Here is a 41,151-nt window from a genome sequence, read left to right on the forward strand (position 1 = left end):
CGGGTGCCGTCAGCCTGCGCTGGCGCTCCGGTGCCCTGGGCAGCATGAACGTCACCATGCTGACCTATCCGAAGAATCTGGAAGGCTCCATTACCATTCTCGGCGAGACCGGCTCGGTGAAGATCGGCGGTGTCGCCGTCAACGAGATCCAGCATTGGGAGTTTGCCACACCCCACCCGATGGACGAGCGCATTCACGATGCCAGCTACGCCACCACCAGCGTCTACGGCTTTGGTCACCCGCTGTACTACGATAACGTGATCAAGGTGATGCGTGGCGAAGCGGCCCCGGAGACCGATGGCCGCGAAGGCCTGAAGTCGCTCGAGCTGTTGATTGCCATGTACCTGTCGGCCCGCGACGGGCGCCGCATCAGCCTGCCGCTGGACTACTGACCGCGGCGTGGTGTCGTCCCGATACCACAGCCGAAACGGAACGGGCCCACCCCTGCGGTGGGCCATGATTTTTTCTCCCCATTGACATATCAGATTGCTACAATCGCGCCTCGACAGCATGGGGTGCGACGGCTTGGCCTGCGCACGATGTCGGTGAGTAACTTGAGGATGACATCATGACGTGGAGCGTGGCCCAAAGCCGGAGCGTATACGGTATCCGCCAATGGGGTGCCGGGTTTTTCGACATCAATGACCAAGGCCATGTGCTGGTGCGTCCGCACGGCAAAGGCGGGCATGCGCTCGACCTCTACACCCTGGCCGGTAGCCTGCGCCAGGCCGGACTGTCGATGCCCATGCTGGTGCGCTTTCCCGACATCTTGCAGGCTCGTGTACGACAGCTGACCGGTGCCTTTGTCGAGAACATTGCCAAATTTGGCTACCAGAACCAGTACACCGCGCTGTATCCGATCAAGGTCAACCAGCAAGAGCCGGTGATCGAAAGCATCATCGGTACCCAGCACGCCTCCATCGGGCTGGAAGCGGGCTCCAAGCCGGAACTGATGGCGGTACTGGCACTCGCCCCCAAGGGCTGCACCATCTGCTGCAACGGCTATAAGGACCGCGAGTTCGTCAAGCTGGCGCTGATGGGGCAGAAACTCGGCCACAATGTTTACATCGTGATCGAGAAGGAATCCGAAGTTCAGCTGGTGATTGATGAGGCCGCCAAGCTGGGCGTACTGCCTCAGGTAGGGGTGCGGGTGCGCCTGTCATCGCTGGCGTCTGGCAAGTGGGCCGATACCGGTGGCGAGCGTGCCAAGTTTGGCTTGTCCGCCGCGCAATTGCTGTCGGTGGTACAGCGCTTCCAGCAGGCCGGGGTGGGCGATGGCGTGCGCCTGCTGCACTTCCATATGGGCTCACAGATTGCCAATCTGGCGGATTACCAGTCGGGCTTCCGCGAGGCCATCCGCTATTATGCCGAACTGCGCGCGCTGGGCCTGCCCATCGACCGCGTCGATGTCGGTGGGGGCCTTGGGGTGGACTACGACGGTACCCACTCGCGCAATCCTTCGTCCATCAACTACGATCTGGATGAGTATGCAGGTCTGATCGTCAGCATGCTCAAGGAGTTCTGCGACGAGCATAACCTGCCGCATCCGCACATCATGTCGGAAAGCGGCCGTGCGATGACCGCCCACCATGCACTGCTGATCGTCAACGTCACCGATGTTGAACGCCACGACGACAGTGTGCCGGCCCTGCTGCAGGACCCGGAAGCGGTGCGGGCGCAGCCGGAAATCATCCAGTGGCTGGTTGAGCTACTCGCGCAGAACGACATTGAAATGGCGACCGAGACTTACTATCGCGCCGCCCATTACATGAGCGACATCAGCAACCAGTACGCTGAAGGCAAGCTGACGCTGGCGCAGAAGGCGCTGGGCGAACAGTGCTATTTCGCCCTGTGCCGTCGCATGCTCAACCTGCTGCAGGCCACCCAGCGCTCACACCGCCAGGTGCTGGATGAGCTGCACGACAAGATGGCCGACAAGTACATCTGCAATTTCTCGGTGTTCCAGAGCCTGCCGGATACCTGGGCGATCAATCAGGTGCTGCCCATTCTGCCGATTCACCGGCTGGAGCAGGCGCCGACCCGCCGCGCCGTGCTGCAGGACCTGACCTGCGATTCGGACGGCAAGATCAAGCAGTACGTCGACGAGCAGAGTATTGAGAGCAGCCTGCCGGTGCACGAAGTCGCGGAAGGCGAGGAATATCTGGTGGGCTTCTTCATGGTGGGTGCCTATCAGGAAATCCTGGGCGATATGCACAACCTGTTTGGCGATACCGACTCGGTCAACGTCTATATGGACGCCCAAGGCCAGATTCGCCATGCCGGGCTGGAAGTACACGACACCATCGAGGACATGTTGCGCTATGTGCACATGCAGCCCGACCAGCTGATGACCCGCTATCGGGACAAAGTGGCCTCGTCCAGCCTGCCGGATGAAGAGCGCACCGCGTATCTGGATGCCTTGCGGCTAGGATTGACGCGCTCGTCCTACCTGTCGGTCTGAGTCGGGTGATGGCGACGGGCGCGGGCTACAGCCAGCGCCGCCGCCAGAAGAACAGCCCCATGCCGACCGCCACCAGCGCCATGCCCCCCAGCAGCACATAGTAGCCCCAACGCCAGTGCAGTTCCGGCATGTAGTCAAAATTCATGCCGTAGATGGACGACAGCAAGGTGAGCGGCATGAAGATGGTGGTGATCACCGTCAGCACCCGCATGTCCTGGTTGAGTGCATGGCTGCTGACGGTGACATGGATGTCCAGAATGCCCGCCATCTGGTCACGCAGGGATTCCAGCGACTCCAGCGCATGAATGGCATGATCGTAAACATCACGCAGATAGAGCTGGGTTTCGGCCAGAAAGTAATCGCCATCGTCGCGGGTGAGGCCATTCAAGCATTCGCGTAGTGGCCACAGCGAACGGCGCAGACAACTGGCCTGCCGTTTGAGCTGGTAAATGGCCGCCAGCAAGCCGCTGTGAGAGCCCTTGCCCATCAGCTCATCTTCCAGCGCCTCGATCCGGTCACCCAGTTTCTCGATCAGGGCAAAGTGCTGGTCTACCACGGCGTCCACCAGCGAGTACATCAGGTAATCCACGCCGCCTTTGCGCTGCTGCGGCTGCGCAGACAGCAAACGTTCCCGTACGCCGGAGAACTGACCGCTGGGCTGCTCCTGGAAGGTCAGCAGCCAGCCACGCCCCAGCACAAAGCTGACCTGCTCGGTCTGCAACTCGCCCTCGCTATCGTAACCATGCCGGTGCACCACCAGAAACAGGCAGTTGGGATACAAATCCAGCTTGGGGCGCTGCTCAGTATTGAGGATGTCTTCCAGCACCAGCGGGTGCAAGCCATAGCGCTCACCGATCTGGGTCAGCAGCTGCGTGTCCTGCAGGCCATAGACATTGAGCCACTGTTGTGACGGCAAACCAGGTTGGTCGAGTGCCGATAGCTGGCCATGGCGCGTCAGCTGCTGCTCGTCATAGCACAGCAGGTCCAGCCGGGGTTCGGTCTTGACCTCACCCACGTGCACCAGACTACCGGGCGGCAGGCCTGCCTTCTTTTGCCGTCCGTGCGGGCGGGCGCGCTTCACGCCTTAGTCCTTCACCTGCAGCTGGACGCCCACATCCCGCCAGACTTCGGCTTCCTGCACCAAGGCGGTGGCGGTCAGCGGGTGCTCCGCCAGCCAGTCCCCCGCCAGCTTCAGGTTCACCTGCTTGCCTTGCTGGCTCAGCTGTACCGGCGGCATCTCCATGTCACGGCGGTTGCGGTGAAACAGCACCGCCAGCCGCAGGGCCATCACCTGTTCACGGAACAGGCCGGGCTGATTGAGCATCGCTTCATGCTTGCCCAACTTGCCACGGTGTGCCAGCGCCAGCTCAGACAACCGATGCTGTTCCGGGCGGGAGAAACCCGGCATGTCGGCATGTTCCAGAATATAGGCCGAGTGCTTGTGGTAAGCGGTATGCGATACCGAGAGGCCGATTTCGTGCAACTTGCTGGCCCAGTCCAGCTGTTGCAGCGCGTGCTCATCCACCCGGTTGCCGCCCAGCTGCTGGCACAGCAGGCGCGACAGCTCGCTCACCCGCTGCGACTGTTTGACGTCGACATGGTAGCGACGCTTGAACTGGGTCACCGTGGTGTCACGCATGTCCTTGTGGTGATGTCGCCCGATCAGGTCATACAGCACCCCGTCGCGCAGCGCCCCCAGGGTAATACTCATTTGCTGAATGCCCAGCTCGGCGAACACGGCGCGCATGATGGCAAAGCCGCCTGGCAATACCGGTGCGCGGTCCTGTCGCAAACCATTGAGCTGCAGCGCGCTGACGCTACCCGCCTTGAGCAGGATCTGCTCCAGTTTTTCCATGCCTTCTGCGGTAATACCGGAGGGCGAGAGGTCATTCAACTCCAGAATGTCAGACAGCGAGCGCGCCGTACCTGAAGTGCCAATCGCCAGCTGCCACTCTTCCGGCCCGAACTCACCGGCAATGGCTTCCAGCTCGGAGCGGGCTGCCAGCGTAGCTTCCTGCAAGGCCGACTTGGTGATCTTGCCACCGGGGAAGTACTTCAGGCTGTAGCTGACGCAGCCCATGAACAGGCTTTCCATCTTCAGCGGCTTGTAATGGCTGCCAATGATGAATTCAGTCGAGCCACCGCCAATATCCACCACCAGCCGCTTTTCGCGGGTCGCCGGCAGCGAATGCGAAGCGCCCAGATAAATCAGCCGCGCCTCTTCCCGCCCGGCGATGATTTCAATTGGCACCCCCAGCGCGGCCTGAGCCTCGTCCATGAAGCTGCTGGCGTTCTTGGCCACCCGCAGGGTATTGGTACCCACCGCACGCACCGCCTCTGGCGGCAACTGCCGCAGGCGTTCGCCAAAGCGCTTGAGGCAATGCAGCGCGCGCTTCATGGTGTCGGCATCCAGCGAGCCATCCGCCTGCAGGCCTGCGCCCAGCCGCACCGTATCTTTCAGCGAATCCAGCGGGTAGATCTGGTCATCGACCACCCTTGCCACCTGCAGACGAAAACTGTTGGAACCCAAGTCTACGGCGGCAATGGTGTCGAAGCTCAATGCGATCTCCTGCGAATAAGGCTCAGTTGTCGTTGTCGAGGGCCGCGCGTTCCGCGTCCGCCAGCGAGAGATGGCGGATGTCCTTGCCCTTGACCATGAATACTACATACTCTGACATGTTTTTGGCGTGGTCGCCAATCCGCTCGATGGCCTTGGCAATGGTGATGATGTCGATCGACGTCGAAATGGTGCGCGGGTCTTCCATCATGAAGGTGATCAGCTGGCGGATGATGGCACGGTATTCTTCATCCACCTGCATGTCTTCTCGCACCACCTGCGCCGCCAGGCCGGCATCCAGCCGGGCAAACGCGTCCAGCGACTTGCGCAGCATGCGCAGCGCCAGCTCGGCCGCGTGCTTGATCTCGGTAAAGCGCGGCACCTGCACCCGGCCCGACTGGTAGATATTGCGGCTCATGCGGGCGATCTTCTCCGCCTCATCGCCAATCCGCTCCAGGTCGGTAATGGTCTTGATCACGGTGAACACCATGCGCATGTCACCCGCCGTCGGCTGGCGGCGCGCGATGATGTGCTGGCATTCCTCATCCAGCTGCACCTCCAGCATGTTCACCTTGTGATCCAGGCTCACCACCTTGTCCAGCAGCGGCAGGTCGGCATTGGCCAGACCATTCAGCGCGTCCTTGATCTGCTCTTCAACCAGCCCGCCCATCTCCAGTACGCGGCCACGTACATGTTCCAGTTCCTGGTCAAACTGCTTGGAAAAATGCTCCGGCATGTGCGTCCCCTTGGGAATACGGTGATAAATCGGCCTATGATGCCAGCCTTACATGACAAATGTGTTATTGCTGCGCACCACTCCATCCGGCGTACCCAGCAGCAGTACATTGGCAGGCCGCAGGGCAAACAGTCCATTGGTAACCACGCCCGGGATCTGGTTGATCGCAGTTTCCAGCTTGATCGGCTCGGCGATGGTCAGGCCGTGCACATCCAGAATCCAGTTGCCGTTGTCGGTGACCACCCCCTCGCGCCAGGCCGGATGCCCGCCCAGCTTGACCAGCTCCCGTCCGACCAGACTACGTGCCATCGGGATCACCTCCACCGGCAGCGGAAATTGACCCAGCACCCGTACCTGCTTGCTGGCATCAGCGATGCAGACAAACTGCTTGCAGCACTGCGCCACGATCTTCTCACGGGTGAGCGCAGCGCCCCCGCCTTTGATCATTTGCCACTGGCCATTGATCTCGTCCGCACCATCGACATAGATCGGCATTTCGCCAACGGCAGTCAGTTCAAACACCCGGATGCCATGGGCCTTCAGCCGTGCAGCTGACGCTTCGGAGCTGGCGACCGCGCCGTCGATACGCTGCTTGATCTCGGCCAGCGCGTCAATGAAGTAATTGGCGGTGGAGCCGGTGCCGACACCCACCACCCAGCCGTCCTCGATGAAGTCGATGGCGGCACGGGCAGCGGCCTGTTTCTGCTGGTCTTGGGTCAGGGTAGCGCTCATGGATTTTCCGTCTGGTTACTGGGCATGGTGTAGTGCTTCTGTAACAGGGCACGGCCTGTTATGCTGCAGGGCAAGATGCGGATTTCAGCGCAACCTCCCGCCAAACAGACTCCATTATAGAATCAACAGGCCTACCGTGACTGCTTCGACCACCCAACCTTTCGATTATCTGGAAGCCATCCTGACCGCGCCGGTGTACGACGTGGCGATTGAAACCCCGCTGGATGAAGCACGCAGCTTGTCCCGCCGCCTGGGCCACACCGTACTGCTCAAGCGTGAAGACATGCAGCCGGTGTTTTCCTTCAAGATTCGCGGCGCTTACAACCGGCTGGCCCAGCTGAGCCCGGAGCAGCTGGCCTGCGGCGTGATTGCCGCTTCGGCGGGCAATCACGCACAGGGGGTGGCACTGGCGGCACAGACCCTGGGTTGCAAAGCCACCATCTGCATGCCCGCCACGGCACCGATGATCAAGGTAGAAGGGGTACGTGCCCGTGGCGCAGAGGTCATCCTGCACGGTGACAATTTCGACCTCACCAACCAGTATGCGCAGCAATTGGCCCTTGAGCGCGGCGCAACCTTCATTCCGCCGTTTGACGACCCGCATGTGATCGCCGGGCAAGGCACGGTCGCCATGGAGGTGCTGCGCCAGCGCAAGCATATGGACGTGATCTTTGTGCCGATTGGCGGCGGCGGGCTGGCGGCCGGGGTGGCGTTTTACGTCAAACGCCTGAAGCCATGGATCAAGGTGATCGGCGTCGAGCCCACCGAAGCCGCCTCGATGGCGGAATCCCTCACGGCGGGTGAGCGGGTGCGGCTCCCCCATGTGGGCCTGTTTGCCGATGGTGTGGCGGTGCGCATGGTGGGCGAGCACTGCTTTGCGCTGTGCCAGCAGCATCTGGACGGGGTGATCCGGGTCAGCAATGATGAGCTGTGTGCCGCCATCAAGGATGTGTTTGAGGATACCCGCTCGATTCTGGAACCTTCCGGCGCGGTAGCCATTGCCGGTGCCAAAGCCTGGGCCGCTGCCCATCCGGAAAGCCAGGGCATGACGCTGGTGGCGGTGGCGTCCGGGGCCAATATGAATTTCGACCGTCTGCGCTATGTGGCCGAGCGCTCAGAAGTGGGCGAGGCCCGCGAGGCGGTGATTGCAGTCACCATTCCGGAGCAGCCCGGCAGCTTCAAGTCCTTCCTGCAGCAGATTGGCAACCGTGCCATCACCGAGTTCAATTACCGCTACGCCGGCCCGGGTGCGGCGCATATCTTTGTTGGCGTACAGGTCGGCAACCGGGACGAGGCGCGCAATCTGGTCAGCCAGCTGTCCGCACAAGGCCATACCACGGTAGACCTCACCGACAATGAGCTGGCCAAGCTGCATATCCGCCATCTGGTCGGTGGTCGGGCGGACGTCGATAATGAGCGCCTGCTGCGTTTCGAATTTCCGGAGCGCCCCGGTGCCTTGCTGAATTTCCTGAACAGCATGAGCGCGGGCTGGAACATCTCCCTGTTCCACTATCGCAACCATGGCGCGGATTACGGCCGGGTGCTGGTCGGCATTCAGGTACCGTCGTCCGATCGCGCGGCGTTTCAATCCTTCCTGGATGCACTGGGCTACGAGTATCAGGAAGAAACGGATAACCCGGCCTACCGGCTGTTTCTGGCGTCCTGAGCACGGAATCTTTCGGCCCCTGCCCGGTCTGAACTGGCCAGACCGGGCAATAGCGGCAGCAAGGCCACCCTGCTTTCCGCTATAATGCCGTTTTTTTGCACACCGCCCTGCGGGCGGATCGCCGGAAGTTGTCGCGCCCATGAACCTGTTCCGCTCTCCCCTGATCACTCGCTCCCTGCTGTGGCTGGCCTGCCTGGCTGCGCCGCTGGCCCGTGCCGCGCTGCCGGTACCACCGCCGCCGCCCATCGCCGCCAAAGCCTATATCGTCACCGATTTTCAAACCGGCACGATGCTGGCCAGTGTGGACCCGGACAAACGCATTGAGCCGGCGTCGCTGACCAAGCTGATGACCGCCTACCTCTCCTTCCAGGCGGTAAAGGAAGGCCGCCTGAAGCTGGACCAGATGCTGACCGTGTCGGAAAAGGCATGGAAGGCGGAAGGCTCCCGCATGTTCATCAAGCCGAACTCACAGGTGAAGGTGGACGACCTGATTCACGGCATGATCATCCAGAGTGGCAATGATTCCAGCATCACGCTGGCCGAAGGCATTGCCGGCTCGGAAGAAGTGTTCGCCAACATGATGAACCAGACCGCGCAGAAGCTGGGCATGAAGTCGACCCACTTCATGAACAGCACCGGTCTGCCCGATCCACAGCACTACACCACGGCGCGCGACTTGTCGCTGCTGGCCAGTGCCATCATTCGCGACTACCCGCAATTCTTCCCCATCTACAGCATGAAGGAATTCAGCTACAACAACATCAAGCAGCCCAACCGGAACCTGCTGTTGTGGCGTGATCCGAATGTGGACGGCATGAAGACCGGCCATACCGAATCGGCCGGTTATTGCCTGGTCAGCACCATGAAGCGGGATGGTCGCCGCGTGATTTCGGTGCTGGTGGGGGCCAGCAGTGATACGGTACGCGCCACAGAAAGCCTGAAGCTGCTGAACTACGGCATCCAGTTCTTCGCGACCCCCAAGCTGTACAGCAAGGGGCAGGTGCTACAGCAGGTCAAAGTGTGGAAGGGTGAGCAGGAGCAAGTCTCGGTCGGCATGCCGCAAGACCTGTACATCAACCTGCCACGCGGTGCCGAGAAGCGCCTGAAAGCACAGCTGGTGACCCAGCAACCGCTGACCGCCCCGATCGCCAGCGGCCAGGTGGTGGGCAAGCTGATGCTGTCCCTCGATGGTCAGGCCATGGGCACCTACCCGGTCGCCGCCATGAAGGCGGTACCGGAAGCCGGGGTGTTTGGCCGTATGTGGGACAGCATGAAGCTGTGGTTTGAGTGAGGCTGCCATGTCCAATACTGAAGACACCCTGCTGACCTTTCCCTGCGCCTTCCCCCTGAAGATCATGGGCGTGCGGCAGGATGATTTTGCGCAGACCATTGTCGCCGTGGTGCTGCAGCATGCGCCGGACTTTGATGCCAGCACCGTGGAAATGCGCGCCAGCAGCAGCGGCAACTACCTGTCGCTCACCTGCACCGTCAATGCCACCTCCAAAGCTCAGCTGGATGACTTGTACCGGGCCCTGTCCAGCCACCCCCTTGTCAAGGTGGTGCTGTAAATGGATCTGCTGGTCCGTCGCTTTGGTGTGATGCCGTTTGAGCCAGTATGGCGGGCCATGCAGGATTTCAACGCGCGCCGCAGCGCCGACACGCCGGATGAGGTGTGGCTGCTGCAGCATCCGCCCATCTACACCCTGGGCATGGCCGGCAAACCGGAACACCTGCTGCAGGCCAGCGATATCCCGCTGCTGAAGATCGACCGTGGTGGCCAGATCACCTATCACGCTCCCGGTCAGATCATTGCCTACCTGCTGCTGGACCTGAAACGCCATCAGCTGGGCGTCCGCGAATTGGTCCGCAAAATGGAGCAGTCCGTGGTAAACTTGCTGAGCAATCATGGTGTTAGCGCTCACGGCGACGATGCTGCGCCGGGCGTTTATCTGGAAGATGGCGCCAAGATTGCGGCGCTGGGGCTGCGCGTGCGTCGCGGCTGCAGCTACCACGGGCTGAGCCTGAATGTGGACCTCGACCTGACCCCGTTTGGCTGGATCAACCCCTGTGGCTATCAAGGCATGGCGGTCAGCCGGACAGCCGACCTCGGCGTGAACACCCCGCTGGATCAATTGCAGGAAGAATTGCTGCTGATGTTGCACCAGACCATTACCCCGTCCTGTCGTTTACAGGCCGCTGCCGCTACCCTGCCGCAGCTGCCGGAACCCGTAGCTTCCGTTTAACCTCTTGAGCTGGAATCCACATGGCCAACATTGACCACAAACCGTCCAAGTACATGCTGAACCTGCTGCACGTTCTGCCGGCTTTTGCCGAGCGTGACAGCCTGCGCCTGAACGCCCTGATCGAAGTCAGCGCCGGCAGCATCAACAAGTACGAAATCATCACCGAGAGCGGCCAGCTGAAGCTGGACCGCGTGGGTTTCTCCTCGCTGGCCTACCCGGCCACCTACGGCTGCATCCCGTGCACCTGGGACCACGACGGCGACCCGCTGGACATCGTGATCGTGAACGTGACCGAAGCCCTGGTGCCGGGCTCGCTGGTGGAAGCCCGCATCATCGGCGTGATGAAGTTTGACGACGGCGGCGAAGTGGACGACAAGATCATCGCCGTACTGGCCGACGACAAGCGCGTGGACCACATCAAGACCATCGACGATCTGGGCGACTACTGGAAGAAAGAAAACCAGTACTATTGGGAACACTACAAAGACCTGAAGAAGCCTGGCACCTGCAAGGTAAACGGCTTCTTCAGCCCGGACGAAGCCGTCAAGATTGTTGACGAATGCGTTGAACGCTACAACGTGGAATACCTGCCGAAGTTCGCCGAGTAAACACGCTGTACCTGCCCCCGTGCGCCCAATCGCCACGGGGGTGACTGCCCTCTGGAAACTGCCATGTCTGCCCCCACCGAAGCCAAACCCGCCAGCAAACCTGTTGGTGTCAAACTCAAAGGCGAAGGCAAAACCTCGCGCATCCCGATCAAGATCGTGCCGCTGGAAACGCCGCTGAAAAAGCCGGACTGGATTCGCGTCAAATCACCCAACAGCGCACGTTTCCACGAGATCAAGGACATCCTGCGCGAGCAGAAGCTGCACACCGTGTGTGAAGAAGCCAGCTGTCCGAACATTGGCGAATGCTTTGGCAGTGGCACCGCCACCTTCATGATCATGGGCGACATCTGTACCCGTCGCTGCCCCTTCTGTGATGTGGGCCATGGCCGCCCCAACCCGCTGGACCCGAACGAGCCGCGCCACCTGGCCGAGACCGTAGCCAAGCTGCGCCTCAAATACGTGGTGATCACCAGCGTGGACCGAGACGACCTGCGTGACGGTGGTGCCCAGCACTTTGTAGATGTCATCCAGGCCGTACGCGAGCTCTCCCCCGCCACCCAGATCGAGGTGCTGGTGCCGGACTTCCGCGGCCGCATGGACCTGGCGCTGGATGTGCTCTCACGCGGCACCCCCGACATCATGAACCACAACCTGGAAACCGCGCCGCGCCTGTACAAGCAAGCCCGCCCCGGCTCCGATTACGCCCACTCGCTGCAACTGCTGAAAACCTTCAAGGAACGCTTCCCTCACATCCCCACCAAATCCGGCATCATGGTCGGCCTGGGTGAAACCGATGAAGAAGTATTCGAAGTGATGCGCGACATGCGCGCCCACAACATCGACATGATCACCATCGGCCAATACCTGCAGCCCTCCAGCCACCACCTGCCGGTCCTCCGCTACGTCACCCCGCAGCAGTTCAAGGTGTTCGAGCAAGCCGCCTACGACATGGGCTTCAAACACGCCGCCGTCGGCGCCCTGGTCCGCTCCAGCTACCACGCCGACCAGCAAGCCCACGGTGCCGGGGTGTAGTTGTGAGCGATCAGAATTAAATGCGAAAATTTAGAAAGGAATGCGAAAGTTCAGTTTATGGCTTCGCACTCCTTCCTATGAAATCCTATTATCTACAATGACTTAACTGGAGTTTGCCACTGAAGGAGAACACGCCTTCAAGCCCAGCCAGGCCCTTGCGCCTTGCCGCCTTTCCCGAAGGGAATACTGCATGGCGTATTGACTGGTTTGGCGATCTGGCCTTTCCGAATCGTCATCTCCGACGGCAGCAGCCCTCGGTCTTTGTTCACATGTCGCCGGTGACTGACCCTGATGCCTTGGCGAATCCCTCAGTATTACTCAATCCTGCCGCGACTGATTTCGCCAAAGGTCAGATGGGTCGCTGGGTTTCTGTCGGAACGCTTGCACTGCTACGTGTCGGTGATGTCTGGCAAAACCAGCAGTTGGCTTCTCGACCTGACTATCAACTTGAGACATTTCCCCACCTCCAGATTGGCCCAGAGACATCAACGCTGGTCAAAGCAGGACTGAACAAAGACGACAAGGGCTTCCTGCTGCCCTTACCGGAGCATCCTTGGCACCGACGCGGCACCCACGCCTATTGCATCGAGCTAAGCCTGCCAGATGGTCGGCGAATCATTGTGCCCTGTATGGAGCTCATTCGCTTTTACTTTGGTTCTTCCAGTAGTTTGCTTACCGCGCTGTTTCTACCACCGTTGCAGCGAGATACCCTTTACACCCAAGCCAGGTTCGACAGCAAAACACGCCAGCTTGTGCTGAAGCTTGCTGCACAGATCTCTGGGGCATCAGCCTCAGACATCGGTCGCCTGTACCTATGTAAAGAAGCCTGGCACGCTGCAATGGCGATTGGAACGTCCATACTCAAAGCGTCGACAGCAGGGCACGCCATTTACCCACAATGCTTCTTCCCCTTTGAAGGGATTACCAGCCTGACGGCTGCGGGCAAATGGCTACCTGGCGAGGGTGGCCCTGACAGAACCTTTATTGTCTTCAACCTGCGCTCCTGTTCACATCCCTTCCCCTTCAAAAGCCTCAAATACGAAACCAGCGATATCAGGCCAAGGCCTATTCTGGAAAACACTGGCGGTTCGGCACATCCTTGCGGAGACACGAACCGCCATCGCGCAGTAGCGGATAGCGCTGATCAGCGTTTGGTTGAACAAGACCCATCCAACCAGCTCCAACCTCGCCCCCGGCACCTGCGTGCTGAGCACCGTTTTCCTGATTTGACCAAGAAACCCGTCTGGCGTGATCAAGGGTTGACTACAACCAGTACAAGTGGCGGTTTCTCTGCAGGCCCAGGTATCCCGGAAGCCGCCATCGGAGAAGCTGGCTCGAACCGTCGCGTCCGCCCTACTGCACTGTCGGTTGCTATGAGTTCACCGCAACCACCTCCTGCGTTTCTGATGCCGTTATTGCAGAAGCTGCAGCAGATGAAGGACGTCACGATTACTCTACTGACTGCCAGTGAACAGGATGGCTGGACGGTTCCTGCGCCACTGATTCATGATGACGAGGGGGTTATTGACCCCAAGCTTTTTATGGACGGCGAAGATGGAGTCAACCGGCTGCGAAGAGCAGTGGTGTTTCTGGTCATCAGCCATGACCTCATGCATCACCATGTGTCCGTTGAAGCAAACGAACCATTTGTACAGGTATTGCCTATCCACAGCGGGGAGGAAGGCTGCGAAACCTCACTGATGCATGCGGTCCGGTTGTATCTGGATGGACTGGATTTGGCTCCCGAGCCTCTTGTTTGATCATACCCCCAGCCTGGGTCATCATTACGCTATGAGCATCACAGCCGGCACTTTCATCATTGGGGACCTCCCCCAGCTCCGCCTGATCGCATGGAACCGCAACCCCCATGATGTGATCACCGGTGAGGAGGCGTTCGACCTCTACGAACGGAACTGGCGCTTTGTTGACGAAGCAACCCTGACACCCCATGAGCGCGCAGTGGTTGATCGGCTGATACGTGAATACGGCCATGGCATCTTGCATGTTTGATACACTTGGGACCTGCGCTGGTTGACCGTATCTTGCCGGCGTAGGTGGTGCTCTCAGCTTGGCCTTTGGCGTTCATGACCATGGCCGACGTTGACGTCGAAGCCGCCATCCCCGGCCAACAGACCACTCTGCTGGGTGACACTCTGCCAGGTGCTGTTGAGCTTGCTGCGGCTGGTACTGGCGCTGACACTGGAGGCCCCGGCGCAGATGGGCGGAATGCACAGGCTGCACGGTGGAGCACTTCGATGGCCGGTTGGCGCAGGAGCTATGTTTGACCCGCTTCAGCAGTGCCAAAGCCTGCCGCAAACGCTATGTCGCTATGAATAACTGTTTGCCACTGAAGGCGCTGCAGCATGAGGCCCCGCTGCTGCCATTCAAGTATTGGCGACATTCCTATCCCATTTATTCTTGAGAGGGGTGCGTAATTATGTGGGGCCTGACTGCTAGGGAACCCCTGAACAAGTTCCCGATCCGGTAACATAGCACAAGCCCACCCACTACCACTGCCAGCCTGCCATGAAACAGATCAGCTTTGCCGACCAAGGCTTTGTTCACCAACCCAAAGCCACCCGCAAGCAACACTTTCTCTCTGAAATGGAACAGGTAGTACCTTAGCCCCAGCTGTGCGCCCTGTTCGAACCCCACTACCCCAAACCCGGTCGCTGGCAACAGCCGTTTGCCCTGGAAACCATGCTGCGCATCCACTTCATGCAGCAATGGTTCGCCCTCTCCGCCCCGGCCATGGAAGAAGCCCGGCACGACATCCCCCTCATGCGCGCCTTCGCCGGACTGGATGCCGGTAACGACCGCATGCCGGATGAAACCACCATCCTGAACTTCCGCCACCTGCTGGAGCGACATCAGCTGGCCCCGCAACAGCTGGCCGCAGTCAATGCCCTGCTTAGCCAGCAAGGACTGCTGCTGCGACAGGGCACCTTGGTGGATCCCACCCTGATCGCCGCCCCCAGTTCGACCAAGAACCAGGCCGGGAAGCGTGACCCGGAGATGAGCCAAACCAAGAAGGGCAATCAATGGTACTTCGGAGCCAAGGCCCACATCGGCGTCAACATGGACAGTGGCCTGATCCACAGCGTACAGCTCACCACCGCCAAAGTCGCCGACATCCGCATGACCGACCAGCTGCTGCATGGAGAAGAACAGCTGGTAATCGGCGATGGCGGTTACCATCGCAAGGACCGGACCTTCGGTCACACCCATGAACGCCAAGGCATCCGCATGCTGACGCCGTACAAGCGGCAGGCTGGACAGGGACTGGAAGCCGGGCAGCGCGCCTTCAACCAGTTGCTGCCCAGACTGAGAGCAAAGGTGGAACACCCGTTCCGGGTGCTGAAGCAGCAATTTGGCTATGCGAAGGTACGTTATCGTGGGCTGATAAAGTACCGGGTGCAGGTAGAAGTGTTGTTTGCCTTGGTCAACCTGTACCTGGCACGCAAACGGTTGCTGATGGGATAAATCCGTCAGGAGATGGGAAACCCCTCTCAAAGACGGTGAAGGCCTAGGGTTCCCAAGGCCGGTTTGCGGGGGATATTGGGCTCAAATGGGGCAAAAGAGCGTCTGCCGCAGGTTGAGTGTGCCCTTCGGGGGCTTGTTCAGGGGTTCCCAAGCAAGGCTGCAAGTGGGAGCAAACCAAGGCGGCGGACACCGAGCAGTATGATTCGGCCGAATGTTCAAGCCGCCCTGAATGCGATGTTCGATGATGGGGTTCTGCTCTCCCGCCGGGAAGTTGCTGCACGGGCAGGAATTAGCGCACAAACACTCTATTCGAAAGCTCTTGACCTAGTTGAAGAAGCAGAGGTGCGATGGACTGCCGAGAACGCTGCACCCGACCAACGGGCTATTAAAATAGAAAAAGATTATGTCTGTCTATAGACAGGTGGCATGGAGCTTGGCCCCATAAACATCTGCCGGAAATAGCTTCGTACTGCGATCATGGCAGGGGTAAATTCCGAGCTTTTCTTCCATGCCAAACCAACCGCCATGGCGGGAACGGGGTCCTGCAGCTGCACTGTCTCAATGCGCTTACCTTCCAGTGACCACGGGCGATAAACCATGTCGGACAGGATAGCAATTCCTCCACCATTGGCCACAATACTGCGCACGGCCTCCACTGAGGATGTGCGCAAGCGGATATCCGGCTGGTAAGGCGTGTTGTTCCAGTAACGAAGAGCAGTGTAGGCGGCTTCATCCACTGTCAGCATGATGTAGGGCTCTTCTGCTACATCGGCAAGCGTCACGGCCTCTTGTTTCAGGAAGCGATGGGCGGCAGGTACCCATAGCCGTCGTTGGGAGTTAATGAAGGTTTCGGACGCCAGTTCAGGGTTGACCAGATTAGACGTCAGTACCACGGCCAGGTCGTAGCGGTCGGTAATCAGGCCTTCTTCAATCACTTCCCGGTTGAGTTCAAACAGGTTGATGGAAACTTCAGGGAGCAGGTTGGATAACCGTTGCAAGTGATGGGGCAGGAAGTAACCGAGTACGGTATACGTAGCGGCTATACGCAAAGTACCGGTGATGGTTTCGTTGGCGTGCGTGAGTTTCATGGCTTCGCTGATGCTATCCAGAATCTGCCTTGCCAGGGGCAGAAAACGCCGCCCTGCTTCTGTGAGCACCATGCCATGCGAGGTGCGCTGGAAGAGATCCGTGCCCAGCATCTGTTCCAGTTCCTTAATGGCCGTTGTCACGGTCGATTGCGAGATGCAGAGCTCAGCAGCAGCCATTGAAATCTGCCCCATCTCTGCAGTTGCCACAAAATATTTCACCTGTCGGAAGCTGAGCGACACCTACAACCCTCCTTTTGCATATATTTACAACGATATTTTTTACATATGATATCTGAAAATCAGAATCTGAATATCAATTATTTCAATTTAACTGATCTGAAGTCATGAGTTGATGTGATCAGCCGGTATTCTTCTGGCTAGTGTGCGGTGTTGGCCCTGTTACTCACACTATGCTATCTGATTTTTTAATAATGCATTATATAAATATATCAGTTTTAAATGAAAGGGGGCGGGATTACACTTTGCCACATCAAATTTTCTGACAGAAGCATAGGTAAAGGGGACAAGAATGAAGCATCCACGAATCGACCTGAATTGCGATATGGGGGAAGGCTTTGGCATGTGGGTTATCGGTGATGGCGTGGATGAAGAAATCTTGCCTATGATCAGTTCGGCCAATATTGCGACGGGTTTTCATGCAGGCGATCCGAACATCATGCACAGAATCGTACGCCTCGCCAAAACCCACGGTGTCCGCATTGGTGCGCATCCAGGTTTTCGAGATCTGGTGGGGTTTGGTAGACGTCGTATTGTGGCCCCGGCCGACGAACTGGTAAACGACATGATCTATCAGTTGGGGGCATTGCGTGAATTTGCGCGTCTCAATGGATTGCGCATTCAGCATTTCAAGCCGCACGGCGCACTCTATATGCAGGTTGCCGTGGATGAGGAACTGTCCCGTACCATGATCCGTGCCTTGCAACAGATTGAGCCCACCTTGCTGCTGATGGTGATGGAGAGTTCGATCACCTATAAGGTCGCCAAGGAAATGGGGCAGCCGGTGGTAAGGGAGTTCTACGCCGACCGGGATTATGACACGACAGGCAGCATTGTATTTACCAGACGAGTCGGGCGACTGGATCCTGACATAGTGGCCCAGAAGGTATTGAAAGCATGTGTGGAAGGGCGTGTCAGGACCGTGGATGGGGATGACATTGATATCGGATTTGATTCGGTTTGCATCCATAGTGATACGCCCGGCGCTTTGGACATTGTGAAGACTACCCGGGCGTTGCTGGACGCTAATGGCATCCAGATTTCACCATGTTCCGATTTTATTGAATGAATGCGTGATCAATTTTTTGACAGAACTGGAGAGAGCACATGGCACAACTGACGATTTGTTCCCATCTGCCGGGAACGTTCTACCGGAAACCGTCTCCTGACTCACCGATGTTTGTGGAGGAAGGGCAGTATGTTGAAGCAGGTACCGTGATAGCGCTGCTGGAAGTCATGAAAATGTATAGCGAGGTAGTGACCGAGGTATCGGGACGATTGGTGCGGTTTGAGGTGGCAGCAGAATCGTCTGTCGAACCGGGTGATGTACTTGCAATCCTGGAAACGGAGTGACTTGAATGCAAAAGCCTATCAAAAAACTTTTGATCGCCAACCGTGGCGAAATTGCCGTAAGGATTATTCGGGCCGCTCGTGAACTGGACATCCGAACCGTAGTAGTTTGTAGCGAGGCGGACATTGATAGCCAGGCAGTACGGTTAGCGGACGAACATGCATTAATTGGACCGGCACAGGCTGCCAAAAGTTATCTCGACAAGGATAAGGTGCTGGCTGTCGCCAAAGAAGTCGGTGCTGATGCAATTCATCCGGGCTATGGGTTCCTGTCGGAGAATGCCAGTTTTGCAGAGGCTTGCGAGCAATCAGGCATTGTTTTTGTGGGACCGTCCGCCAGTGCCATTCGCACAATGGGAGACAAGGCAGCAGCCAGAACTGCTGCCATGGCCGCAGGTGTGCCCGTTGTACCTGGTAGTGATGGTGAAGTTGGTTCGCTGGAAGGTGCCATTGAGGCTGCCGGCGTCATTGGTTATCCGGTCATGATCAAGGCCGCTGCTGGTGGGGGCGGTCGGGGCATACGGATCGCCAAGGATGAGGCCGAACTGTGCCAGCAGTACCCGATTGCTGTCGCCGAAGCTACTTCCGCATTTGGTAACGGTGCGGTTTATCTGGAGCGCTTTATCGCTAGTGCTCGCCATATTGAGGTTCAGGTGCTGGGGGATGGCACCTCTGTCATTCATCTCTTTGAGCGGGATTGTTCCATTCAGCGCCGCCGCCAGAAGATATTTGAGGAAGCCGGATCTCCGGTCCTGGATGAGGCTACCCGCAAGGCATTATGTGCATCTGCTGTGAAGCTTGCTGAGGCAGTGGCGTATCGCGGTGCCGGAACGCTGGAATACCTCTTTGATAGTGAAAGCGGTGAATTCTTCTTCATTGAGATGAATACCCGAATTCAAGTCGAGCATCCGATTACCGAGATGATTACAGGGGTGGATCTGCTGAAAGCCATGCTGAGAATTGCTGCTGGTGAATCGCTCCCGTATAGCCAGCAAGACATCACACGCCGTGGACATGCGATTGAAGTACGTATCAATGCTGAAGATCCGGAAAAGCAGTTCATGCCATGTCCGGGACTGGTCGGCGATATTGTCTGGCCACAAGGGCCTGGTGTACGGATTGATTCGCTGTTGCGGGCATATTACCAGATTCCGGCTTATTACGATTCACTGCTGGCCAAGTTGATTGTCTGGGATGAGAGCCGCCCAGCCGCCTTGGCGAGGCTGAAGCGCAGTCTTGGTGAGTTGTCGATTGCCGGAGTCAAAACCACACAACCACTGTTTCTGGCCCTATTGGAAACCGACGCCGTGAAGTCTGGTGAATACGATACCAACTGGCTGGAGCGCTGGATGAGCGGGAAAAGGGAAGAACAAAAGCCAGCAGAATCAACTGCCGGGAGTGCCATATGAGTATTCAATGCCGATATACCTTTGGTGGTGACGAACATCTGTTTGTCGAAATCGACGAATCAATGTCTCTGCCCGCATTCTTCAAGTCCATGGCCATGACCAGTCGTCTGCAGGCAATGGCATTACCTGGGCTAAAGGAAATTTGTCCTGCCAATGCATCCTTCCAGGTCAGGTTCGATCCAGACGTCATTCACCCGGAAGTGCTGCTGCGACAGTTGCAGGAGATTGAAGAAGAGGTGGGTAAGTCTGCCAGCAACGAACTTCAGACCCGCATTATCGAAATTCCGGTTTTCTATGACGATCCTTGGACTAACGAAACCCAGTTACGCTTCCGTGAGCGGCATCAGGATCCTTCATCCACTGATCTTGCCTACGCGGCTCGCATCAACGGCTATGACAGTGTGGCGGCCTTTATCAATGCACATGCCAGCTCACCCTGGTTTGTTTCTATGGTCGGATTTGTGGCGGGCTTACCGTTCATGTATCAGATGGTGGAAAGGGAACGGCAGATCCAGGTGCCCAAATATCTGCGCCCCCGTACGGATACACCCAAGCTGACGGTTGGCCATGGTGGTTGTTTTGGCTGCATTTACTCGGTGCGAGGTGCGGGCGGTTACCAGATGTTTGGTGTGACCCCGGCTCCGATTTTTGATCATGCCCAGCGACAGCCCTATCTCAAGGACTTCATGTGCTTTTTCCGTCCAGGAGACATCGTTAAATTCAAGCCGATCAACCTGCCGGAATATGAAGAGGCTGTTCGTTTGGCCGATGAGGGGCAGTTATCTCTGAGAATCCGTCCGGTCAGCTTTTCGATGGCTGCATTTGAAGAGGATCCTGCGGCGTATAACCGTTCACTGATTGAGGTGTTGTATGGCGATTAATGTAATTAAACCCGGCCTGGCGTCTTCACTGCAAGATGGTGGAAGGAGTGGTTTTTATCATCTGGGTATTCCGCCATCTGGGGCACTAGACCAGTTCTCCTTTCAGGCTGCCAATCTGCTGGTGGGGAATGATCCTGACCTGGCCGTACTCGAAATCACCTTGATGGGGCCAGAGCTGGAGTTTACGGAGGATGCGTTGATGGCCGTGACCGGGGCATTGATGGTGCCCAAGGTGAATGGCGCGCCTTTTCCAGTAAATGAGTCATTTCTGGTACATGCGGGAGATCGCCTGACATTTGACTATGTGCGTCAGGGTGCTCGAGCCTATGTCGCGATTGGGGGGGGGGTTGATGTACCCGTTGTGTTAGGTAGTCGTTCTACCTATGGCCTGGGTGTATTTGGTGGCCATGAAGGTCGACGTCTGCAAGCAGGAGATGTCTTGAAAGCAGGGCAGGCCACTGCTCGGGCCAGACCTGGACGACAACTGCCTGCTGCGCTGGTACCTGCCATGGAAAAGGCAGTCACATTACGCGTTATGCCTGGTCTTTATGATCATCGCGTGAAGCCAGATTCACTGTCCGATTTCTTTACCGACAATTGGGCTGTCGCCCCGGAGGCTGACCGCATCGGTTACCGGCTAAAGGGCGGCAAACCGCTTGACTTTGTGCCGCGCACACCACCTTTTGGCGCTGGGTCAGATCCTTCCAATATTGTGGATGCCTGTTATCCGATTGGTTCCATTCAGGTGCCTTCCGGGCAGGAGCCCATCATCTTGTTGCGGGACGCCGTATCCGGGGGCGGCTACATGATGGTAGGGGCTGTCATTTCTGCAGACCTCGATCTGGTGGGGCAGATGCAACCGGGTTATCAATGCCGCTTTTCATTGGTGGATATGCAGACGGCACTTGAGGCACGTCAGGCCCGCAAGGCGAAGTTTGAAAAGCTCTACGCCGCACTGGCGGATTAGAGCCGTATTTAAGTGTGTTATCCAAAGTAGTGTTCATGCCCTTAAGGAGAGAGTAATGAAACTGCAGCAACGCATTCAGATAGGTTCTATCTTGTTGGCCGGACTCTGGGTCAGCCTGTCCGCTAGTGCTTCCAACTGGTACCCCTACATGGTGAGCTCTACTGAGCCACCGTTCACCAATAGTACGCCACGTAGTGAGTCCTATACGCCGCTGGCCAAGGCGGCCAAGAAATGGAATCTCTGCGTGTCATTTCCGCACATGAAGGATGCCTATTGGCTGGGGGTCGATTACGGGGTGACCGAGGAAGCAAAGCGGGCAGGCGCCAAGCTACAGCTGGTGGAAGCCGGTGGCTATACCAATCTTGGCAAGCAGATTTCCCAGATTGAAGACTGTGTTGCAGCCGGTGCTAATGCGGTGATTATCGGCGGCATTTCAGCAGATGGCCTTAATAATCTAGTGAAGAATGTCACGGCCAAAAAAATACCGGTCATTGATCTAGTGAACGGGATTAATTCACCGGATATTGCAGCCAAATCCCTGGTTTCTTTTTACACCATGGGCTTCTCTACCGGTGACTACCTGGCGAAAAAACACCCTAAAGGCTCACCGACCGTGAAAGTAGGCTGGTTCCCTGGGCCTGCAGGTGCCGGATGGGTGGAGGCAGCACATAAAGGGTTCATGGATGCGACCAAGAACAGTGCGCTCAAGGTACTGGACCCTAAATACGGGGATACCGGCAAGGAAGCACAATCCAAACTGGTTGAAGACGTCCTGCAGGCGAATCCTGACCTGAAATACATCGCAGGTACCGCGGTGACAGCCGAGGCAGCGCAGGGGATCGTGAAGTCCCGTAATTTGGGCGGTAAGGTGCAGCTCTTGTCTTTCTATATTACCCCAGGCGTATATGAAGGCATCAAGCAGGGACAGATCATGGCATCTCCTGCTGACTCGATGGTGATTCAGGGACGTATTGCGGTTGACCAGGCCATCCGTTTGCTGGAAGGCAAACCAGTCCTCAAACATGTCGGACCCAAAATCTTTGTCGTCGATCAGCAAAACATTGGCAGGATCGTGAAAGAAAACATCTTGCCACCTGACAGCTTTACGCCCGTCTTTACCGTCAACTAAGCCATCACTCAGATAACGATTGTGTCAGGGTGGCTTCTTCACAGAATGCCACCCGGGGCAGAATTTTGCTTGGAATTTGATCCATGAACGACACATTACTCGATGTATCGGGGCTGAGTAAGCAGTATCCCGGGGTAAAAGCGCTCGACAGTGTCTCGCTCACTTTACACAAGGGTGAAGTACTGGCCTTGTTTGGCGAGAACGGGGCAGGCAAATCAACCCTGATTTCCATTATTGCCGGCGCGCAGTTGCCTACGGAAGGCCGGTTGCTGCTTGAAAATGAACCCTGCCATTTCCAGTCGGTGCTGGATGCCCGTCGGCATGGCATCAGCGCCGTGTTTCAGGAATTCTCGCTGGTACCCTCCCTGACCGTTGCTGAAAACCTGTTTCTGGGCGACGAACCAACGCGATTGGGATTGGTGGATCGGCGTGCCATGGAACGCCAGGCAGCCAGCCTGTTGGCACAGCTGGGGTTTGATATTCCGCTGCATGTGCGGGTAGGGACGCTCGGACGTGCACATCAACAGATGGTCGAAATTGCGAAGGCGTTCCGCCACCCGGTGAGGCTGTTGATTCTGGACGAGCCGACAGCCTCGCTGTCCGACAAGGAAACACGTCAATTGTTTGCCTTTGTCGAGCGACTGAAATCAGAAGGTGTAGGGGTGTTGTATATCACGCACCGCATGCAGGAAATCCGTGCGATTGCTGATCGTGTGGCCGTACTGCGTGATGGGCGGCATATTGGCACCGTAGATGCCAAAGTGACTGAAGAAGAGCGGCTGATAGAGATGATGGCCGGACGTACGATTGATAACATTTACCCGAAGATTGCGGCCAATCCTCAGGAGGTGATTCTTGATCTGCAAGACGTATCCACTCGATCTGGCGTCCAGTCTGCCAGCATCCAGGTACGTCGCGGGGAAGTGGTCGGGGTGGCCGGACTGGTCGGCTGTGGTAAATCCGAATTATTGCGGGCGGCATTCGGGATAGACCGGGTGATCGCCGGCGAAGTGGTTTTCAAGGGTAAACCGATAACGAACCATCATCCGTCATCGATGTGGAAAGAAGGATTTTTCTACCTGCCACCGGATCGTCGGGCAGAAGGGTTGTTTCTCTCATTCAGTTCGCGCAGCAACATCACCATGCCTGCCTTGCGGCACGGCAAGCACCGCTCCGGATTTGGCGGGCTTTCTCCCCGTAAGGAGCTGAGTACGGCCAAACAGTTGGCCAAGCGGGTAGAGCTGCACGACCGCAATCTACACAAGCCGGTCGGTTTGTTATCCGGAGGCAATCAGCAAAAAGCACTGTTTGCCAGAGGGTTGTCTACCGACATTGACTTGTATGTACTTGATGAGCCTACGGTTGGGGTGGACGTGGGTACCCGCAGCGCCCTCTACGAACTGATCCGTGAATTGTGCGAGACCGGGGCCGCCGTGGTGGTCATTTCTTCTGACTTGCCTGAGGTCATGCATCTGTCGCATCGACTATATGTGATGTCCCAGGGGCGTATTGTGTCCGAATTGTCGGGCGATGAAATTACAGAATCGAATGTGCTGCAGCACTTTTTTGACAAAGAAGAGGTATTGTCATGAGCGAAACAAACGCCAATAAACCGGCAACGGCCGCGCTACAGTTTCTGTCTGGTCCGAAAGCCGTCTTTCAGCTGCTCCTTAAAATTGGTGTCTTACCGATTTTTCTGGGGGGGTCTCTTATCGTTTTTGGTAGCCTATCCGACCAGTTTTTGACGACGCAGAATTTCATCAATTTGTTTCGTCAGTCGGTATACCTGATTCTGGTGTCTCTAGGTCAGATGTTGGCGCTTATCAGTGGCGGTTTTGACTTATCGGTGGGTACGGTGCTTGCTATCACCTCGGTCGTGTCATCTATGACCATGGCCGCCCTGAGCCATGCCGGCGTTCCGCTGGAATGGGTCATTGTCCTTGGTTGTCTGGCCGGACTCGCCGCTGCGATAGTTGTCGGTGCAATCAACGGCATGGGCGTGTCACTGTTTAAGGTGTCACCTTTTATCATGACCATGGGGGTGCAATCGATTGGCTTTGGATTGGCGTTGTATCTCACAGGGGGGGTCCCGGTATCCGGATTGCCCAGCCAGTTTGGGGACCTGTTCGGTTTTGGAGATCTTATGGGCATGCCAGCACCGGTATTTATCTGTCTGATCGGTGTTGCACTGGTCTGGTTGTTGATGGAGCGTACTGCAGCGGGACGTCATCTCCATGCCGTCGGTGGGAATGTTCGTGCAGCAGAACTTTCTGGCATCCGCTCTGGACGCATGCTCTGGATGGCCTACATTATTTGTGCGTTATTGGCAGCCGTCTCGGGGCTATTGCTGACCGCCCGTACGGGCAGTGGGGAGGCAAACATCGGTGGTACGGTTGCACTTGAGTCTATTGCGGCCTGTGTTATCGGTGGTGTTAGTTTGCGTGGAGGCATTGGTAAGACGGTTAATGTAGTCCTGGGGGCCATATTCATTGTATTGGTGCAGAACGGTATGAATATTGCCAACATTGGCTCATACCTGCAGATGGTTGTGCTCGGCTGCTTGCTGATCATTGCCGTGATTACTGACCAATTGCGTCAGAAATATCTTATCTAACGTAGAAAATATTAGACCTGAGTTTGTCACACAGTTCCCTGCCATCTTTGAGCAGGGAGTAGTCTACATTAGTGAGGAATTCGAAACAGCTGGACATTTGTGCTGTTGCGGCTGCGGGGAAAAGGTCATTACGCCGCTGAATCCAGCTAAGTGGCATTTGCTCAAAGAAGGAGGGACCGTCAGCCTATCTCCCTCTATCGGTAACTGGAATTATGTGTTGGGTCCCGGATGAATATCTGCTAAAAAGCAAATCACCACTACTGATCGGGCGTGAACTCCTCACCACCCTCATGGCACAATGGATGAACCGGGACATACCATGCTGATCGCCTTGCACAAGAACGCCACCACCACTCCCGCCACCCGTGAAGCCATCCAGAAGGCGACCGGCAGTGACTACGAACTCGCTCGTCAGTTCAACGTCTCTCGCGACACCATCCGCAAGTGGCGCAAGCGCGATACCGTACAGGATGGTAGCCACACCGCTCACCGCCTGCAAACCACCCTTAACGCTGCACAGGAAGAGCTGGTCATCTACCTGCGTACACAGCTGTTGCTGCCGCTCGATGACCTGCTGGCGGTCATCCGTGAGTTCATCGAACCCGGCATGAGTCGCTCAGCGCTGGATCGCCTGTTGCGTCGACGCGGTCATTCCCGCTTGCCGGTGCCGGACAAGCCCAGCGATACCAGCAAGCCATTCAAGGCCTATGAGCCCGGCTATCTGCACCTTGATGTGAAGTACCTGCCGCAGATGGCGGATGAAACTACCCGGCGCTACGTCTTTGTGGCGATAGATCGTGCCACCCGCTGGGTCTTCATTGCCATCAAGCGCCACAAGACCGCTGCCGCAGCCCGCTCGTTCCTCAACGCGGTAGCCAAGGCTGCACCGTTCAGGATACAGACCCTGCTGACCGACAATGGCAAAGACACCGCAAACCAACGGGATGGTGGAGCGTTTCAATGGCCGTTTGGCGCAGGTGCTGCGCTCACATCACTTCAACAGTGCGGAGGATCTGGCACAAACGCTGCACCGCTATGTATGGCTGTATAACCAGCACTTGCCACAGAAGGCACTGGGTCATGAAACGCCGCTACAGGCACTCAAGCAATGGCAGCATTCCCACCCGCATCTGTTCCTGAGAGGGGTGCGCAATCATGCGGGACCTGACAATTATGCTTGTAAGTCGCATTACATCATCACAAAGAACAAGGTGATTGAGGCTGGTAAGTTGAACACAGGGAAAATCGAAGCTGTGCAACGCCGACGGCGGTCCCCCGGATTTGAGTATCACCCGGTATTAGAGTCCAATCCCCCTGACCAAGGAGAGTGGACATGAAGAAGCGTTTTACCGAAGAGCAGATCATCGGCTTTCTGCGTGAAGCCGAGGCCGGTTTGCCCATCAAGGAACTGTGCCGCCTGCATGGTTTCTCCGAAGCCAGCTACTACCTCTGGCGCAGCAAGTTCGGCGGCATGAGTGTTTCCGATGCCAAGCGCCTCAAGGAACTGGAAGCTGAGAACACCCGCCTCAAGCGCATGCTGGCCAACAGCCTGCTGGAGAACGAAGTCATCAAGGAGGCGCTGCAAAAAAAGTGGTAACCGCACCGGTCCGACGGGAACTGGTGCGGTTTCTGGCTGGACGCGGACTCAGTCAGCGTCATGCGCTGCGTATCGCCCGCATGAGCACGAGTGCCTTCCGCTACAGCCCGAGACCCGATTGCAACGACGTACTGCGTCAACGCATCATTGAACTGGCACAGAAACACCGGCGCTATGGGGTCAGCATGATCTGCCTGAAACTGCGACAAGAACACTGGCAGGTGAATCACAAGCGGGTGGAACGCCTGTATGCGCTGGCGGGGTTACAGGTAAGGCGGCGCAAGCGCAAGAAAGTCTTGCATGGGCAGCGTCAAGCGCTGATCCGGCCCCAGGCTGCCAACGAAATCTGGTCGATGGACTTTGTGTTTGATCGAAGTGCAGAAGGACGGGTGATCAAATGCCTGACCATCGTGGATGATGCCACCCATGAGGCGGTAGCTGTGGTAGTGGAGCGCGCCATCAGCGGTGAGCTGCTGACCCGGCTATTGGATCAGGTCGGTCAAACTCGCGGCTTGCCTCAAGTGATTCGCACGGACAATGGAAAGGAGTTCTGCGGACGGGCAATGCAGGGCTAGGCGCAGCAGCGTGGCATAGCCTTACGGCAGATCGAACCGGGCAAGCCGAACCAGAATGCCTATATTGAATCCTTCAATGGCCGCTTGCGGGATGAATGTCTGAACGAGCACTGATTCATGAGTCTGGTACATGCCCGAGTGCTGATTGAAGCCTGGCGGTGCGAGTACAATGAAGCGCGCCCGAAGAAGGCATTGGGAGGGCTGACGCCCTCCGAGTATGCCCGACCACTGGCGGAAAGGACTGTTAAACTGCCCCCGGACTCTAAAGCGGAGTGCTACTGAAGATGGGGGTCGTCGGGGGTATCATATGAGCGAGCTGGCAAAGGGGGCTTTAGGAACAAGTATATTGGCCAGCGGGCCAGCAGGTACCCACTTTGAGGCCCAGGTCGGTGCATCATACTTGCTAGCCATGCTCGCCGGAGCACCCGCCCGAGGCCTTCCCGGTGCCACTATAGATCGAGTCGCGCTACAACAGGCCAATACGGGGCATCCGCTGGACGACGTAGTGATCCACGCCCACGACAACGTATCCGGAGAGTTGGCGGTGCTGGAAGTTCAGGTCAAGCGATCCATCACCTTCTCCGCCGCCGACCCTATCTTTCGCAAAGTTGTAGGCCAAATTGTCAAAGCCTCACAACGGCCTGACTTTCTTACGCAGCGCTACGAGCTGGCGATTGCAACGACAAAGGGATCGCGCAAGATCGATGGGGCATATCAGGATGTACTCACGCTTGCGCGGCAGATCGGTGACGCAGCTACGTTCGCCACCCAAATCGACCTGGCGGGTGTGGCTAATGACGACATGCGCGCCTTTATCAAGACATTCAAAAGCCACCTACAAGACGAAAACTCGCTGGACGACAACGAGACCGTCTGGCTGTTGTTGCGCCGACTGCAGATTCTGACTTTTGACTTTACGGCATCCGGCTCAGCATCGCACGATCTGGCGCTAGAGCGCGCGGTGCGTGTATTGCATCCCGACGATGGATCACGCGCTGGGGCCTTTTGGGGTAGCCTCATAGAACTAGCAATCGATGTGGCGAAAAGTGGCGGTGACAGAACCCGCGAGACAGCACTGCAAGCTCTCGCGCAGCTGGGCTATCGGTTCCTAGGCGAGCGTCGGCACGCTACGGCCCGAGCCGCGCTAGCTGAGTCATCCCGCTTGGCGCTTGCTGACATTCGTAACCGTGTGGGCAACGTCGTTCTTGCACGGCAGGAGCGCGTTACCGCAACGCGCGAAGCGTTGGATCGCGGACGCTATGTGGAGATCCGTGGTGATGCGGGCGTCGGCAAATCGGGCGTCCTGCGGCAGATGGCCGAGGCCATGCAAGCCGAAAGTCAGGTCATCGTTCTCAGCCCAGGACGATGTGTGCCGCGCGGGTGGACCGCGTTGCGCGCACAGCTGAGCTTCGACGGAACGCTTCGCGAATTGCTCGTCGAACTGGCTAATGACGGCGGCGCCACGATCTTTGTCGACAACCTTGACTCTTTCAGCGCAGAGGAGAGGGCCACGGTCGTGGATGTCGTCGGGGAAGCCTCTGTTGTTCCGGGGGTGGTTGTGGTCGCAACGGCTCGGCGCGAATTTGGGATCGATGAGCCCAGTTGGCTACCAAGCGATGCACTGGCACGCCTGGGCGGAACCGACCCGATCATGATAGGTGAGCTGAGCAAGGTGGAGATTGAGCAGTTGAAGGTGACAAATCCTTCGCTTGCGCCCCTTCTGACGGACGGCCATCCCGCACGCCAGGTCACCAGAAACCTGTTTCGCCTCGCACGGCTGGCGAGTCAGCCGGCGTCTGATCCCGTACCGCGCACTGAAGTCGATATGGCCGAGCAGTGGTGGACCAGTGCGGACGGCGCACGCGACACCGGGTGGCGTGATCGGACTCGGCTGCTGCAAGGCGCGGCAGCGCAGACCTTGTCTGGCGCCGACTTCCTCGACGTTACAGGCCAAGCCGCGGCGCCGATCGATGCTTTGGTGTCTAGCGGCACTCTGCGGGATTTGGGCATTGACCGGGTCGCGTTTCGCCATGACGTACTGCGTGAGTGGGCGATTGCGAGCGCACTGCACGCCGATCCGGAACTCGTCGACAGGCTACAACTAGATCGGCCAGCAGCGGCAATGTTTGCACGTGGTGTTGAGCTGGCAGGCCGCATGGCAATCGAGCGGGCGACTGATGGCGCGAGGTGGCACGCGCTCTTTGATCGGCTGAGCCAAGCGGGAGTTCATCGTTCTTGGCGCCGCGCCGCGTTGCTCGCCCTAGCTCGATCCGAAGCTGCGGAAGCACTTCTCCAACGCGCATCGCCCGAGCTTCTCGCCAATGGCGCCGCACTGCTGCGCGAACTTATCCGAACGGTCATGGCTGTCGACGTGCTTCCGGCCGCAAAGGTCTTTGGGGCTGCGGGCGTCGACCCCGCGCTCATACCGTCATCGATCAACGTCCCACGCGGCCCAGCATGGACGACGTTGATTATCTGGCTCTTGGGTACCAGAGATGAAGTTCCCAACGAGGCCATTCCAGAGATCGTTCAGCTATTCGCGGCATTCTCGGTTGGCACGCTTGGCGCCACCGATATCACGCCGCTTACGACACAGCAGATCTATCGTTGGCTGAGGTTGATGGAGCCAAGAGACGCAATGCCGACGCCGAGCGAGGGCCCTGTGTTTTGGGCGCACCTTGATCGCGACGGGGTCCAGTCCCTGAAATCGGACCTCCGTGATGCATTCGTCATGTTCGCGCGGACAACGCCGGAGTTGGCCGCCGAATACCTTACGGCAGTGGGAAAGAGTGAGCATAACGAAGACATCGTGCGCAGCATCCTGAAGATGCGCGGCACGCTGGCGCAAGCAGCCCCAGCAGAGTTGGCTAATCTGATCGCGCAGGTATTAATCGCAAGGCCCCGGCAACATGAGCACTACTCCAAGATAGAGCGCGAGGATGTGTTTACGTACTACGATTACAACTTCCGCCCGACATCGTTGGCACAAAATCTATTCCTTGATTTATTGACCCATTCCCCCAAGGATGGACTGATCTTGGTTCATCGCTTGGTTGCGCACGCTCTCCTAACCGTAAGTCAACGAGCTGACCCTAGACTAAACAGTATCGACTTGGTCTTTCCAGAAGGTGCGCGTACGTTCACATGGACGCAGTCCTATGAATGGTCACGTTACAGCAACTTTTATGCCGTCACATCCGCTCTGATGGCACTCGAAGCATGGGCACACCACCGCATCGAGGCTGGCGAAGCGTTTGAAGCTGTCCTAGCAGACGTGCTTGGGCCGCAGGGTTCGTGCGCTGCGTACTTGCTGTTGGCAGTTGATCTCATCATTTCGCATTGGCCAAAATCGCTTGACGTGGCGGCGACTTTTCTAAGTTGTCCCGAACTGCTTTGCATGGATCACTCGCGTAAGGTGCAGGATCGTCTCGGTATCCCGGACCTATTCGGAGTTGGCGCCTTGCGTAATGAACCGGTCGGCAGTGTGACCGCCGCTGACCTGAGGCGCCGTCCCAGCCGAGGGACAGCACTTGACGAACTGCTTGGTAACTTCACATTCCTAGCAACCCCGGATCAACTTACGACACTGCGGACGCTGCTGGCGACCGCTGCAGCACGCCTGGGCGAACCCGCCACGAGTGCGCACCTGGGCAACCCGGAATTCATGGTTAGGTACGCACTGAACCTCTCGGATACCGCAAATTGGCAAGAGGTCGAAGTGACGCTCAAGGACGGTTCATCCGCAACTGCGCGCAAGTATGTATCGCCAGAGGCAGAGCAGACCCATCTACAAGCTTTACGAGACGCCGCGACTGAGCGAGAGTCAGATTTTGCTACGCGGTCTGTGCTAACCCTCGCAGTCGACGATCCCGCTCGGTTGCTGCCGGAGGGCCGGTCGGCGGCGGTGGCTTGGGCGCGGCGTTCGGCAAGAGCTACGACGGACATCGAATCCGACGACGATGACGGCGAGCGGCGGATGCAAGAGGAAGCGATTGTGACGGCCGCCATGATCGTCATGCGGGACGGCGATGATGCCTTGCGCGCCGAGCACGGGGAATGGGCGCGGTCGCAACTGGACACCACGCTTGCGGCGCTCGACGACAATCCTGACCGGCAGATGCGAGGGGGCCTGCGCTTCAATCCGACCGCGATCGCCTATGCCGGGTTGATCCACTCCTTGCGACATCGGTCAACGCCGGAAGACGTGCGGTTGCTTCTTGAGGTAGCGGCGACAGGAAACCACGCTGCCGCGCACGGCTTCGGGACGTCCGCCGCAGCCCTAGCGGAGGTCGACAGCCGGCTGCCGAGAGCTGTGCTCCGATGTGCTTTCAGCGCGAGTGTCGTGGAGAACCGAGCTTGGGATGCGTCGCCGGAAGATGTCGACGCTCGCAAGGCGCGCAGTTATGAACGGGCACGGACTGCCGTTGACGCTGAGATGGCATGGCTTGGTGGCGAAAGCCCGGAGCCAACCTGGCCGGCATTTCCGGTAGAGAAGGCTCGGCCGAGAAGGCGACTTCACTTACCCGGAATCCATATTGCTACGCCTGAAGCGCCAGTACCTTCGCCAGCAAAGCATGTAAATCATCAGGCTGCGGCTCTCTGGTTGCGCCAAGTGTTCGCCCTTCCTCACGATGACACGCGCCCTTGGCTCAACGAGATCGTGAAAGCCTACATGCCTTGGACGGCCCTCGCGAATGGAGCGAACCTAAACGACGGAGACGAAACGGACCGTCCGCCTTCTGAGTGGAACGATCCGTTCTTTGCGGCGGTTGCACGCTGCGTTGTCGGCCTGTCAACGCCTGAGGCCGCTGAACTGGCCGTGCGGCACATCGTTGCGCTCCCAGACCGGAATTTCTACGACGTGCTCGTCGATTTCTTGCGCAGCATCGACGCGGTGTACTTCGAGGGCGACAACATCTCAACGCAGGTAGCCATAGACACTCGGCGAGAACTCGCTGACCACATGATAACCACGCGTGGATGGGAACGTCTCAGCCGAAGCAGGGACTTGTCCATCGGAATGCACATTGGCCCGGCAATCGCCGTCTTGTTCTTCAACGACCACATGTACGGACAGGAATCGAAGTGCTACCTGTTTGAGAAGGGCGTGAAGCGAGTCGGCCCGTTTCTCCCTGTTCTGGGCAAACTGGTCAGCAAAGGGCCGTCACTCTTCGTCGCCCTAGTGTTGCTCAATCTACTTGAGGTTGCGCCACGGGTCGAGCAGCTAGATGTGCTCGTTGGGGCCGGAAGCGTATGGATCGAGGCCTATCCTGATTTCCGACAGCTGTGGATCGACCACGGTGTGGGTCGCCGTTGGTGCTTGTTGATAGAGGCCATCCGGGCACACAGCCCGGACAGCTTCAGCAAAACCGCGCCGTTTCGGCCTGCCATTGACACTCTTGTAGCGTCGCTAATTGCGCTTGGAGTGCCTGAGGCCAGGTGGCTGGAGGAGGAGCTTAGCAAGCTTTAAACAGCGAGTGGCCGATTTTATCCCTGAAGTGTGATGGTCAATGCTTGGGGACTGGTAGCATGTGCGAACTTCATATAGAAGCCTGCCATAACAGAAGGTATGCACTCATTTGGGCACTCATGGCATAGACCGATCAACATGAAGCCAAATCTCTTGGCTTGTTGATCCTACTCAGGCGCGATACCGCTATCGTTGGTGCGGATGCTCTCAAAGTATATGGTCAGAACTGGTAAGGGGTACTTATGATCCTGTTTCCAGCAAGCGATGTAGCCTGGCAATAACAGCAGGGTCAGACAAACCTGTATCCGGGTTGGTCTGTACCAGATGGTCATTATCTGCAGCATCCCAGCCGTGTGGCTGATCGTCAACCGCAACCCAGTGCGCCAGTCCAGCCCGTTCTACATAGCGGCGGATTTGCTGGTAGCGGTTGTGCAGGTCCCACCATGTGTTGCGACTACGGCTGCGGTACTCCCCTTCAAAGGCCATGGCACTGTGCCAGGTGGCACCGATTGTGCGGTTACGCAGGCTGGCAGGCAGGTAACGGCGTGCGCGGGTAAAGCCGAAGTCACGCGCCCAACTGGTGCTCAGTACGATCTGTACCTCCGGGTGTGAGGAGAGTACGTCCTCCAGCAAGGGCACCCACATGAACAGTTCACCTTCACCGTGCAGTACTGGTCGGCCCTTGATCAGATAGGCCGTGTCCGGGTGCAGGACGCCATCGAAGTCTAGGAACAGTATCATGTTGTCTCCTCAAGACCCAGCGCGTACATCAACGCTCGCTCCGCTGCAGATAGGGTTTGCCAATCCAGTTGCGGCAACGCGGATTCATACAGGCAGCGGCACGCTCTACCATCCAGCCGGGTTGCATGCGTGCGTGCTTTGGCCAAACGGGCCAGTACCGGGTAATCAGCCAATCGATATAGGGTGTTCAGAGCAGCTGAGGTGGCCATGGCCTCTCTCCGGCTTGGTCTTGCAGGGTTGATTGATTGTAGCTGGCTTGACGAAGGCCAAACAACCGTGTGGCTTGGCCAAGCCCTTGATTTGGGCTCTCTGAAGAAGCCTGTGGCAGGGAATGCTCCGTGGCCCTATGTGACTACAAACTTCGCCAGCAAGGTGTTTGTACGAGGTCTAGCCGGGGGAGCGCTTATGACGACGCCAGTCCATAAACAAGTCGGCAATGCTGCGATACCAGTCTGGGGCTTCGTCAAAGTCTTTCTCAAGATGATTGTACCGAAGCGTCCCTGCACGCCACGCCCCTTCTAACCGAGTCGCCAGATCAACCATCAGCCAGGCTGCCAACTGAATCAGGTGATGTCGTGCCACCAGTGGCTGAGTCTCAACAAATACCCGTCCGGCAATCTCAATGGGGTCATCTACCCCCAAGGTCTTGGAAACATACTGTCGTAAGCTTATCGTTTTGTAGCGAGATACCATCAATCGAATCAATTGATGCATCACCCGGAGCTTATCCGGCACCATACCTGCCCCCGCAGGCTCGGTGAGTGCTCGACACAATCCCAGATGAAAGCTCAAGGCTTGACTGTCATAGCCCCATATCTCCTGTCGAGGTGCCTCGACAAGCGAGAAACCACAGGCGTGACAATCTGCCATGGAGCCCACCTCGAAGACGCTTCCTCGCCCCATTTCCATTCGATGGTACACCACAGGCATACCGCACGCCGGGCACCGGTCATGCAGCATCACGCCATGCCGCATGCACATCGTATTAAAAGAAACCCGCCATGCTCTTCGAAAATAGGGACACTCATCCTCAGCAAGGCAAACGGGACAAAACTGCACCCCATAGCCTCTGCGACTTCGGTGGTAGACCATCAGGGTCTGAACCCAGGGCAAGGTCCCGCTTGGGCGGAAGTGCGGGTAGAGTATCCCCTCATAGGCTCTCAGGGTAGTGCCGTAAACAATCTGCCTGGGCGTTCCAGTTTGCTCCACCAGTGCATTGATCAGCCACACCGGGGCAAGCCGGTCCGAATCTCGGTTCCAGACCTGATGCCGACCGCCAAAAACCCGATTGCAAAAAGTTTGTGCCTTCAAGCCATGCCCCCAGGCCAGCCTGATCAGCCAGGAAGTCAGCAGCTCATCGGGGTAAGGCTTGTACCTGACAGGCCACAGCGAGGCAGTCAGGCCTTTCATGGTGGCTAGAAACGGCGGTGCAATTTACGCCTGGAAGGCGGCACCCAGTGAATGGTACGGATGCGCTCCAGCGTAATTTCTTCCGCCTTGCTGCGAATGGCGTCCACAGCCAACTCCTTGAAAAGGTCACACAGATCACCCAAGGTGCCCTCGCTGCGCAGACACATCTCGCTCATCAACTCTGGAGACTTCAGATTGGACGGTTTATGCAGTGGCGTTCGCCGCTCCAGCGTGGCCAGCAGTGTGCCCACCTCCCTGCCTGGCCGCCACAGAGGCAACTCTTCGGGCATAAACCGGCTAGACATCTGGGGATCAGCCACGAAGGCGTTGTAGGCATCTTCGATGCCGGCAGCAATGATCGACACCTTGGTTTCATTGCCCAGGCTCTTGAGTGCATTGCGAAAATCCCGCTGCCGGTTCAAGCTACCCGCAATCAGGTGGTGGATCTCATCCACAATCAAGACCTTGACCCCCAACACCCGAAAGAGGTGCTTGACCTGAGAGTTTTTCTCCTGAATCGAGGCACTGGGTTTGTACGGTGCCATCAATGCATCCAGAATGCGAGTATAGAATGCCGATACATCGGGTGAAGAGGGAGCTTCGACCATCACCACCGGACATCTCGTGACTTCCGCTGTCGGATCCAGATCAGGTGGATGCAAAGATATGAAACGCTCCAGCAATGAGGTCTTCCCATTGAAAGAAGGAGCAACCAACAGCATGTTCGGCATGCGGGTGATTTGCGGATAATTCAGCAAATCCTCCATCCTGGACAGGATCGCCTTGGCACGATCGTAGCTCATCCAGGTCCCTGCCTGAATAGCGCGAATGCGGACATCATCCGGTTCATCCAGCAAGCGCTCTGCCTCTGGGCTGAGGCGTGATCTGGTCTCAGATTGATCCATTACTCATCATCCAATGCATCAACTTCATCCGGGTTGTATCCCCGTACCATCGGAGGTGGCGCACTGGGCACAACGGGTTGAGAAACAGTCGGCATGGTCTGCTTCTTTACCTCTCGCTGCTTGGCTTGCTCAACCCGTCGCTGCGCCTCACGCCGGGCCGTCTTGGTCTTGGCAGCCGCGGCCGCCTCCAGTGCACGCTGTTCGTTCACGATGGCAAAGACCACCATCTCATTGTCCGGGTCGATACCCTTTGCCTTCGCAGCACGTTGAGCATTGCGAAGCTCCCAGATGCTTACGGGAGGATGGCTGGTGTCTCGGTAGGGAATGGCACAAAAGCGACCGCTGAGCTCATCGAAAAAGTATAGCTGGCTGATATCCCGAGGGTCTCGATGGAAGCGGAATTTGCGCTTGTGTTTCGGAAAATCCGGGTGCGGAGCATTGATCCAGGGACGCAAGACATCGTGGTAATAATGCACATTGTCGATGACCACACCATAACCTTGGACTGGCCGCTCCACATAGGGCGTGAAATGGATCCTCAATACCTCTTCATCAAGGCGTCGAGCTGGTAAACCTCGCCCTGGCTTTTTCTTGGTACCCAGCAGTCCTTCCCGAAACTTCTGCAGTGGCGCCATAGCAATACCAGTGTGGATATCACGGTGATAGCGGGCAAAGAACAGAATCAGCCAGCGCTCGATCTCGGCGAAGGTCATGCAGGCATTCCCCTCCGCGTCATATTCCCCTTTCTCATCCGGCCCGGAAAAGGTCGACCCTTTCACGCTCTTGAGGCCCTGCGTCACTGTTCCCATCAGGCGCTCGATGTGCGCACCATAACGCGGCTTCTTCACTGGCCGCAGATGGATGTCGATATCGTATTCCCTGCACGCCATCTTCAGCATGTCTCCGCGAAACTCCTTGGCATTATCCATATGGATAGCGCCCATCACACCCCAACACGGCCAGGTGATCTGTTCTGAAATCGCCAGCTGTCTGAGCCAAGCTTCTTTCGGCAGTATGGCGTGTGAGATGCACATCCCCGCTGACATGGCCGAAGGGGGGTCCAGAGACAAATACATCCCCAGGCATACCCTGCTGTCGACATCAATGGCCAATGTAATCCATGCTCGGTTTATTGGCTTGCGGTGCTCATCGTCAACGATAATCACAGGCAGCAGGGTATGGTCAATCTGGACGATGGCCAAGGGCCAATCGGCATCTGGAATACTGCCCTTGCCTGGATCATGCAAGGCGTAAGCTGCAGCTTCGCCTAGTCGTCGGCGAGTACGCTCACGACCTGATGTCCGTTTCAGACGAAGTCGAATGGTATTGGTTGCCGGAAGGCGTAACCCAGCATTTGAGCAACGGCGTCGGATTTCCAGGATAGTCTCAGCAATCGAGGGTTTCTGATCGGTATCATGGAAGCCCTCGATCACATCCTGAATGATGAGCTCAACCTCCGGTGAAATCCGCCGCCCTGCTTTTCCTCCTCCACCCCGCCCTCGCATGGGTAACAGTGACGAGAGCAACCCGGTACGTCTGAAAGCGTCCAACCAGCGATAGACGGTCGCCCGGTTAACAGCTGCCTCAGCGGCAATCTGCTCGGCCATCTTGGTGCCATACAATGACTGGTTGACCAATAATGGCTCCAGCCATTTTCTGCGTTGCTCCGCCAGTACCCAATCTACCTCGGGAATCCTCGACAGATCGATCTCCTCGACACCTGGAACAGCCTCTACTGGAAGATGCTGAGGGGGGCGCAGATCGCCAATCGTCAGCAACACACTGGCACCCGTTTCAATGTCCTTGGCCAGAATCTTGTTCAGGTCGGCAACGGCGACAACCACATAGTCACGTCCATTGTTGCTGACGGTCGCGCCTTTGGTCAGCGATAACTGGTTGGGAATCACCTTGGCCATGCACGAGCGCCTCCCCGCGAAATGAGGACTTCACTTCCAAATGGCTCATCCATGTTGGTAACCAGATGGCCCGTCAGCAGCATTGACCAGATAACCGGCAACCAGCGCAGTCTGTCATCGTCAGTTTGTGCCAGCCGATCCAGCACGCTACGATGTGAGCAGGGGAAGTCCGGCATACAATCAAGTACGCAATCAATGTCTTCGACAACCAGTGTAGTATTTCTGTACGCTCGCAAGAACTTCAGGTTCGCCAAGCGAGGTGTCCGGATCTGATGCTGGTCGACGATCTTGAACTCCCAGCCACGCTCCTCGGCAAACTGCCTCGCAAACTCGAATTTGATCGCGTACTTATCAGCATGCTTGGCTAGGTCGTCAGTGTGTTTGACATCAACCAGACTACTCTTGGGTTCCACCCCTGCAACAGGGTCCGGACAGTAGTGCACCAGAACATCCGGCACATAGCCGCGGGGCACACCCGGGACAGGTATCCTGACGGGTTGGGGCTCGAAAGAGTCGACCGTTTCGTCGAAATCAAGCAGGAGGAAGTAGTCCTTTTCGAGCAAGGACTCAAAGGCATCGATCTGGGCGTTTTTGCGACTGGAGTAGCCGCCCGTTACCACCAGATGATTTTTAGGGATTTTGCGTACCGGCATCCAGGAGACCTCCTTGGCCACGGCAATAGTCGCCTCCACTTCTGGAGTTTGTCGCATTCAATACTGAAAGAAAAGCCCCAAGGCAAGGAGATTTTCTCAATCAACTGAGTCTCCGGTCAGTAGTGGTGAGCGATCAGGATTAAATGCGAAGATGAAGTAAGGAATGCGAAAGATCAGTTTATGCTTTCGCATTCTTTTTTGGTATGGCCCATGATCTAGATGGGGTTAGCGGTAGCCCTCCAAAAGAGGAGGCTGCCCTCCATTGCTGCCAGACGCATGGCCTCTACCCTTGGAAACTAAAGCCGGTAAGCTGACCAAAGCCGAAGCTGCTACCTTTGCTGCTGTTCCGGCTGTGGACGTTGGCCTGGTTGACGGCGGCTGCGAGCTCAATGTTGCGGGCGGCATCAAGGTCGATGTCCTTGGCCTGCAGCTTGGCGCCTTCGGTGCGGATGTCGGTGTCACGGGCGAGCAGGACAATGCTTTGTGCCTGCAGATTGCTGCCTTTGGCGGTGCTGCTGCTACTGTCGCTGCTGCTGGAGGATTTGCTGTTGCTGAAGCCGACCGAGATGCCGATGCCGGGGTTGTTGTTGGTTTGTTGCCCGCCCTGGCCGTTGGTGCCTTGGCCGCCTTGGGTGCTGTCGCTGCCCTGAGTGTTGCTGTCCTTGGCAGGGGCGTCACGCTCTGCCTTGTACTGATCCCACTTCTTCTGATCCGTCGCCAGTTTGTAGCTGTCGTAGCCAGCCTTGAGGGCGAGCGCGGTGTCGAGATGGCTGTTTTTATGAGACGTCAGGGATTATCCGGGACCCAGCACATAGATCCGCATGATATTTGTCATGACAACAAATTCTCGGCGTTCACCTCACATACAGCCCCACATCGGAAAGAACTGATATTATTCTATCCTTGCAATACGATGGAAATGCGATACGTAACTCATGCAGATCATCAAATCCCCAATCGATCGCGGCGCTCACTAATAACTCAACATATGAAGCTATTTCTGCCTCAGGCAAATCCGGCATTGTTTGGTGATGCACCAAGACAATACGCTCCTCAATCCAACCCAAATCCCTAAGACAATCATACAGCGCGTTTAAATTTTTACCAAAGTAATCTGGAAATAGCAGGACTTCGCTTAAATTTTGAAGCAAAGCATCAAATGATTTAATGTCACTGGAAACAATGGCATTAAAAGCGCCAGCAACAAAATTCTCGCTCTCATTTTCATAAAAAAAAATCACATTACTAAGCAATTTATTAATCAATCCTTATAAAAGTATTGTAATGATCAGGGGTGTAGTATTTTTCCCCATTTCTTCCCACAACAATTCTTTGTGGTCCTGGACCAGAAACTCCAGGAGTGGGAACGACATATTCTTTGTAATAGCCTGCAGGATGCATGGGTAAGAGAGGGTTAGCTCCTGGTCGTGGTGGGCGATTTTGGAATATTGAACCATCATTCCTATGCGGATAACTTCCTCCATTCTTTATCCTATCTAAAGTAGGTCCAAGATCTACCGCCCCCTCATACATGGCCCCAGTTCTTTGATCTCTAACCACAACACCGACAATTACCCTAACAGGCTTATCGTCTGTAGCCTGCGAAGCATGTGAGCCTGCTTGCGGATTAGATCCAACTCCACCCACCCCAGTTTGAGGTGCAGGCAAAGCTGGTGTACCACTTGCCAGATTGGCGGTGATGATCTTCTCGACACCACTTTCATAGACTACGCCAAGATGCTGGTCTTTCCTAATCAAGATGGTGCCCTTGGGGGCAATGCTGCCATCCGGGAGTTTCAACTCTTGGCTAAGAACGACTGCCGTACCATTTTCAGGTAAGGTAAGTGAGGGTTTCATCGAAGAAATGACCTCAGAACTTACCACTCTGTTAGTGGTGCCTGCTGCCCCTTCAGCATTGCTATTTAACCTATCCAGTACCCCTTGCAGCGCGCCTTTGATAGAGGACAGCTTGGCCCGCTCTAACATGCCCGTACCCGATGCAATAGCTCCCGTCAAGAGCAAGTCATAGGTCCGGCCTTTGGCAATGACCTGCTCGTCGGTCATCTTTGCAAGGTCTTCGTTTGCCCAGGCATACCCCTCTCGATAGGCTTTGGCCATCTTTGCATAGGCAGGCGTGCCTGGATGGGGGTTGATTAACGGTCCCCAATAGCTCCATTGCTCAGCATCGTTGCGGGCATCCTGCCTGAACAGTAGCTCTGCACAATGGCTTCCCAGTTTGCAGTACAGACGTACATCGCCGAGAGCCAGCGTTTCCTGATCATTCGCAGCATCGGCTTGATCAACGGAGAAGTAGGGTTTATCGGACCAAGGGACTGCCCTTGGCCAGAGGCTATCCGCCAATCGTGCTTCAGCCATTAGCTTTGAGCACTCAGGTGACGATGGCCCCGCCTTGCAAACCGCTTCAGCATACTTGCGTTGTTTTTCGCTTAAGGCGGAGTACTCTGCAGCGGTCTTGTCCTCACAGGCCCGATCTCCTTTGCACCGCTTCAAAGCGTGTGCAAATGCAGTCATCTGCTCGTGTTTGAGGTAGTTGTTCTGGGTACCATTCAGCGCCACATTGCCACCCACAATGGCACTGTCTCGCCCTCCGGCCAGCCCGCCGGTGATCTGACCGATCACGGTGGCGGCGGCTTCCATGTAGGCTTTCTTTTGCAGGTCGCGGTTTTTCTT

At 57.0% G+C, this 41,151-nt stretch carries 34 protein-coding genes and 3 pseudogenes (1 of these 37 only partly in view); 23 read left to right on the forward strand and 14 right to left on the reverse strand.

Features of this window, described 5'->3' with window-relative positions; all coding sequences use genetic code 11:
- Both HF682_RS08925 and speA read left to right on the forward strand, forming a co-directional pair.
- Window positions 1-392: the 3' end of a Gfo/Idh/MocA family protein gene (locus HF682_RS08925; protein WP_168876821.1), read on the forward strand. It extends 667 nt beyond the left edge of the window; only the last 392 of its 1,059 coding nucleotides appear in the window; the start codon falls outside the window, past its left edge; the stop codon is at window positions 390-392.
- A 176-nt stretch (window positions 393-568) separates the two neighbouring features.
- Complete coding sequence (gene speA / locus HF682_RS08930; protein ID WP_168876822.1) at window positions 569-2,461, forward strand: arginine decarboxylase; 1,893 nt, start codon at window positions 569-571, stop codon at window positions 2,459-2,461.
- A 25-nt stretch (window positions 2,462-2,486) separates the two neighbouring features.
- Here the strand turns inward: speA and corA are convergent, their stop codons facing one another.
- The 4 genes from corA to rpiA are packed head-to-tail and all read right to left on the reverse strand — an operon-like array spanning window position 2,487 to window position 6,486.
- Window positions 2,487-3,542, reverse strand: coding sequence for a magnesium/cobalt transporter CorA (corA, locus tag HF682_RS08935; protein ID WP_168876823.1), 1,056 nt, complete (start codon window positions 3,540-3,542; stop codon window positions 2,487-2,489).
- 3 nt (window positions 3,543-3,545) lie between these two features.
- On the reverse strand, window positions 3,546-5,021 hold the full coding sequence (gene ppx / locus HF682_RS08940) for an exopolyphosphatase (protein WP_168876824.1): 1,476 nt from the start codon (window positions 5,019-5,021) through the stop codon (window positions 3,546-3,548).
- A 22-nt stretch (window positions 5,022-5,043) separates the two neighbouring features.
- On the reverse strand, window positions 5,044-5,754 hold the full coding sequence (gene phoU, locus HF682_RS08945) for a phosphate signaling complex protein PhoU (RefSeq protein WP_168876825.1): 711 nt from the start codon (window positions 5,752-5,754) through the stop codon (window positions 5,044-5,046).
- A 48-nt stretch (window positions 5,755-5,802) separates the two neighbouring features.
- The gene (rpiA, locus tag HF682_RS08950; protein WP_240947092.1) at window positions 5,803-6,486 is read right to left on the reverse strand and encodes a ribose-5-phosphate isomerase RpiA; all 684 of its coding nucleotides are present in this window, start codon (window positions 6,484-6,486) and stop codon (window positions 5,803-5,805) included.
- Between the two features lie 136 nt (window positions 6,487-6,622).
- Between rpiA and ilvA the strand changes: the two genes are divergently transcribed.
- The 9 genes and pseudogenes from ilvA (at window position 6,623) to HF682_RS08995 (ending at window position 15,518) form a co-directional block, all read left to right on the forward strand.
- On the forward strand, window positions 6,623-8,152 hold the full coding sequence (gene ilvA, locus HF682_RS08955; protein ID WP_308418710.1) for a threonine ammonia-lyase, biosynthetic: 1,530 nt from the start codon (window positions 6,623-6,625) through the stop codon (window positions 8,150-8,152).
- Between the two features lie 139 nt (window positions 8,153-8,291).
- Window positions 8,292-9,443: a D-alanyl-D-alanine carboxypeptidase family protein gene (locus HF682_RS08960; RefSeq protein ID WP_168876827.1), complete on the forward strand. Its 1,152-nt coding sequence runs from the start codon at window positions 8,292-8,294 to the stop codon at window positions 9,441-9,443.
- Between the two features lie 7 nt (window positions 9,444-9,450).
- Window positions 9,451-9,720: an HP0495 family protein gene (locus HF682_RS08965; RefSeq protein ID WP_168876828.1), complete on the forward strand. Its 270-nt coding sequence runs from the start codon at window positions 9,451-9,453 to the stop codon at window positions 9,718-9,720.
- Window positions 9,721-10,395, forward strand: a complete 675-nt coding sequence (lipB, locus tag HF682_RS08970; protein ID WP_205881951.1) for a lipoyl(octanoyl) transferase LipB — start codon at window positions 9,721-9,723, stop codon at window positions 10,393-10,395.
- A 20-nt stretch (window positions 10,396-10,415) separates the two neighbouring features.
- Window positions 10,416-11,003, forward strand: coding sequence for an inorganic diphosphatase (locus tag HF682_RS08975; RefSeq protein ID WP_168876829.1), 588 nt, complete (start codon window positions 10,416-10,418; stop codon window positions 11,001-11,003).
- Between the two features lie 63 nt (window positions 11,004-11,066).
- On the forward strand, window positions 11,067-12,035 hold the full coding sequence (gene lipA / locus HF682_RS08980) for a lipoyl synthase (protein WP_168876830.1): 969 nt from the start codon (window positions 11,067-11,069) through the stop codon (window positions 12,033-12,035).
- A 155-nt stretch (window positions 12,036-12,190) separates the two neighbouring features.
- On the forward strand, window positions 12,191-13,795 hold the full coding sequence (locus HF682_RS08985; RefSeq protein WP_168876831.1) for a hypothetical protein: 1,605 nt from the start codon (window positions 12,191-12,193) through the stop codon (window positions 13,793-13,795).
- A 31-nt stretch (window positions 13,796-13,826) separates the two neighbouring features.
- Complete coding sequence (locus HF682_RS08990) at window positions 13,827-14,045, forward strand: hypothetical protein (protein WP_168876832.1); 219 nt, start codon at window positions 13,827-13,829, stop codon at window positions 14,043-14,045.
- A gap of 516 nt (window positions 14,046-14,561) precedes the next feature.
- Window positions 14,562-15,518: pseudogene (locus HF682_RS08995) on the forward strand (IS5 family transposase).
- 401 nt (window positions 15,519-15,919) lie between these two features.
- On the opposite strand, the gene HF682_RS09000 reads toward HF682_RS08995, so the two are convergent.
- Window positions 15,920-16,846, reverse strand: coding sequence for a LysR family transcriptional regulator (locus tag HF682_RS09000; protein ID WP_168876833.1), 927 nt, complete (start codon window positions 16,844-16,846; stop codon window positions 15,920-15,922).
- A 289-nt stretch (window positions 16,847-17,135) separates the two neighbouring features.
- Between HF682_RS09000 and HF682_RS09005 the strand changes: the two genes are divergently transcribed.
- From HF682_RS09005 to HF682_RS09055, 12 genes and pseudogenes are all read left to right on the forward strand, one after another.
- Window positions 17,136-17,912, forward strand: a complete 777-nt coding sequence (locus HF682_RS09005) for a 5-oxoprolinase subunit PxpA (protein WP_168876834.1) — start codon at window positions 17,136-17,138, stop codon at window positions 17,910-17,912.
- 38 nt (window positions 17,913-17,950) lie between these two features.
- Window positions 17,951-18,196, forward strand: a complete 246-nt coding sequence (locus tag HF682_RS09010) for an acetyl-CoA carboxylase (protein ID WP_168876835.1) — start codon at window positions 17,951-17,953, stop codon at window positions 18,194-18,196.
- A 5-nt stretch (window positions 18,197-18,201) separates the two neighbouring features.
- Window positions 18,202-19,602, forward strand: a complete 1,401-nt coding sequence (locus HF682_RS09015) for an acetyl-CoA carboxylase biotin carboxylase subunit (protein WP_168876836.1) — start codon at window positions 18,202-18,204, stop codon at window positions 19,600-19,602.
- Window positions 19,599-20,483 (forward strand): 5-oxoprolinase subunit B family protein, encoded by an 885-nt coding sequence (locus HF682_RS09020; protein WP_205881952.1) that lies wholly within the window; start codon window positions 19,599-19,601, stop codon window positions 20,481-20,483. The genes HF682_RS09015 and HF682_RS09020 overlap by 4 nt, the downstream gene beginning before the upstream one ends.
- The gene (locus tag HF682_RS09025; RefSeq protein ID WP_168876837.1) at window positions 20,473-21,450 is read left to right on the forward strand and encodes a 5-oxoprolinase subunit C family protein; all 978 of its coding nucleotides are present in this window, start codon (window positions 20,473-20,475) and stop codon (window positions 21,448-21,450) included. The genes HF682_RS09020 and HF682_RS09025 overlap by 11 nt, the downstream gene beginning before the upstream one ends.
- Window positions 21,451-21,505: 55 nt before the next feature.
- Entirely contained in the window at window positions 21,506-22,579 is a 1,074-nt protein-coding gene (gene torT, locus HF682_RS09030; RefSeq protein WP_168876838.1) for a TMAO reductase system periplasmic protein TorT, read from the forward strand.
- 83 nt (window positions 22,580-22,662) lie between these two features.
- The gene (locus HF682_RS09035) at window positions 22,663-24,171 is read left to right on the forward strand and encodes a sugar ABC transporter ATP-binding protein (protein WP_168876839.1); all 1,509 of its coding nucleotides are present in this window, start codon (window positions 22,663-22,665) and stop codon (window positions 24,169-24,171) included.
- Complete coding sequence (locus HF682_RS09040; protein ID WP_168876840.1) at window positions 24,168-25,193, forward strand: ABC transporter permease; 1,026 nt, start codon at window positions 24,168-24,170, stop codon at window positions 25,191-25,193. Before HF682_RS09035 ends, HF682_RS09040 begins: the two co-directional genes overlap by 4 nt.
- Window positions 25,194-25,203: 10 nt before the next feature.
- Window positions 25,204-25,425: a ubiquitination-like system serine protease family protein gene (locus HF682_RS18145; protein WP_505712046.1), complete on the forward strand. Its 222-nt coding sequence runs from the start codon at window positions 25,204-25,206 to the stop codon at window positions 25,423-25,425.
- Between the two features lie 87 nt (window positions 25,426-25,512).
- Window positions 25,513-26,362 (forward strand): annotated as a pseudogene (locus tag HF682_RS09045) (integrase core domain-containing protein); the annotation flags it as partial.
- Window positions 26,363-26,526: 164 nt separating this feature from the next.
- Window positions 26,527-27,647: pseudogene (locus HF682_RS09050) on the forward strand (IS3 family transposase).
- A gap of 25 nt (window positions 27,648-27,672) precedes the next feature.
- Window positions 27,673-32,835 carry an ATP-binding protein gene (locus HF682_RS09055; RefSeq protein WP_168876841.1) on the forward strand — a complete coding sequence of 1,721 codons (5,163 nt, stop codon included), beginning with the start codon at window positions 27,673-27,675 and terminating at the stop codon, window positions 32,833-32,835.
- Between the two features lie 240 nt (window positions 32,836-33,075).
- Here the strand turns inward: HF682_RS09055 and HF682_RS09060 are convergent, their stop codons facing one another.
- The 9 genes from HF682_RS09060 to HF682_RS17700 all read right to left on the reverse strand — a co-directional run.
- Entirely contained in the window at window positions 33,076-33,576 is a 501-nt protein-coding gene (locus tag HF682_RS09060) for an HAD domain-containing protein (RefSeq protein ID WP_168876842.1), read from the reverse strand.
- Window positions 33,573-33,785: a hypothetical protein gene (locus tag HF682_RS09065; protein WP_168876843.1), complete on the reverse strand. Its 213-nt coding sequence runs from the start codon at window positions 33,783-33,785 to the stop codon at window positions 33,573-33,575. The genes HF682_RS09060 and HF682_RS09065 overlap by 4 nt, the downstream gene beginning before the upstream one ends.
- A 178-nt stretch (window positions 33,786-33,963) precedes the next feature.
- Entirely contained in the window at window positions 33,964-34,986 is a 1,023-nt protein-coding gene (locus HF682_RS09070) for a TniQ family protein (protein ID WP_168876844.1), read from the reverse strand.
- 5 nt (window positions 34,987-34,991) lie between these two features.
- A complete protein-coding gene (locus HF682_RS09075; protein ID WP_168876845.1) occupies window positions 34,992-35,891 on the reverse strand; it encodes a TniB family NTP-binding protein in 900 nt (299 codons plus the stop codon).
- The gene (locus HF682_RS09080; RefSeq protein ID WP_168876846.1) at window positions 35,891-37,807 is read right to left on the reverse strand and encodes a TnsB C-terminal domain-containing protein; all 1,917 of its coding nucleotides are present in this window, start codon (window positions 37,805-37,807) and stop codon (window positions 35,891-35,893) included. The genes HF682_RS09075 and HF682_RS09080 overlap by 1 nt, the downstream gene beginning before the upstream one ends.
- Complete coding sequence (locus HF682_RS09085; RefSeq protein WP_168876847.1) at window positions 37,795-38,517, reverse strand: TnsA endonuclease N-terminal domain-containing protein; 723 nt, start codon at window positions 38,515-38,517, stop codon at window positions 37,795-37,797. Before HF682_RS09085 ends, HF682_RS09080 begins: the two co-directional genes overlap by 13 nt.
- Window positions 38,518-38,743: 226 nt before the next feature.
- Window positions 38,744-39,250 (reverse strand): hemagglutinin repeat-containing protein, encoded by a 507-nt coding sequence (locus HF682_RS18100; RefSeq protein WP_205882010.1) that lies wholly within the window; start codon window positions 39,248-39,250, stop codon window positions 38,744-38,746.
- Window positions 39,251-39,314: 64 nt separating this feature from the next.
- The gene (locus HF682_RS18105; RefSeq protein WP_168876989.1) at window positions 39,315-39,701 is read right to left on the reverse strand and encodes a barstar family protein; all 387 of its coding nucleotides are present in this window, start codon (window positions 39,699-39,701) and stop codon (window positions 39,315-39,317) included.
- A gap of 16 nt (window positions 39,702-39,717) precedes the next feature.
- The coding region (locus HF682_RS17700) for a guanyl-specific ribonuclease (protein WP_205881954.1) at window positions 39,718-41,151 on the reverse strand (1,434 nt) is incomplete at its 5' end.

The organism is Leeia aquatica (assembly GCF_012641365.1).
GTDB lineage: Bacteria > Pseudomonadota > Gammaproteobacteria > Burkholderiales > Leeiaceae > Leeia > Leeia aquatica.

Coding starts and splice junctions, on each gene's coding strand:
- speA (WP_168876822.1), top strand. CDS start 569: ATGACGTGGAGCGTGGCCCAAAGCCGGAGCGTATACGGTATCCGCCAA.
- phoU (WP_168876825.1), bottom strand. CDS start 5,754: ATGCCGGAGCATTTTTCCAAGCAGTTTGACCAGGAACTGGAACATGTA.
- rpiA (WP_240947092.1), bottom strand. CDS start 6,486: ATGAGCGCTACCCTGACCCAAGACCAGCAGAAACAGGCCGCTGCCCGT.
- HF682_RS08960 (WP_168876827.1), top strand. CDS start 8,292: ATGAACCTGTTCCGCTCTCCCCTGATCACTCGCTCCCTGCTGTGGCTG.
- HF682_RS08965 (WP_168876828.1), top strand. CDS start 9,451: ATGTCCAATACTGAAGACACCCTGCTGACCTTTCCCTGCGCCTTCCCC.
- lipB (WP_205881951.1), top strand. CDS start 9,721: ATGGATCTGCTGGTCCGTCGCTTTGGTGTGATGCCGTTTGAGCCAGTA.
- HF682_RS08975 (WP_168876829.1), top strand. CDS start 10,416: ATGGCCAACATTGACCACAAACCGTCCAAGTACATGCTGAACCTGCTG.
- lipA (WP_168876830.1), top strand. CDS start 11,067: ATGTCTGCCCCCACCGAAGCCAAACCCGCCAGCAAACCTGTTGGTGTC.
- HF682_RS08990 (WP_168876832.1), top strand. CDS start 13,827: ATGAGCATCACAGCCGGCACTTTCATCATTGGGGACCTCCCCCAGCTC.
- HF682_RS09005 (WP_168876834.1), top strand. CDS start 17,136: ATGAAGCATCCACGAATCGACCTGAATTGCGATATGGGGGAAGGCTTT.
- HF682_RS09010 (WP_168876835.1), top strand. CDS start 17,951: ATGGCACAACTGACGATTTGTTCCCATCTGCCGGGAACGTTCTACCGG.
- HF682_RS09015 (WP_168876836.1), top strand. CDS start 18,202: ATGCAAAAGCCTATCAAAAAACTTTTGATCGCCAACCGTGGCGAAATT.
- HF682_RS09020 (WP_205881952.1), top strand. CDS start 19,599: ATGAGTATTCAATGCCGATATACCTTTGGTGGTGACGAACATCTGTTT.
- HF682_RS09025 (WP_168876837.1), top strand. CDS start 20,473: ATGGCGATTAATGTAATTAAACCCGGCCTGGCGTCTTCACTGCAAGAT.
- torT (WP_168876838.1), top strand. CDS start 21,506: ATGAAACTGCAGCAACGCATTCAGATAGGTTCTATCTTGTTGGCCGGA.
- HF682_RS09035 (WP_168876839.1), top strand. CDS start 22,663: ATGAACGACACATTACTCGATGTATCGGGGCTGAGTAAGCAGTATCCC.
- HF682_RS09040 (WP_168876840.1), top strand. CDS start 24,168: ATGAGCGAAACAAACGCCAATAAACCGGCAACGGCCGCGCTACAGTTT.
- HF682_RS09055 (WP_168876841.1), top strand. CDS start 27,673: ATGAGCGAGCTGGCAAAGGGGGCTTTAGGAACAAGTATATTGGCCAGC.
- HF682_RS09060 (WP_168876842.1), bottom strand. CDS start 33,576: ATGATACTGTTCCTAGACTTCGATGGCGTCCTGCACCCGGACACGGCC.
- HF682_RS09065 (WP_168876843.1), bottom strand. CDS start 33,785: ATGGCCACCTCAGCTGCTCTGAACACCCTATATCGATTGGCTGATTAC.
- HF682_RS09070 (WP_168876844.1), bottom strand. CDS start 34,986: ATGAAAGGCCTGACTGCCTCGCTGTGGCCTGTCAGGTACAAGCCTTAC.
- HF682_RS09075 (WP_168876845.1), bottom strand. CDS start 35,891: ATGGATCAATCTGAGACCAGATCACGCCTCAGCCCAGAGGCAGAGCGC.
- HF682_RS09080 (WP_168876846.1), bottom strand. CDS start 37,807: ATGGCCAAGGTGATTCCCAACCAGTTATCGCTGACCAAAGGCGCGACC.
- HF682_RS09085 (WP_168876847.1), bottom strand. CDS start 38,517: ATGCGACAAACTCCAGAAGTGGAGGCGACTATTGCCGTGGCCAAGGAG.